The sequence below is a fragment of the Polaromonas sp. P4_F9 genome (genome assembly GCF_056401235.1).
The window spans coordinates 1-43,127 of record NZ_JBFUJT010000043.1 but is presented as its reverse complement, the minus strand read 5'-3'; the positions used below and the strand labels follow the sequence as shown (position 1 = coordinate 43,127).

44 protein-coding genes, 3 tRNA genes and 1 pseudogene are annotated in these 43,127 nt (G+C 61.7%); 28 read left to right on the top strand and 20 right to left on the bottom strand.

The annotated features are described in order from the left end of the window. Nucleotides 1-55 precede the first annotated feature (55 nt). A complete protein-coding gene (locus AC1DUB_RS25535; RefSeq protein ID WP_477731928.1) occupies nucleotides 56-997 on the bottom strand; it encodes an alpha/beta fold hydrolase in 942 nt (313 codons plus the stop codon). A 98-nt stretch (nucleotides 998-1,095) separates the two neighbouring features. Here AC1DUB_RS25535 and AC1DUB_RS25530 point away from each other — a divergent pair, with 98 nt between their 5' ends. Further along, the gene (locus AC1DUB_RS25530) at nucleotides 1,096-2,808 is read left to right on the top strand and encodes an acetate--CoA ligase (protein WP_477731932.1); all 1,713 of its coding nucleotides are present in this window, start codon (nucleotides 1,096-1,098) and stop codon (nucleotides 2,806-2,808) included. Nucleotides 2,809-2,947: 139 nt separating this feature from the next. On the opposite strand, the gene AC1DUB_RS25525 is transcribed toward AC1DUB_RS25530, so the two are convergent. Continuing rightward, nucleotides 2,948-3,613, bottom strand: a complete 666-nt coding sequence (locus AC1DUB_RS25525) for a YiaD family glycine zipper/OmpA-like lipoprotein (RefSeq protein ID WP_477731931.1) — start codon at nucleotides 3,611-3,613, stop codon at nucleotides 2,948-2,950. Between the two features lie 252 nt (nucleotides 3,614-3,865). Between AC1DUB_RS25525 and AC1DUB_RS25520 the strand changes: the two genes are divergently transcribed. From AC1DUB_RS25520 to plsY, 3 genes are all read left to right on the top strand, one after another. After that, the gene (locus AC1DUB_RS25520) at nucleotides 3,866-4,930 is read left to right on the top strand and encodes an aldo/keto reductase (protein WP_477731927.1); all 1,065 of its coding nucleotides are present in this window, start codon (nucleotides 3,866-3,868) and stop codon (nucleotides 4,928-4,930) included. A gap of 123 nt (nucleotides 4,931-5,053) precedes the next feature. Further along, a complete protein-coding gene (locus AC1DUB_RS25515; RefSeq protein WP_477731926.1) occupies nucleotides 5,054-5,545 on the top strand; it encodes an aminoacyl-tRNA deacylase in 492 nt (163 codons plus the stop codon). A 52-nt stretch (nucleotides 5,546-5,597) separates the two neighbouring features. Continuing rightward, the gene (plsY, locus tag AC1DUB_RS25510; RefSeq protein ID WP_477731930.1) at nucleotides 5,598-6,236 is read left to right on the top strand and encodes a glycerol-3-phosphate 1-O-acyltransferase PlsY; all 639 of its coding nucleotides are present in this window, start codon (nucleotides 5,598-5,600) and stop codon (nucleotides 6,234-6,236) included. A gap of 52 nt (nucleotides 6,237-6,288) precedes the next feature. Here the strand turns inward: plsY and AC1DUB_RS25505 are convergent, their stop codons facing one another. Next, complete coding sequence (locus tag AC1DUB_RS25505) at nucleotides 6,289-6,912, bottom strand: retropepsin-like aspartic protease family protein (protein WP_477731925.1); 624 nt, start codon at nucleotides 6,910-6,912, stop codon at nucleotides 6,289-6,291. A gap of 125 nt (nucleotides 6,913-7,037) precedes the next feature. Continuing rightward, nucleotides 7,038-7,523, bottom strand: a complete 486-nt coding sequence (locus AC1DUB_RS25500) for a YajQ family cyclic di-GMP-binding protein (protein WP_477731924.1) — start codon at nucleotides 7,521-7,523, stop codon at nucleotides 7,038-7,040. 85 nt (nucleotides 7,524-7,608) lie between these two features. Between AC1DUB_RS25500 and murB the strand changes: the two genes are divergently transcribed. Further along, entirely contained in the window at nucleotides 7,609-8,673 is a 1,065-nt protein-coding gene (gene murB / locus AC1DUB_RS25495) for a UDP-N-acetylmuramate dehydrogenase (RefSeq protein ID WP_477731929.1), read from the top strand. 88 nt (nucleotides 8,674-8,761) lie between these two features. Here the strand turns inward: murB and argG are convergent, their stop codons facing one another. From argG to AC1DUB_RS25475, 4 genes are all read right to left on the bottom strand, one after another. Then, a complete protein-coding gene (argG, locus tag AC1DUB_RS25490) occupies nucleotides 8,762-10,099 on the bottom strand; it encodes an argininosuccinate synthase (protein ID WP_477731923.1) in 1,338 nt (445 codons plus the stop codon). 27 nt (nucleotides 10,100-10,126) lie between these two features. Then, nucleotides 10,127-10,453 carry a pyrimidine/purine nucleoside phosphorylase gene (gene ppnP / locus AC1DUB_RS25485; protein WP_477717850.1) on the bottom strand — a complete coding sequence of 109 codons (327 nt, stop codon included), beginning with the start codon at nucleotides 10,451-10,453 and terminating at the stop codon, nucleotides 10,127-10,129. A gap of 189 nt (nucleotides 10,454-10,642) precedes the next feature. Next, nucleotides 10,643-11,362 (bottom strand): glycine zipper 2TM domain-containing protein, encoded by a 720-nt coding sequence (locus AC1DUB_RS25480; RefSeq protein WP_477731922.1) that lies wholly within the window; start codon nucleotides 11,360-11,362, stop codon nucleotides 10,643-10,645. A gap of 304 nt (nucleotides 11,363-11,666) precedes the next feature. Beyond that, complete coding sequence (locus AC1DUB_RS25475; RefSeq protein ID WP_477731921.1) at nucleotides 11,667-12,017, bottom strand: ArsC family reductase; 351 nt, start codon at nucleotides 12,015-12,017, stop codon at nucleotides 11,667-11,669. A 234-nt stretch (nucleotides 12,018-12,251) separates the two neighbouring features. Here AC1DUB_RS25475 and pip point away from each other — a divergent pair, with 234 nt between their 5' ends. From pip to AC1DUB_RS25425, 10 genes are all read left to right on the top strand, one after another. After that, on the top strand, nucleotides 12,252-13,241 hold the full coding sequence (gene pip, locus AC1DUB_RS25470; protein WP_477731920.1) for a prolyl aminopeptidase: 990 nt from the start codon (nucleotides 12,252-12,254) through the stop codon (nucleotides 13,239-13,241). Nucleotides 13,242-13,385: 144 nt separating this feature from the next. Further along, nucleotides 13,386-14,696, top strand: coding sequence for a bifunctional tetrahydrofolate synthase/dihydrofolate synthase (gene folC, locus AC1DUB_RS25465; protein ID WP_477731919.1), 1,311 nt, complete (start codon nucleotides 13,386-13,388; stop codon nucleotides 14,694-14,696). Between the two features lie 91 nt (nucleotides 14,697-14,787). Further along, nucleotides 14,788-15,558, top strand: coding sequence for an SPOR domain-containing protein (locus AC1DUB_RS25460; protein WP_477731918.1), 771 nt, complete (start codon nucleotides 14,788-14,790; stop codon nucleotides 15,556-15,558). Nucleotides 15,559-15,577: 19 nt separating this feature from the next. Beyond that, the gene (locus tag AC1DUB_RS25455) at nucleotides 15,578-16,066 is read left to right on the top strand and encodes a CvpA family protein (protein WP_477731917.1); all 489 of its coding nucleotides are present in this window, start codon (nucleotides 15,578-15,580) and stop codon (nucleotides 16,064-16,066) included. Between the two features lie 100 nt (nucleotides 16,067-16,166). Continuing rightward, nucleotides 16,167-17,684, top strand: coding sequence for an amidophosphoribosyltransferase (gene purF, locus AC1DUB_RS25450; RefSeq protein ID WP_477731916.1), 1,518 nt, complete (start codon nucleotides 16,167-16,169; stop codon nucleotides 17,682-17,684). Between the two features lie 2 nt (nucleotides 17,685-17,686). Next, nucleotides 17,687-18,910: an O-succinylhomoserine sulfhydrylase gene (locus AC1DUB_RS25445; RefSeq protein ID WP_477731915.1), complete on the top strand. Its 1,224-nt coding sequence runs from the start codon at nucleotides 17,687-17,689 to the stop codon at nucleotides 18,908-18,910. Between the two features lie 8 nt (nucleotides 18,911-18,918). Beyond that, nucleotides 18,919-20,307: a glutamate--tRNA ligase gene (gltX, locus tag AC1DUB_RS25440; RefSeq protein ID WP_477731914.1), complete on the top strand. Its 1,389-nt coding sequence runs from the start codon at nucleotides 18,919-18,921 to the stop codon at nucleotides 20,305-20,307. Between the two features lie 63 nt (nucleotides 20,308-20,370). Then, nucleotides 20,371-20,446, top strand: a tRNA-Ala gene (locus tag AC1DUB_RS25435). Between the two features lie 86 nt (nucleotides 20,447-20,532). After that, a tRNA-Glu gene (locus tag AC1DUB_RS25430) sits at nucleotides 20,533-20,608 on the top strand. 99 nt (nucleotides 20,609-20,707) lie between these two features. Next, nucleotides 20,708-20,784: transfer RNA gene (locus AC1DUB_RS25425), tRNA-Asp, on the top strand. A 153-nt stretch (nucleotides 20,785-20,937) separates the two neighbouring features. Here the strand turns inward: AC1DUB_RS25425 and AC1DUB_RS25420 are convergent. The 3 genes and pseudogenes from AC1DUB_RS25420 to AC1DUB_RS25410 form a co-directional block, all read right to left on the bottom strand. After that, entirely contained in the window at nucleotides 20,938-21,123 is a 186-nt protein-coding gene (locus tag AC1DUB_RS25420) for a hypothetical protein (RefSeq protein WP_477731913.1), read from the bottom strand. A gap of 124 nt (nucleotides 21,124-21,247) precedes the next feature. Continuing rightward, nucleotides 21,248-21,391: pseudogene (locus tag AC1DUB_RS25415) on the bottom strand (2Fe-2S iron-sulfur cluster-binding protein); the annotation flags it as partial. 117 nt (nucleotides 21,392-21,508) lie between these two features. Continuing rightward, the gene (locus AC1DUB_RS25410; protein WP_477731912.1) at nucleotides 21,509-22,048 is read right to left on the bottom strand and encodes a gamma carbonic anhydrase family protein; all 540 of its coding nucleotides are present in this window, start codon (nucleotides 22,046-22,048) and stop codon (nucleotides 21,509-21,511) included. A 280-nt stretch (nucleotides 22,049-22,328) separates the two neighbouring features. Here AC1DUB_RS25410 and AC1DUB_RS25405 point away from each other — a divergent pair, with 280 nt between their 5' ends. After that, nucleotides 22,329-22,706 (top strand): LacI family DNA-binding transcriptional regulator, encoded by a 378-nt coding sequence (locus AC1DUB_RS25405; RefSeq protein ID WP_477731911.1) that lies wholly within the window; start codon nucleotides 22,329-22,331, stop codon nucleotides 22,704-22,706. Between the two features lie 228 nt (nucleotides 22,707-22,934). Here the strand turns inward: AC1DUB_RS25405 and AC1DUB_RS25400 are convergent, their stop codons facing one another. Then, entirely contained in the window at nucleotides 22,935-23,969 is a 1,035-nt protein-coding gene (locus AC1DUB_RS25400) for a LacI family DNA-binding transcriptional regulator (protein ID WP_477731910.1), read from the bottom strand. A gap of 155 nt (nucleotides 23,970-24,124) precedes the next feature. On the opposite strand from AC1DUB_RS25400, the gene AC1DUB_RS25395 reads away from it, so the two are divergent. From AC1DUB_RS25395 to AC1DUB_RS25365, 7 genes are all read left to right on the top strand, one after another. After that, complete coding sequence (locus tag AC1DUB_RS25395; RefSeq protein ID WP_477731909.1) at nucleotides 24,125-25,021, top strand: dioxygenase family protein; 897 nt, start codon at nucleotides 24,125-24,127, stop codon at nucleotides 25,019-25,021. A gap of 13 nt (nucleotides 25,022-25,034) precedes the next feature. Beyond that, nucleotides 25,035-25,805 carry an SDR family NAD(P)-dependent oxidoreductase gene (locus AC1DUB_RS25390; protein WP_477731908.1) on the top strand — a complete coding sequence of 257 codons (771 nt, stop codon included), beginning with the start codon at nucleotides 25,035-25,037 and terminating at the stop codon, nucleotides 25,803-25,805. Nucleotides 25,806-25,836: 31 nt separating this feature from the next. Next, the gene (locus AC1DUB_RS25385; RefSeq protein ID WP_477731907.1) at nucleotides 25,837-26,727 is read left to right on the top strand and encodes a beta-keto acid cleavage family enzyme; all 891 of its coding nucleotides are present in this window, start codon (nucleotides 25,837-25,839) and stop codon (nucleotides 26,725-26,727) included. A 55-nt stretch (nucleotides 26,728-26,782) separates the two neighbouring features. Then, complete coding sequence (locus tag AC1DUB_RS25380) at nucleotides 26,783-27,778, top strand: quinone oxidoreductase family protein (RefSeq protein ID WP_477731906.1); 996 nt, start codon at nucleotides 26,783-26,785, stop codon at nucleotides 27,776-27,778. 15 nt (nucleotides 27,779-27,793) lie between these two features. Then, on the top strand, nucleotides 27,794-28,144 hold the full coding sequence (locus AC1DUB_RS25375) for a cupin domain-containing protein (RefSeq protein ID WP_477731905.1): 351 nt from the start codon (nucleotides 27,794-27,796) through the stop codon (nucleotides 28,142-28,144). A 45-nt stretch (nucleotides 28,145-28,189) separates the two neighbouring features. Continuing rightward, nucleotides 28,190-29,188 (top strand): tripartite tricarboxylate transporter substrate binding protein, encoded by a 999-nt coding sequence (locus AC1DUB_RS25370; protein ID WP_477731904.1) that lies wholly within the window; start codon nucleotides 28,190-28,192, stop codon nucleotides 29,186-29,188. A 172-nt stretch (nucleotides 29,189-29,360) separates the two neighbouring features. Next, a complete protein-coding gene (locus AC1DUB_RS25365) occupies nucleotides 29,361-30,374 on the top strand; it encodes a porin (RefSeq protein WP_477731903.1) in 1,014 nt (337 codons plus the stop codon). A gap of 70 nt (nucleotides 30,375-30,444) precedes the next feature. On the opposite strand, the gene AC1DUB_RS25360 is transcribed toward AC1DUB_RS25365, so the two are convergent. From AC1DUB_RS25360 to AC1DUB_RS25345, 4 genes are all read right to left on the bottom strand, one after another. After that, complete coding sequence (locus AC1DUB_RS25360; RefSeq protein WP_477717827.1) at nucleotides 30,445-30,735, bottom strand: SDR family NAD(P)-dependent oxidoreductase; 291 nt, start codon at nucleotides 30,733-30,735, stop codon at nucleotides 30,445-30,447. Nucleotides 30,736-30,800: 65 nt separating this feature from the next. Then, nucleotides 30,801-31,241, bottom strand: a complete 441-nt coding sequence (locus tag AC1DUB_RS25355) for a MarR family winged helix-turn-helix transcriptional regulator (protein ID WP_477717826.1) — start codon at nucleotides 31,239-31,241, stop codon at nucleotides 30,801-30,803. Nucleotides 31,242-31,262: 21 nt separating this feature from the next. Continuing rightward, nucleotides 31,263-32,144: an NmrA family NAD(P)-binding protein gene (locus tag AC1DUB_RS25350; protein ID WP_477731902.1), complete on the bottom strand. Its 882-nt coding sequence runs from the start codon at nucleotides 32,142-32,144 to the stop codon at nucleotides 31,263-31,265. 84 nt (nucleotides 32,145-32,228) lie between these two features. Further along, the gene (locus tag AC1DUB_RS25345) at nucleotides 32,229-32,870 is read right to left on the bottom strand and encodes an HD domain-containing protein (protein ID WP_477717824.1); all 642 of its coding nucleotides are present in this window, start codon (nucleotides 32,868-32,870) and stop codon (nucleotides 32,229-32,231) included. Nucleotides 32,871-32,992: 122 nt separating this feature from the next. Between AC1DUB_RS25345 and AC1DUB_RS25340 the strand changes: the two genes are divergently transcribed. After that, a complete protein-coding gene (locus tag AC1DUB_RS25340) occupies nucleotides 32,993-34,009 on the top strand; it encodes a GlxA family transcriptional regulator (RefSeq protein ID WP_477731901.1) in 1,017 nt (338 codons plus the stop codon). Between the two features lie 564 nt (nucleotides 34,010-34,573). Here the strand turns inward: AC1DUB_RS25340 and AC1DUB_RS25335 are convergent. Further along, nucleotides 34,574-35,293, bottom strand: a complete 720-nt coding sequence (locus AC1DUB_RS25335; RefSeq protein ID WP_477717822.1) for an NUDIX hydrolase — start codon at nucleotides 35,291-35,293, stop codon at nucleotides 34,574-34,576. 117 nt (nucleotides 35,294-35,410) lie between these two features. Here AC1DUB_RS25335 and AC1DUB_RS25330 point away from each other — a divergent pair, with 117 nt between their 5' ends. From AC1DUB_RS25330 to AC1DUB_RS25320, 3 genes are all read left to right on the top strand, one after another. Beyond that, the gene (locus AC1DUB_RS25330; RefSeq protein WP_477717821.1) at nucleotides 35,411-36,466 is read left to right on the top strand and encodes an SPFH domain-containing protein; all 1,056 of its coding nucleotides are present in this window, start codon (nucleotides 35,411-35,413) and stop codon (nucleotides 36,464-36,466) included. 28 nt (nucleotides 36,467-36,494) lie between these two features. Beyond that, entirely contained in the window at nucleotides 36,495-37,427 is a 933-nt protein-coding gene (locus AC1DUB_RS25325) for a diacylglycerol kinase catalytic domain-containing protein (protein WP_477717820.1), read from the top strand. Nucleotides 37,428-37,511: 84 nt separating this feature from the next. Beyond that, nucleotides 37,512-38,375 (top strand): cysteine hydrolase family protein, encoded by an 864-nt coding sequence (locus tag AC1DUB_RS25320; RefSeq protein WP_477717819.1) that lies wholly within the window; start codon nucleotides 37,512-37,514, stop codon nucleotides 38,373-38,375. Nucleotides 38,376-38,576: 201 nt separating this feature from the next. On the opposite strand, the gene AC1DUB_RS25315 is transcribed toward AC1DUB_RS25320, so the two are convergent. Further along, the gene (locus AC1DUB_RS25315; protein ID WP_477717818.1) at nucleotides 38,577-38,858 is read right to left on the bottom strand and encodes a hypothetical protein; all 282 of its coding nucleotides are present in this window, start codon (nucleotides 38,856-38,858) and stop codon (nucleotides 38,577-38,579) included. Between AC1DUB_RS25315 and AC1DUB_RS25310 the strand changes: the two genes are divergently transcribed. Beyond that, nucleotides 38,842-41,385, top strand: coding sequence for an ABC transporter substrate-binding protein (locus AC1DUB_RS25310; RefSeq protein WP_477717817.1), 2,544 nt, complete (start codon nucleotides 38,842-38,844; stop codon nucleotides 41,383-41,385). The genes AC1DUB_RS25315 and AC1DUB_RS25310 overlap by 17 nt on opposite strands. A 60-nt stretch (nucleotides 41,386-41,445) precedes the next feature. On the opposite strand, the gene AC1DUB_RS25305 is transcribed toward AC1DUB_RS25310, so the two are convergent. Together AC1DUB_RS25305 and AC1DUB_RS25300 are read right to left on the bottom strand one after the other, a co-directional pair. Then, entirely contained in the window at nucleotides 41,446-42,600 is a 1,155-nt protein-coding gene (locus tag AC1DUB_RS25305; RefSeq protein WP_477717816.1) for an ABC transporter substrate-binding protein, read from the bottom strand. Between the two features lie 89 nt (nucleotides 42,601-42,689). Continuing rightward, the coding region (locus AC1DUB_RS25300) for an ATP-binding cassette domain-containing protein (RefSeq protein WP_477731900.1) at nucleotides 42,690-43,127 on the bottom strand (438 nt) is incomplete at its 5' end.

Below are 43,127 nucleotides of genomic sequence, written 5' to 3'. Positions count from 1 at the left end.
CCCTCCCCCAGCGGGGGAGGGAGCTTCACGGGTCCTTGACTGAACCGTGTTGCCCTTAACCCAGGAAATCCTCGATCAGCCTGGCCAGCTGTTCGGGCTGGTCATGGTGCAGCATGTGGCCCGCATCCTGAACCACGGCCACCTGCGCCAGGGGTATCTGCTTGAGTCTTTCGTGGTACTGCGCCAGGGTGTAGGCGCTTTTCCACCAGGTGGCCAAGGAGTCGTCGGACGCCTCAACGGCCAGCGTCGGCGCGCTGATCTGCCGGTATATCTCCAGCGCTTCATCCAGCCGGTACAGGTGCGCGCTGGTGATCTTGTGCGCGGCGTCGCCCAGAATCCGCCATTTACCGCTGGCATCGGGGCGGGCCCAATGGCTGGCCAGCCAGTGCGCCTTGTCGGGCGAGAGCCGGGGGTTGGTCCTCATGAGCCGGCGCGCCACGCCGTCCACGTCGTTGTAGGCTTTCAGGTCGAGTTCGCCCCGGTGCAGGCTTTTGAGTTCGTCCATCCATTTCGCATAGCGCGCGGGGGCCTGGCTGGGTTTGCTGGCCGGCAGGCCAAACCCTTCGAGGTTGACGAGCTTGCGAATGCGTGCCGGCCGCACGCCGGCGTAGAGCATGGCTACATTGCCACCCATGCTATGCCCCACCAGGTCCACCGCCTGGCCGGCCGCATAGTGGTCCAGCAGGAAGTCCAGATCGGCCAGGTAGTCGGCAAACCAATAGCTGTCCGTTCGGCCTACCGAGGTGCTTGAGCCCGTCTGGCCGAAGCCGCGCCAGTCGGGCGCAATAATCGTGCGGCCCTGCACAAACGCATCTGACAAGGCATCGACCATGAACTGCCAGGAGGCCGCTACGTCCATCCAGCCATGCACCAGCACCAGCGGCGGCCGAGCGGCGAGGGGCGAGGCGCCAGCTGCGGCCGGCCAGACCTGGACGTGGTAGCTGAGCCCGCGTATAGGGACAAACTCGCTGCGGAAAGAACGTTTTTCTTTGTACATTGGTCCTCATCATAAGGAGGACCGAGTTGAAACGCAGTCAAAACAGGGACAAGCCCGCGGGCGGGCCGCCGGGCCCGGTGGCAGACCACTACGCAGCCATGCACAGCGGTTTTCGCTGGCAGGTTCCTGAGCACTTCAACATCGCCGAAGCCTGCTGTGGCCGCTGGGCTCATGCTGAGAGCGGCGGGCAGGGTGCTGCAAAAAGAATAGCTATTCGCGAGCATAAAACCGGGGCTCCCAGCACTGTTCATACCTACGGGGCGCTGCAGCAAGCGGCTGACGCGCTGAGCCACGCGCTGGCCGGCCTGGGCGTGGAGCGCGGCGACCGCGTCGCCATCGTGATGCCGCAGCGCTTTGAAACCGCTGTGGCCTACATGGCGATATTCCAGATGGGGGCAGTGGCCATGCCGCTGTCCATGTTGTTTGGACCTGAGGCGCTGGAGTTTCGTTTGCAGGACAGCGAGGCCGTGGTGGCCATCTGCGATGAAAGCGCCATTGCCAGCATCCAGGCGGTGAGGCCGCAGTGCCCGGCGCTGCGCACCGTGGTCGCGGCGGGCGCCGCACAAGGCCAGGGCGATATTGACTACGAGAGCGCGCTGGCGGCGCAGCAACAAGCCTTCACGGCCGTCCGGACAAAGGCAGAAGACGCCGCCATCCTGATCTACACCAGTGGCACCACCGGCCCGCCCAAGGGCGCGCTGCTGCCGCACCGCGCGCTGATCGGCAACCTGCCGGGTTTTGTCTGCAGCCAGAACTGGTTCGGATTTGATGGCAAAGCCAACGCGGGGACTGACGCCGTCTTCTGGAGCCCGGCGGACTGGGCCTGGACCGGTGGCTTGATGGATGCCTTGCTGCCCACCCTGTATTTCGGCCGCCCCATTGTCGCGTTCAACGGCCGCTTCAGTCCGGAGCTGGCCTTCACGCTGATGGCTGGGCAGGGCGTGACGCATACCTTTTTGTTTCCGACCGCACTCAAGGCCATGATGAAGGCTTACCCGCGGCCACGCGAGCATTTCCAGTTGAAACTGCAGGCCATGATGAGCGCGGGCGAAGCGGTGGGTGATGCCGTGTTTGCTTACTGCCAGGAGCAACTGGGCGTTGTCGTGAATGAGATGTTCGGCCAGACCGAAATCAATTACGTGGTGGGCAATTGCAGTAGCCTGTGGCCAGCGCGCCCCGGCAGCATGGGTAAGGGCTACCCCGGCCACCGCGTGGCGGTGATTGATGATGAGGGGCAGGAGTGCGCGGTCGGCGTGCCCGGCGATGTCGCGGTAAACCGTTATGACATCCATGGCGACCCCGACCCGATTTTCTTTCTGGGCTATTGGAAGAAGGACGCTGCGACACAGGCCAAGTTCACCGGCGACTGGTGCCGCACCGGCGACCTGGCCAGCCGTGACGCTGACGGCTACCTCTGGTACGAGGGCCGGGCCGACGACGTGTTCAAAGCGGCCGGCTACCGCATCGGCCCCGGCGAAATCGAGAACTGCCTGGTCAAGCATCCGGCGGTGGCCAATGCGGCGGTGGTGCCCAAGCCCGACAGGGAGCGTGGTGCGGTGGTGAAGGCCTATGTTGTGCTTGCTCCTGACTTTATAGCTGAACGCTCCCGTTTTTCGGGGGCTTCAGGCCAATTCGATCTGGACATGACGGCGACGCTGCAGGCCCATGTGAAAACCATGCTGGCCCCGTACGAGTATCCCAAGGAAATCGAATTCATCGACGCCCTGCCCATGACGACCACCGGCAAGGTGCAGCGGCGCGTGCTGCGCCTGCAGGAAGAAGAGCGCTTTAAGGCACAGTCATCAACCTGATCCAGCCATAAAAAAAGCACTCCAAGGAGTGCTTTTTTGTTCCGGCAGGCGCCGCGGATCTGGCTTCGCCAGTCCGCAGGAGCCGTCCCCTGCAAGGGGAAAGGGCGCTACACGCAGTGAGCGTCAATAGGGGTGTACCTTATTTCGCTGCGACCTGCTCGGCCACATAGATCTCGACACGGCGGTTCTTGTCGCGGCCTTGCTGCGTGTTGTTGTCGGCAACCGGCTCGCGCGAACCGCGGCCATCGGTTGCGATGCGGGTGCGGGCCACGCCGCGGCTCACCAGGTAATCGCGGGCTGCATTGGCGCGGTCGACGGACAGCGGGTTGTTGATCGCGTCAGAACCGGTGCTGTCGGTGTGGCCGATGATGGTCACCGTGGTGACCGCGTTCTGGTTCAGGCTGGTCGCAAAATGATTGAGGACCGGCGCGAAGTTGGGCTTGATGGCCGCACGGCCCACGTCAAACGACACATCGCTGGGAATGTCCAGCTTCAGGCGGTTGTCGGGGGTCTGGCTCACCGCCACACCGGTACCGGCGGTAGCGCGCTCCATGGCCGCTTTCTGTTCCTGCATTCTCTTGGACCAGATATAACCACCACCCGCACCGACGGCGCCGCCCAGCACTGCACCGGTGGCAGCGCCTTTTGAACCACCGGTTGCCGCGCCCAGCACCGCGCCGGCCACGGCGCCAATGCCCGCGCCCTTGGCCGTATCCTGCTGGGTTTCGGTCATGTTGGCGCAACCGGAGAGGCCGCCGATGGCGAGTGCTGCGGATGTCAGGGCTGTGATGGCCAGTTTGTTCATGCTCATGTTTATGTTCATCGAAAAGCTCCTCATGGAAATTGATTGGCTTGGCAGCGCGGCAAAGCGCTGGCAGGCAGATAGTACGCCCAGCGAAAGGTGACGATTTGTAAGACAAGCGCGCGACTTCGGCACGGGCGGATGGGGCTTGAAGCCTTAAACTAGCCGTTTTTCGAGTGCTGTCATCGCAGACTAGGTGATGGCTTCGCGCTCCCGGTAACCGGGGGCCTTTCTCATTCTGCAATTGAAACTCTCATGAATAAAGTTCAACTCGGCGCCAGCGATCTGCATGTCACTCCCATCTGCATGGGCACTATGACTTTTGGTGAACAGGTGGATGAAGCCACGGCGCATGCCATCCTGGACCGGTCTTTTGAGCGCGGGGTCAATTTCCTGGACACGGCGGAGATGTACTCGGTGCCGGCACGGGCGGAGACCTTTGGCGCCACTGAAACCATCATTGGCAACTGGTTCGCCAAAAATCCCGCAGTCCGCAGCAAGCTGGTGCTGGCCACCAAGGTGGCGGGGCCGGCACGCGGCATGTCCTGGATTCGCGAAGGCAGCCCGGACCTGACCGCGGCGGATATCACCCAGGCCTGCAATCACAGCCTCAAGCGGCTGAAGACCGATGTGATTGACCTCTACCAGATCCACTGGCCCGCCCGCCATGTGCCGGCCTTCGGCATGCTGTATTTCGAGCCGGCCAAGGACAAGGCGGTGTCGTCCATCCATCAGCAGCTGGAAGCGCTCGGCGGTCTCGTCAAGGCGGGCAAGGTGCGCGCCATCGGTCTGTCCAACGAAACCCCTTACGGCGTGCACGAGTTCGTGCGCCTGGCCGAACAGTACGGCCTGCCGCGTGTGGCGACGGTACAGAACCCTTTCTGCCTGGTCAATCGCACCGTGGAAAACGCCCTGGATGAAACCATGCACCGCCTGGGTGTTTCTCTGCTGGCTTATTCACCGCTGGCCTTCGGCCTGCTGACGGGCAAATACGACGAGTCGGGCACGGAAGGCCCGCAGGCGCCCAAGGAAGCGCGCATCGCCAGGTTTGAGTCGGTGCGCAAGCAGCGCTGGGGCCGCCCGGAGGCGCTTGCAGCCGCGCGGCGCTACAACGCGCTGGCGCGTGCGCATGGCCTGACCCCGACGCAGCTGGCGCTGGCCTTTTGCTACACCAAATGGCAGGTCGCCAGCACCATCATCGGCGTGACCTCGGTCGCGCAACTGGACGAGGACCTGGATGCCTACGGCACCACACTTTCCCCTGAAGTGTTGGCCGAGATAGACAACATCCGTTGGGAAACGCGCGACCCGGCGCTGTGAGCTCCACACATGTTTCAGCGCCTGTGATCCGCGAATTGCAAGTTCGAGCCGTGGAACCGGCTTTGCCGGGCCACAGGCGGGCGGCCCCCTCGGGGGGCAGAGAGCTACACGGAGTGAGCGACCGTGGGGGCTAAGAATCACGTCAGCGAAACGCCGGCCACGCACTTCCTGAGGGCCAGCAAGGTCGACTTCACCGAGCACCCTTACGAGTACCTGGAGCACGGCGGCGCCCAGCACAGCGCCGAGGTGCTGGGTTTTGATCCCTTCACCGTCGTCAAGACTTTGGTCATGCAGGACCAGGACGGCAAGCCCTTGCTGGTGCTGATGCATGGCAACCGCAAGGTCTCGACCAAAAATCTTGCGCGCCAGATTGGCGCCAAATCGGTCGAGCCCTGCAAACCCGAAGTGGCGAATCGCCACAGCGGCTACCTGGTGGGCGGTACCTCGCCTTTCGGAACGCGAAAGCCCATGCCTGTCTACATCGAGGAAACCATTCTGGCTTTGCCGCGGATCGCCATCAACGGGGGCCGGCGCGGTTACCTGGTGGGCATCGATCCGCAGGTGTGCGTTACGCTGCTGGGTGCAAAATCGGTGCAGTGCGCACTTATCGAATAATCAGACAAATAGCCAGACAAATAGCCAGACGAATAACAAGAGGGACATGACATTGGTTTACGCATACTCACTCGGCGCAACGCTTGCGGCCTACCTGCTCGGCTCGCTGTCTTTTGCAGTCATTGTCAGCAAGGTGATGGGCTTGCATGATCCCCGCAGCTACGGCAGCAAAAATCCGGGTGCGACCAACGTGCTGCGTTCCGGCAACAAGGTGGCGGCGGTGGCCACCTTGCTGCTTGATGGCTTGAAGGGCTGGCTGCCCCTGATGCTGGTCCGGTGGCTGGGGCGCGACTATGGTCTGGGCGACGGCACCGTAGCGGCCGTGGGCTTTGCGGCCTTTATCGGCCACCTGTACCCGGTGTTTTTCCACTTCAAGGGTGGCAAGGGCGTGGCCACGGCTGCGGGTGTGCTACTCGGGATTAGCTGGCTGCTGGGCCTGGCAACCCTTGCGACCTGGCTGATCGTGGCGTATTTCTCGCGCTATTCCTCGCTGGCGTCCCTGGTTGCCGCAGTCTTTGCGCCCCTGTATTACCTCTTTGGTGACCGGGCTGCGTGGTACGTGGACAAAGGCATCCTGGTCGCCATGTTCGCCATCAGCGCGTTGCTCGTGTATCGCCACCGCGAGAACATCAACAAGCTGCTCAAGGGCACCGAGTCCAAGCTGGGCTCCTCGGGCAAGACGGCGCGATAGCACCGCAACTGCGCCGGTGCGTGAATGCCGGCGGGTTGTGTGTGGACGGGGTCTAGTACCGCTTGTCCAGCGTCATCTGGCTGTTTTCCCGCTTCATCTGAAAACGCGTCAGAAAGCTGTTGCCCAGCAGCAGGTAGGGCATGGGCTCGGGTGTTACCACAGCCGCCACGTCGTACACCTCCACGTCGCCGATGCGCACGGAGTTGAGCTGGATGCGAAAGCCCTGCGTGTTGCCGTTGGCGGTGGAGATGCGCACCGGCTGCCCGTTCTTGTAGTTGATGCCCGCACGGTCGGCGTCCGCGACGCTCATCGCAATACTGGTGGCACCCGTATCGACCATGAATTGCACGGCACGGCCATTGATTTGCCCGGCGGTCATGAAGTGGCCGCCGCCGCTTTCCGTCAGGATGATGCGGGTGCCGCGGCCCGCAGAGGCGCCGCTCCCGCCCGTGCTCACCGGCGCGTCGCCGACCCGCAGGGTATGGCGTTTGCCGGATTGCTCAATGACAGCCTGGTCGCCCGAGGTGGACACGACCTTCACGCCCTGGTGCGTTTCGCCGGCCGCTACCGACTTCGGTGTGCCGCCATCAACCACCAGCAGGGCCTTGCTGCCCAGCATGCCGGCCAGCGCCACCGACTGGGCATAAGCCGCGCCGTGCAGCAACGTGAATGCCATCAGCAACCCTGCTACAACGGAAATACGCGAGGAGGGCAAAGTGCGCCGCGCCGGGCCGCCCCAAGCAAGCACAGCCCCCTCGGGGGGCAGCGCATTACGCGAAGCGAAAAGCGTGGGGGCCATATTTAATCCCTGAAGTTGTCAAAGCTCAGAGGAAGATCTTTCATGTCCGTCCGGATCAAGGCCATGGCGGCTTGCAGGTCGTCGCGCTTGCTGCCCGTGACACGGACTTTCCCTTCCTGGATGGCGGCCTGCACCTTCATCTTGCTGCCCTTGATGAGCTGCTGGATTTTCTTGGCCTGCTCGGTTTCAATGCCGTCGCGTACCTTGGTCACCTGCTTGACCTTGTCACCACCAATTTTTTCGACCTTGCCGACATCCAGAAAGCGTATGTCCACGCCAGCCTTGGTGAGTTTGTTGCGCAACACGTCGTTGATCTGATCGATCTGAAAATCACTGTCGCCAATCAGCGTGATGTCCTTTTCTTTCAGCTCGATCGAGGCGGCGGTGCCTTTGAAGTCAAAGCGGGTTCCGATTTCCTTGCTGGTGTTTTCAACGGCATTCTTGACCTTGACCATATCGGTTTCTAAAACGGTATCAAAGGAGGGCATGATGCGGGTCTTTGCTAGAAGTAAGAGAGAAGGACAGGTGAAAAAGGGGGGCGTAGAGGGCGGGCAGGGATGAGACAATCCCATGATGTTAGTCGAGAAAAACGTTCCGCTCCAGCATTCCAACAGCTTTGGCATTATGGCCAAGGCGCTTTCCCTCGTCCGGGTCAGTGCCGAGTCTGATATTGCTGCCGTGCTGCAGGATGACGCGCTGCGGGCCATGCCCAAGTTTGTGCTGGGCGGCGGCAGCAACATCGTGCTGACCGGTGACGTCAAACCCCTGGTGCTCAAGGTGGAGATCATGGGCAAGCGCCTGGTCGGCGAGACCGCCAAGGCCTGGATCGTGGAGGCCGGCGCCGGCGAGAGCTGGCACGAGCTGGTCACCTGGACCCTGCAAATGGGCTACCCGGGCCTGGAAAACCTCGCCTTGATTCCAGGTACCGTCGGTGCGTCGCCTGTGCAGAACATCGGCGCCTATGGGGTGGAGTTGCAGGACCGCTTCGAGTCGCTTGATGCCGTGGACTTGACCACCGGCCAGCGCTTTACCCTCAATGCCGCGCAGTGCGCGTTCGGCTACCGCGACTCCGTGTTCAAACACACCAGCATCGCCACCAGTGCGGGCACGCCCGGTTTCGGCCTGGCGGGCAAGGCGCTGATCACCCATGTGCGGTTTTCCCTGCCCAAGGCCTGGAAGGCTGTGCTGGGGTATGCCGATATCGAGAAAAAGATGCAGCAGTCCGGAGTCACCGCGCCGGATGCGCAGCAAATCCACGACTGGATTTGCGAGGTCCGCAAGGCCAAGCTGCCTGACCCCCGGGTCATTGGCAACGCCGGCAGCTTCTTCAAGAACCCGACCGTTTCACCCGAGCAGTGCGCTGACATCATCCAGCGCGAGCCCAAAATTGTTCACTACCCGCTGGCCGACGGAACAGTCAAGCTGGCGGCCGGGTGGCTGATCGACGCCTGCGGCTGGAAAGGAAAATCCGTGGGCAATGCCGGCGTTTACGACCGGCAGGCACTGGTGCTGGTGAATCGCGGCGGTGCCAGCAACCCGGTGACGGGCGGTGAAGTGATGACCCTGGCCAAGGCCATCCAGACCAGCGTGTATGAACGTTTTGGCATCCTGCTGGAACCTGAGCCCGTCGTCGTCTGACGCTTGCAAAAAACCAGGCCGCCCGGAGGCGGCCTGATTGGATGCAGCTATCTGCCAGTTTCCTGGCACGTGGCCCTGGAACGCCGGCTTACTTGTCGTCCTTGCCCTTCAGGCGCAACAGGTCGGCGCCAGTGTCCGATGACAGCAGGCCTGTCTTGGCATAAATGCCCAGCTTGTCGCGCGTGTCAATGATGTCCAGGTTGCGCATGGTCAACTGGCCGATGCGGTCCAGCGGCGTGAACGCGCCTTCGACTTTTTCCATGCTCAGGCGCTCGGGCTTGTAGGTCAGGTTGCCGGAGACGGTGTTGAGGATGGAATAGTCGTTGCCGCGGCGCAGTTCCACGGTCACCTCGCCGGTGATGGCGCTGGCCACCCAGCGCTGCGCCGTCTCGCGCAGCATGATGGCCTGCGGGTCGAACCAGCGGCCCTGGTACAGCAGGCGGCCCAGCTTGCGGCCATTGTCGCGGTACTGCTCGATGGTGTCTTCGTTGTGGATGCCGGTCACCAGGCGCTCGTAAGCGATGAACAGCAGTGCCAGGCCGGGTGCCTCATAGATGCCGCGGCTCTTGGCCTCGATGATGCGGTTTTCGATCTGGTCGCTCATGCCCAGGCCGTGGCGCCCGCCAATGCGGTTGGCTTCGAGGATCAGCTCGACAGTGCTGGAAAACGTCTTGCCATTGAGCGCGACGGGCTGGCCTTCCTCGAAGCGCACGGTGACTTCCTCGCGCTTGACCTCGACCTCGTCCTTCCAGAAGGCCACGCCCATGATCGGGTTCACGATCTTCATGCCGCTGTCCAGGTGCTCCAGGTCCTTGGCTTCGTGGGTGGCGCCCAGCATGTTGGAGTCGGTGGAGTAGGCTTTTTCGGCCGACATCTTGTAGCCGAAACCGGCCTGCGTCATGAAGGCCGACATTTCGGCGCGCCCGCCCAGCTCGTCAATGAAGAGCTGGTCCAGCCAGGGCTTGTAAATCTGGAGGTTGGGGTTGGTCAGCAGGCCGTAGCGGTAAAAACGCTCGATGTCGTTGCCCTTGTAGGTACTGCCGTCGCCCCAGATGTTGACGTTGTCTTCCTTCATGGCGGACACCAGCATGGTGCCGGTCACGGCGCGGCCCAGCGGCGTGGTGTTGAAGTAGGTGACGCCTGCGGTCGTGATGTGGAAGGCGCCGCTTTGCAGGGCGGCGATGCCTTCGGCGGCGAGCTGGCTGCGGCAGTCAATCAGGCGTGCCTTTTCGGCGCCGTACTGCAGCGCCTTGCGCGGAATCTCATCGTAGTCCGGCTCGTCGGGCTGGCCCAGGTTGGCGGTGTAGGCGTAGGGAAGGGCGCCCTTGAGTTTCATCCAGTGCAGCGCGGCACTGGTATCGAGGCCGCCGGAAAAGGCGATGCCGACTTTCTGGCCGGCGGGCAGGTTCTGGAGGATGGTGGCCATGAAATAGGTTCCTGAGGGGATGGGCGATTAACCGAAGTGGCAGATGTAGTGGTAAGCCTCGAAGCCTTCCGCCACGCGGATGTCGAACTTTGCATTGCCCGGCACGCTGAATTTTTCGCCCGCTGCGGATTTGATCCAGGTGTCGCTGCCAGCCAGCCTGTACTCGCAGGCGCCGGCCACGCATTCCATGATTTCCGGCGCGCCGGTATTGAAGGTCAGGGTGGCGGGAAGAATCACGCCGACGGACTTTTTGGTGCCGTCAGCAAAAGTGATGCCATGGCTCACGCATTTGCCGTCAAAGTAGACATTGGCCTTGGTGGTAACGCTGATGTTGTCGATTTTTTCGGTAATCATGAATGAATGGGGGTAAACAGAAAAACGTCGCGGACAGAGGTTGCTGCGGTAATCCCTGATTTTAGGTTACCCGGGCCTTGCCCTGGCCCCGTCCCCCACCTCTGCCGAATCCACCTGTCGCTGAAGCCGACAGGGGCATAAAAAAGGGGCATTGAATGCCCCTTTTTTTTGATTCGCCGAAAGCTCAGCTCAACGCCAGTGATGTCCGCCATAGCCCCGGCTGTAGCCGAAGTTCAGCGAGAGGCCAATGGGTGCGTAATAGGGCGCGTAGTAAGGCCGGGCATAGTAGCCGGGGTAAGACTGATAAACCACGGGGGCCGTCACCACGGGTTGCACATAGGTGGTGGGCTGCTGGATGTAAACAGGTTGCTGCGGCGCCGGCTGGATAAAGCCTTGGGGCTGGGCGGGCTGCCCAGGTTGGGCGGGGTTCATGGCCCCGACCGGTGTCACCTGCAGCCGAACGTAGGGACCCGGGTCGTTTGCCATCTGCACGTTGTACTGGGTACCCTGGTATTCGTACACGACGTTGTAATGGCTGGGGCGGTTTTCATAGAAGGTCTGCGTGCTGCACTGCTGCACGTTCTGCACCTGGTTGTTGGGCCCCTCGATGCGGTCGCCAATCATGGCTCCGCCTACCAGCCCGATGACCGTCGCTACCGCGCGGCCGCCGCCATTGCCGATGGCGTTGCCGGCAGCGCCTCCCGCCAAAGCGCCCATCAGGGCGCCCGCGCCCGATTTGGGCGCTTGCATGATGACCGCTTCGTTGCTGCATACCTGGCGCGGCACGGCAACCTGCTGCACCACCGGCGTGCTGGAAATTACCCGCGCCAGAATGTCAGTGGCAAAGGCGGGTACGGCGGCCAGGCTTGCTGCAGCCGCAACGGTGGAGATAACTAGTGTTTTTTTCATGACTCAACCCCTTTTTACAGCCGGTGGCTGAAGTTCACCTGTTTGCCGCCTGGCTCCCGGTGACGAATACCGTCCACCAGACAACCCCGCCCATTCACCCTGTTCGCCAGGAATAAATAGCCATAGCGGCTCAGGTTATTACTCTGATTTTAGTGAGTCAGAGCCGTTTTGGCCGGCGGAGTTCTGCAAATCAACTGTAAAGCTGGCGGTTTTGCCATGGCGGCTGCTTTGCCGCCCGTTTGCTCACGGTGAGGGGCGGTAGGTCGGTGAGGGGCACGCAAAAGCACGCACACCCGCCCATTTCTCAGGGACGCACCCTGGCGGGCCAGGCCGCCGCATCAAACCCTACCGTGATGTCCTGACCCCACTCCACGACCGGGCGCTTGATGATGCTGGGATTGGCCAGCATAAGCGCCTGGGCGGTGGCGGCATCCTGCACGGCCGCCTGCGTCGCCGGGTCCAGTTTGCGCCAGGTCGTACCCTGCCGGTTGAGCAGCTTTTCCCAGCCTGCGGCCTGCGTCCACGAGGCGAGTTTTTCGGGTGGGACGCCCTGCTTTTTAAAATCGTGGAACTGGTGGTCCACACCGTGGCCCGTGAGCCAGGCGCGGGCTTTTTTGACGGTGTCGCAATTGGGAATGCCGTAGAGAATGATCATCCGGTCATTTTGGCAGAGTTTTAGATAAGAACTGGCCATAACCCGCGTTTTATGGGCGCCAATAGCTATCAAATAAGTAGCTGAATCGGTGGGCCGAGGCGAACCCGAACGCCGGTATTGATGCCCGCGCTTCGATGCCCGGTCAACACTGGAATAATGCCAGCACGCGCCTGCCATGGCCCGTACTCTTTGCCGGCCTTTCCCCTGCGCTTCATTTTTGATGGAAGATGCCCCATGACCTCTTCGGCTGCCGATTCCCCGACCCCCAACTCTGGCCGCTCCAGGCCCTTTCTTTACCCGCCTGTCGAGCCTTTTCGCACCGGCATTCTTGAAACCGGTGACGGCCATTCGATTTACTGGGAGCTGTGCGGCAACCCGGCAGGCAAGCCCGCAGTGTTCCTGCATGGCGGGCCTGGCTCCGGCTGCTCCCCCGACCACCGGCGGTTGTTCGACCCCAAGCGTTACTGTGTGCTGCTGTTTGACCAGCGCGGCTGCGGCCGCTCGCGCCCCAGTGCCTCGCTGGACAACAACACCACCTGGCACCTGGTTGCCGACATCGAACGGCTGCGTACCCTGCTGGGCGTGGAACGCTGGCTGGTCTTTGGCGGCTCCTGGGGCAGCTCGCTGGCGCTGGCCTATGCCCAGACGCATCCCGCCCAGGTGTCGGCGCTTATCGTGCGCGGCATTTTCACGCTGCGGCGCGCCGAGCTGCTCTGGTACTACCAGGAGGGGGCTTCCTGGCTGTTTCCGGATCTGTGGGAAGAGTTTTTGGCGCCCATTCCGGTGGCCGAACGCGGCGACCTGATCGCCGCCTACCGCAAGCGCCTGGTGAGCTCCAACCGGGCCGAGCAGATGGCTGCAGCCCGGGCCTGGAGCCTGTGGGAAGGCCAGACCATCACGCTGCTGCCCGATGCGGCTGCCACCGCCAAGCACGCTGTCGATGATTTCGCGCTGGCATTCGCCCGCATCGAAAACCATTACTTTGTGCACGCCGGCTGGCTGGAGGAGGGCCAGCTGATCCGCGACGCGGGCAAGCTCGCCGGCATTCCCGGCGTCATCGTGCAGGGGCGCTACGACATGGCCACGCCCGCCAAAACCGCCTGGGACCTGCACCGCGCCTGGCCGGAGGCGGACTTTCACCTGATCGACGATGCCGGCCACGCCTTCAACGAGCCCGGCATCCTGCAGCAGCTGATGGCCGCGACCGACCGTTTCGCCGCTTGAACGAGGCTGTGTCGGAAGTTTTCAGCAGGGGCCGCGGTCCGGCTTTGCCGGCCGCAGGCGCCGCCCCCTGCAAGGGGGGAGGACCCTACACGCAGTGAGGGTCAACGGGGGTGTGCCAAAGTCTGCGCGACAATGCGGGCCTGTATGGAACAACTCAAGACACTGGAAGACTGGCTGGCCCACTGCGAGCGCCTGCACCCCAAAAGCATCGACATGGGGCTGGAGCGGGTGCAGGCCGTGGCCAGGCGCATGGGGCTGGCGTTTGCCTGTCCCGTCATCACGGTGGCGGGCACCAACGGCAAGGGCTCGACCTGCGCCATGCTCGAAGCCATCCTGCTGGAAGCGGGCTACCGCACCGGCGTCTATACCTCGCCGCACCTGGTGCATTTTGAAGAGCGCTGCAGGGTCCGCGGCGACATCGTCAATGCTGCTGAGCTGGTCGCAAACTTTGCCCGTGTCGAGACGGCCAGGGTCCAGAACGGCGATGAAATCTCGCTGACCTACTTTGAATTCACCACATTGGCCATTTTGCAGTTGCTGGCCGATGCGAAGCTGGACGTCGTCATCCTGGAAGTGGGCCTGGGCGGCCGGCTGGACGCTGTCAACATCCTGGACACCGACTGCGCCGTCATCACCAGCATTGACCTGGACCACATGGAGTTTTTGGGGAACGACCGCGAGAGCATAGGCCGGGAGAAAGCCGGCATCATGCGCGCCGGCAAGCCGGTGGTGGTGAGCGACCCGGTGCCGCCGCAAAGCATTCTTGACCAGGCGGCGGCAATGGGCGCCGACTTGTGGCGCTTCGGCCAGGACTTCAATTTCTCTGGCGACAAGCAGCAATGGAGCTGGGCGGGCCGGGGGCGCAGGTATGCCGGGCTGGCTTACCCGGCGCTGCGCGGTGCCAACCAGCTGGTCAATGCCTCTGGTGTGCTGGCGGCGCTGACGGCCCTGCGCGATCGCCTGCCGGTGACGGCCCAAGCGGTGCGCAATGGCCTGTCCATGGTCGAGCTGCCCGGGCGTTTCCAGATCGTTCCGGGCCAGCCCACGCTGGTGCTGGACGTGGCGCACAACCCGCACTCGGTGGCAGCCCTGGCCGAAAACCTGGACGCGATGGGCTTTTACCCCTGCACCCATGCGGTGTTTGGCGCCATGGCCGACAAGGACCTGGCACCCATGCTGGCGCGGGTCGGCCCGCTGATCGATAAATGGTATTTCACTGATTTGCCGACGGCCCGGGCCGCGAGCGGCGAAGAGCTGGCGGCGAAATGGCAGGCGGTGGAAAGCCGGCCAGACGTGACCGCCACCACGCACAAAGCCCCTGAACTGGCCCTGCAGGCGGCCGTGAGGGCTGCAGGGCCCGCTGATAGAATTGTGGTGTTCGGCTCGTTCTACACGGTGGGCGGTGTTTTGAAGGGCGGGGTGCCGCGCCTCATGGCCCCGCACCTGGCTTCTTGATGCCGGACAAACCTGTCTGACCCGGGGCCCGTGATGCCTGGAAATGCAGACCGACAGCCCACGTTAACCGTCAACGGATTCAAGCCACACCATGCCGTTTTTTAACTTCCGCCGGGGCGGCTCCAACGCTGCTCCCACTGCCGGATCAGCCGCTCAAACGGAAAGCGTGGAGGTGATGCGCAAGCGCGCCAAACACCGCCTGATTGGTTCGGCCGTGCTGGTGCTGATTGGCGTGGTGGGTTTTCCGCTGCTGTTCGATACCCAGCCGCGGCCGATTGCGGTGGACATTCCGATTGAAATTCCCGGCAAGGGCACGGTCAAGCCCCTGGCCGTTCCCGCGCCTTCCGAAAAAGTGGCCGCCACCGCCAGCCTGGCCCCCCAGGAAGAAATCCTGCCGTCCAAACAGGCCGCAGGCCCTGTGACGCCGGCGCCGGCAGCTACAAAAACCGAAGCAAAACCGGAGCCAAAACCTGAACCCAGGCCGGAAGTCAAGACCGAGGTCAAGGCCGATGTGAAGCCGGAGCCCAAACCTGCGCCCAAGCCAGCCGCCGGGAGCGACGAGGCGGCGCGGGCCAGCGCGCTGCTCAGTGGCTCGCCCGCGCCGGCCGGCAAGGCCGCCGCCGACGAGGCCGCAGGCCGTGTCGTGGTGCAGGTCGGAGCCTTTGCCGATGTGGCCAAGGCACGCGAAGCGCGGCTCAAGCTGGAAAAAGCCGGCCTGAAAACCTACACGCAGGTCGCCGAAACCAAAGACGGCAAGCGTATTCGTGTCCGCGTCGGGCCGTTTGCCAGCAGGGCCGAGGCAGAAACAGCGGCCAGCAAGATCAAGGCCCTTGATTTGCCGGCCGCCATCCTGACCTTGTAAACAGCGGGTCGGGACATTCGTGGCGGCTGTTGACTGGATTTTGCTGGCGGTATTGGTCTTCTCGCTGGTGCTGGGCGCCTGGCGCGGGCTGGTTTATGAGGTTTTGTCGGTGCTGGGGTGGGTGGTGGCGTTTTTTGCGGCGCAATGGTTTGCGCCCGAGGTGGCCGCCCGGTTGCCCATCCAGTCCGCCTCGAATCCGGTGCGCTATGCGGCTGCGTTTGTGCTGGTATTCATTGTTGCGGTGTTTGCGGCCGGTTTACTGGCTTTTTTGCTGAAGAAGCTGGTCGAAGCCGTTGGCTTGCGGCCGGTGGACCGCGTGATGGGCGCGGGATTTGGCCTGCTGCGCGGCCTGATCCTGTTGCTGGCCGCCACGGTGGTGATTGACATGACGGGGCTCAAGACCACTGAATGGTGGCGGGAGTCCAGAGGCGCGGCCATGCTGACGGCCACGCTCAAGGGTTTGCAGCCGGTTCTGCCGGAGAAGTTTGCGAAGTATTTGAAAGTATGACCCCCACGCTTTTCACTTCGTGTGAGGTGCGGCCCCCCGAAACGGGCGCATTTTCCCCGGGGCGGTCCAGCGGAAAATTTATGAATGGAAATATAAGCTTATGTGTGGAATAGTCGGCGTCGTCAGCAAAGCCCCGGTCAACCAGCTGATCTATGACGGCCTGCTGCTGCTGCAGCACCGTGGCCAGGATGCGGCAGGCATCGTCACGCAGCTGGGGCGCAAGTTCTACATGCACAAGGCCAAGGGCATGGTGCGCGACGTGTTTCGCACCCGCAACATGCGCGCCTTGCCGGGCAATGTGGGTCTGGGCCAGGTGCGTTATCCGACGGCCGGCAATGCCTACAGCGAAGACGAGGCCCAGCCGTTTTACGTCAATGCGCCGTTCGGGCTGGTGCTCTCGCACAACGGCAATCTAACGAATGCGGCCGAACTCAAGGCCGAGCTGTTCAATACCGACCACCGGCACATCAATACCGAGAGCGACTCCGAGGTGCTGCTCAACGTGCTGGCGCATGAGCTGGAAAAAACCACGCGCGGCCTTCCGCTCAACCCGGTTGATGTGTTCGAGGCGGTGCGCGGCGTGCACAAGCGCGTGAAAGGGTCTTACGCCGTGGTGGCGCTGATTGCCGGTCACGGCCTGCTGGCTTTCCGCGATCCGTTTGGCATTCGCCCGCTGTGCATAGGCCACGGCCAGAACGACGACGGCGCCACCGTGATGGTGGCCAGCGAGTCGGTGGCGCTGGAAGGCACCTCGCACCAGTTCGAGCGCGACATTGCGCCGGGCGAAGCGGTGTTTGTGGATCTGGAAGGCACCGTGCATGCCGAGCAATGCGCGGCCTCACCCAAGCTCAATCCCTGTATTTTCGAGTTTGTCTATCTGGCCCGGCCCGACTCGGTGCTGGACGGCATTTCGGTCTACCAGGCGCGACTGAATCTGGGTGAGACGCTGGCCAAGCGCGTGGTCTCCACCGTGCCGCCCAGCGAGATTGACGTCATCATCCCCATTCCCGAATCCAGCCGCCCCAGCGCCACCCAGCTGGCGCATCTGCTGGGCATTCCATACCGCGAAGGTTTTGTGAAGAACCGCTATGTCGGCCGCACCTTCATCATGCCGGGGCAAGGCGTGCGCAAGAAATCAGTGCGCCAGAAGCTCAATGTCATTGCGAGCGAATTCAAGGACCGCAATGTGCTGCTGGTGGACGACTCCATCGTGCGCGGCACCACCAGCCGTGAGATCGTGCAAATGGCACGTGACGCCGGCGCGCGCAAGGTGTATCTGGCCAGCGCCGCGCCGCCCGTGCGCTATCCCAACGTCTACGGCATTGACATGCCCACGGCGACGGAGCTGGTGGCGCATGACCGCACCGTTGAGGAAATCCGTCAGGTGATTGGCTGCGATGCCCTGATTTACCAGGACGTGGAGAGCATGAAGCGCGCCGTGGGCTCGCTCAACCCCAAGCTGGACGGTTTTGATGCGTCGTGCTTTGACGGCGTTTACATCACCGGCGACGTGACCAGTGAGACGATTGAAAAGATGAACGAACAACGCGTGGATACCAGCGAAGAAGGCGATGTGGATGTGTCGCGCCTGGCGCTTCCCAATCCGCAAGAAGCCTGAACATGACGACAAGAAAACTGCCCGATAACCTGCACCGCGACACGCTGGCCGTGCGCGTGGCGCTGGAGCCCAGCCAGCACGGCGAAAACTCCGAAGCGCTGTACCTGACCAGCGGCTTCGTGCAACCCGATGCCGAAACCTCGGCGCGGCGCTTTGCCAATACGACCGAGGGCTATAGCTACGGCCGCACCTCGAACCCCACGGTCACCAGTTTTGAGCGCCGGCTCGCCGCGCTCGAGGGGACGGAGGCCGCCATCGGCGCCTCCACCGGCATGGGCGCGATCCTCATGATGTGCATGGGCCTGCTGAAGGCCGGCGACCATGTCATCTGCTCGCGTTCCATGTTTGGCTCAACCATTGCCCTGATCGGCCGCGAGTTTGGGAAGTTTGGCGTCGAGACGACCTTTGTGTCGCAGACCGACGTGGGCGAATGGAAGGCCGCGCTGCGTCCCACAACCAAGCTGCTGTTTGCCGAGACGCCTACCAATCCGCTGACCGAGGTGTGCGATATCGCCGCCCTCGCCGATCTGGCGCATGGTGCCGGCGCGTTGCTGGCGGTCGATAACTGCTTTTGCTCGCCCGCCCTGCAGCGGCCCGCTGAATTTGGCGCCGACCTCATCATCCATTCCGGCACCAAATATCTGGACGGCCAGGGCCGTGTCATGGCGGGAGCGATCTGCGGCCCCTCGAAGCTGATCGTCGATGTGTTCGGCCCGATTGTCCGCACCGCCGGCATGACGCTGGCGCCGTTCAATGCCTGGGTCGTGCTCAAGGGGCTTGAAACGCTGGGTATCCGGATGCAGGCCCAGAGCGCCAATGCACTGGCGGTTGCGCAATGGCTGGAAACGCAGCCTGCGGTTGCGCGCGTTTACTACCCCGGCCTGGCCTCACACCCGCAGCACGCGCTGGCCATGCGCCAGCAGTCGGGGCAGGGCGGCGCGGTGCTGTCGTTCGACGTCCGCGGCAGCAGCCCCGAATCCGCGCGTGCCAACGCCTTTCATGTGATCAACAGCACGCAGGTGTTGAGCATTGCCACCAATCTCGGTGACACCAAGACCATCATCAGCCATTCCGCCACGACCTCGCACGGGCGACTGAGTGAAGAGCAGCGGCAGGCCGCCGGCATCGGACAAGGCCTGATTCGCGTCGCGGTCGGGCTCGATCACGTTGAAGACATCAAGGCCGACCTTTCTCGTGGCCTTGGCAGCCTGAGCAGCCTGACGTAACAGAAGTAATGACCCAAAAAACTAGAACCCGTTTCGCCCCGTCGCCGACTGGATTCATCCATCTCGGCAACATTCGCTCGGCCCTTTATCCATGGGCGTTTGCCCGCGCCACCGGTGGCGACTTCATTCTCCGCATTGAAGACACCGATGTGGAACGTTCCAGCCAGGAGGCTGTCGACGTGATCATCGAAGGCATGCGCTGGCTGGGCCTGAACCATGACGAAGGCCCGTTCTACCAAATGCAGCGCATGGACCGCTACAAGGCCGTGCTGGCCGAGATGCAGGCGGCGGGCCAGGTCTACCCCTGCTACATGAGCGTGGCCGAGCTCGACGCGCTGCGCGAAAAGCAGATGGCTGCCAAGGAAAAGCCGCGCTATGACGGTACCTGGCGGCCCGAGCCGGGCAAGACGCTGCCACCCGTCCCCGCTGGCGTGCAGCCCGTGCTGCGCTTTAAAAACCCGCAGGGCGGCTCGGTGGTCTGGGACGACAAGGTCAAGGGCCGCATCGAGATCAGCAACGACGAGCTCGATGACCTCGTCATTGCGCGGCCGGATGGCACACCCACCTACAACTTCTGCGTGGTGGTGGACGACATCGACATGGCCATCACGCATGTGATCCGTGGCGACGACCATGTGAACAACACGCCGCGCCAGATCAATATCTTCCGCGCGCTCGGCAAGGACGTGCCGGTCTATGCGCATTTGCCCACGGTTCTGAATGAACAGGGCGAAAAGATGAGCAAGCGCAACGGCGCCAAGCCGGTGACGCAGTACGCGGCCGAAGGCTATCTGCCCGACGCGATGGTGAACTACCTGGCGCGCCTCGGCTGGAGCCACGGTGACGACGAGATTTTCAGCCGCGAGCAATTCCTGCAATGGTTCAACCTCGATCACCTCGGCAAGAGTGCTGCACAGTTCGATGAAGCGAAACTGCGCTGGGTCAACGCACAGCACCTCAAGGCTACGGCAGACGACAAGCTGGCCGAACTTGTGCAGCCCTTCCTGGCTGCACGCGGCGTGAGCCTGGACACCGCACGCCTGGTTCGCGGCTGCGGCCTTTTCAAGGACCGCTGCAGCACGCTGGTGGAGCTGGCCGGCTGGCTGCAATTGCTGGTGACGGGTGGACAGCCGAGCGCGCAGGATATCAGCACGCATGTGACCGAGGCGGTTCGTCCGGCTCTCGCCAAACTGGCCGATGCGCTGGCCGGCTGCGAATGGAACAAGGCGGCCATTGCGGCGGCAATCAAGCAGGTACTCACCGAGACCGGCATGAAGATGCCGCAACTGGCCATGCCGGTGCGCGTGCTGGTCATGGGCACCCCGCAAACGCCCTCGCTGGATGCGATTTTGGAGCTCATGAAACGTGAAGATGTGATCTCGCGTTTGAAGATTTGAAAAACCTCGAATTTTCGGGCTATAATTCAAGGCTCGACAACTGCTGAGAAATCTGCAGAGTTTGGGGGTATAGCTCAGCTGGGAGAGCGCTTGCATGGCATGCAAGAGGTCAGCGGTTCGATCCCGCTTACCTCCACCAAAAATTGTTGAGAGAGATTTAGCAGAGTTTTTTTGTCAGGCCTTTGTGTAAAAACAATAAGTCTGTCCGGAAAGTTCCAAGGCTTTGACCCCATCGTCTAGAGGCCTAGGACATCACCCTTTCACGGTGAGTACCGGGGTTCGAATCCCCGTGGGGTCGCCAGCATTCATCACCCTGTGTGATGTACAAGGCGCAAGTCAGTAACAGCCAGCCCGCAAGGGAAGGCGACTTGGCTCGAAAGAGCGAACGTTACTGCTACCAGGAGTGGTAGTTCAGTTGGTTAGAATACCGGCCTGTCACGCCGGGGGTCGCGGGTTCGAGTCCCGTCCACTCCGCCAAACTTTCAAAAGGCCCGAGAAATCGGGCCTTTTGTCTTTTCAAGCCTCTCTCGAGGTGAGCCACATTTTGGAGTTCTCACATGCGAATTCCGGCTTATCTGCGCATCTCGCGCCACGGCATCTACTTCTTAGGTGTGCCTGGAACAAGAATTTTCAGCGCCTCGGGCGAAGAACTACTATCTGGTTGCTGGGGCCGTCCGATCGCAGCTCCAACGTCGGGCTGTTCGACATCACATAGCCGAGAGGCTGGTCGAGCAAGAACGGATAAAGCGCTGCCGTGGATTGCAGCGTGGCAAGCGCCGCGGCCTTGCCGTGATAACGTAGCGCCGCCTCGATCAACCATGAGACCTTCCTCGGATCCGCGACCGACTTTGGCGCCAGCCGCTTAATGCGATTGCCTTTAGCGACGCGACGTATGGCGCCCCAGTCCACCTGCGTCTGAATGACGGCACGGGTGGCCGTTGGCGCCGCACTGCGCCTGGCCACAGCCGTATTTGGCGCCGTTCAACTCAAGGTCGTTGCGCAGAACATAGAGTAGCGGCGTATCGGGATCGACCGTGACCGAGCGGGCCGCGCCGTTGACCCGTAGCGCTAATTTTTTTGGCATAGGACTGCTCCTTGACTTGATGTTGTTTGCCATGATTTCCGCCTGCGTTGAGTGATGCTTATTGCCGCTGGGAGAGAAAAGGGATCGTGGTGAACTTGATGCGCAGTCGGCGGCTTCTCAGGGGCGCGCCGCTGCCGGCCTGAGCCGGTACGCCTGCGCCAATGTGACGTAGCGCGGCGCGATGGCGCGATAGCTTGCGACTTCTGGTGGCTCGATCCGCCGCAGCAAACGGGCCGGGTTACCGGCCCACAGCTCGCCGCTGCGGACGATCTTTCCCGGCGTGAGCACCGCGCCTGCCGCGAGCACGCCGTCCGATTCGATCCGGCTGCCGTCGAGCGCGCGCGCGCCGAAGCCGACGAAGGCGTAGTCGTCCAGCGTGCAGGAATGCAGCACCGCGGCGTGACCGACTGTGCAAAAGCTGCCCACCTGCGTTGGCACGCCGCCGGTGCTGGCGTGCACGATCGTGCCGTCCTGGATATTGCTGCCTTCGCCGATGCGAATCGCCTGCACGTCGCCGCGCACCACGACGCCGAACCAGATCGAGGCGAGAGCTGCAATTTGCACATCACAGATCACCGTGGCGGTCGGTGCGATGAACGCGCTCGCATCGATGCGCGGTTCGGCGAAGAAATGCCTGGGGACATCGAGGTTGGTCATCGCTGGGCTCCGGCCGGTCTTGTCATTCGACGCGCATGCCGGCCATCTTGGGCGAGCAGCCCGGCCGTATTCGAGGCCGTTGCTCAAGACATAGAGCAGGGTTTGCGCAGCGATAGAGGGGTCGGCAAGGGAGTGTCGGTGGCAATGGGCATGGTGATCTTCAGCAAAATAGTGACACGAGGCGAGGCGGTAACATCAAATTAGAACAATCGATTGCCTTTGAAGATAAACAGTATTCTTGTTGTATTTCTTCGTTGAGCGGCATTTATTTGGCAGATGAATGCTGGCGTCAAGCAAAATAAAGGCAATCGATTGCCTCAGTATAAATACGCGCGCCACAACTTGCAAGGCAAGCTTTTATGGGTGTTTTCCCTTGTGTTGGCGAGCTTCGATCTCCCTGGCTGGCAATGCCATGAGTAGTCGAGGCAACATCGGAGCGGTGTTACGTGCGCAAGACTCGGCGAGGCCCCGCGTCACTCTTGAAGGCATCGCGCGAGAGGCCGGAGTGCATCCCGCGTCTGTGTCACGGGCTTTGCGGCATGGGGTCAAGGTGTCGCCAGAAGCGCGCCAGACGATTGGATGCATCGCGCAGCAACCGGGCTACCTCCCCAATGCCTTCGCCGCTTCGCTTGGCGTACAGAGAATCAATTTGGGGTAAGCGGCCCCTCCCGACTCCTGGTGGCCGAGGGTGACGCCCCGTGTTGGGTGCGGCTTGGCACGCGCATTTTTCATGCGGCTCGTCGAGCGCGGGTTCGGTGCGGGCCGCTTTCCCGGCGTCGTCAACTATGGCCGAGACAGTCGTGTGCTTCGTACTTGATCATCTTGTCGATCCAGTAACGCGGGTTGGCGCAGCCCACCCAAAGACACGGGACTACTGCACGCGAAGCTAGCTCGTCTTTCGAACGGATGCCGTGGACGATCTGACAATGAGCCTCGGTGTCAGCACGCGCATGCTCGGGTCCTGGTTAGGCGTCTTCAGATGCTCAAGCAGAAGCTGCGCGGCCTGTCGGCTCATTTGGTCCACCGCAATACGGACCGTGGTCAGCGGCGGTGCGATGAGATCGACAAATGGCATATCGTTGTGGCCCACCACCGAGACCTCACCCGGGACGGACAAGCCATGCTGATGGAGTGCGTCGAGCACGCCCATCGCAATCAAGTCATTGGCGCCAAAGATCGCAGTCGACGCCTTGGTCTGATTCAGCAACTCGAGCGTCGCCGCCAGGCCGGCCTGTCGAGTGAACGCCCGAGCTTCAACGACGAGGGCTTGGACTCCGAGGCTCGCGCTCAACTCTTCAAACGCCTGGCGGCGGGCTCGTCCTGTCGATGAGCTGCCCGGTCCCGCGATATGTGCGATGGCTCTGTGACCCAGCTTCATCAGGTGCTCGAGCACAAGGTGAACGCTTTCGCGATCGTCATTGACCACGCTGGAAAATCGTCGTTCGCCGAAGCCGCGGTTGACCAGGACCGTGGGAAGTGAAAGTTGCTGCGCGGCCGTTAGCATCGGATCGTCGCTCTCCGCCGCCAGGACGAGCAGGCCACCCACTTGCCGGTTGGCGAGGGCGACCACGACATCCCGCCTCTCGTCGGGGTCCTCGGGTGTCTGAATAACCAGGCACATCAGCCCCTGCTTTCGCAGTTCAACCTCCAGGCCCTGGACGATGGGGCCAAAGAGGGGATTCCCCAGGTCGGGCACGACGATGCCAATGAGATTCGTCTGCTTGGTCCGCAACGACGCCGCCACGACGTTGGGCCGGTAACCCATCTCCTTGGCTATCCGTTCGATCTTCTCCCGCGTCTGCGCAGACACCTTCTTGTCAATGCCGCGAAGGGCTCGAGACACGGACGCAGGATGGACGCCGGCCGCTTTGGCAATGTCCTCGATGGTCGTTGGATTTCCTGATGGGGTATCTGGGTGCATTATTTTGGACAAACGATTGGCTTTCGTAATATGAAATTTAAGCAGATTTATCGCATTATCTTGATGAAAACACCCGCTTCATGGGTTCAGTGTTTGTACTTTTTGAATTTCTATCGTATATTTAAGGCAATCGATTGCCCTAATCAGGACCTTAAATGCAAACATCGCCCGCCCCCAAAATCGCTCTGCCCGCGTCGGATCCCGCCGCATTGTTGCGAGCCGTCCTCGAGATGAACACTACGACCGCAAATCCGCGACTGCGGCACATCCTGGATTCGCTGATCAGGCATGTGCACGCGTTCGCACTGGACGTGGATCTCTCTCCGGCGGAGCTGGAGTACGGGCTGGATTTTCTGGTGCGCATTGGGCAGGCGAGTGGTCCGAAGAAGCATGAAGGTATTCTGCTCGCAGACATTCTAGGGCTGGCGACGTTGGTGCAGCTGCGCGACGCCCGCCACGCGCTGGAAGCGGGCGGGACCGAGCCTGCGCTGATCGGCCCGTTCTGGCGTGCGAATCAGCCGCTCCGGCAAAACGGCGAATGCATCACTTCTCCTGACACGCCGGGGGCGAAGCTGACCGTGACCGGCTATGTCCGGTCCCTGGATGGGACGCCAATTGCCGGTGCGCGAGTGGAGACCTGGCAGGCCTCGCCCAAGGGCTTGTACGAGAATCAGGATTCGACGCAGCAACCCATGAACCTGCGTGGGCGATTCGAAACCGACGCGCAGGGGCGATTCTCTTTCGTCAGCGTGCGGCCCGCCGGGTATCCCGTGCCCACTGATGGGCCATGCGGTGACCTGCTCGCCGCCCAGGGGCGCCATTCCATGCGCCCGGCCCATCTGCATTTCATCGTTGTAGCGCCAGGCCACAAGGTCCTGGCGACGCAGTACTTCGACGCCGAAGACCCGCACGCCTACGACGATGTTGTTTTCGGCGCCGTCGGTTCGCTCCTGCGGACTTTCGAGTCGGGCGGCCAGGGCGGTTTCAAGCTCGATGTCGATCTCCGACTCGAGCCCGGTGATACGCGCGTCCCGAAATGCCCAATTCCCTGACCTGGAGATCAACATGAATACAAGAACCTTCGCCCCGCGCGAGCGCCTGGACGGCGACATCGTGGTCATCACGGGTGGCACCGGCGCCATCGGACTTGCCACTGCACAAAGGGCGGCTCAGCTGGGCGCTCGGGTCGTTCTTCTCCATCGCGGGGGGGCAGGCGATGCGCAGCCGGCCTTGCGCGGGCTCGCCGGCTCGAGCCATTTCGCGGTCACGGCCTCCGTGACGGACAGTTCCTCATTGAGCGCCGCGGCCGAGTTCGTGCGCAAGGAAGCAGGCAATGCCAGCGTGCTCATCAACTGTGCCGGCTTCACCAAGCCCGTTGCTGCCGCCGACCTGGACGGCCTGAGCGACCAGTTGATCGACGACATCTTTGCGACCAACTGGCGCGGCACGTTCGCGGCCATCCGGGCTTTCGCCCCACAGATGAAGGCCGCGGGCGACTCCGTGGTGGTCAACGTCTCGTCAATCGCCGCCTTCACCGGCATGGGCAGCAACCTGGCTTACTCCGCAGCCAAGGCGGGCACGGATGCACTGACCAAAGCCTTGGCAAAGACGCTGGGGCCGCAGATACGTTGCCTGGCCGTGTCGCCAGGGGTCGTCGATACGGGCTTTGTTCCGGGCCGCGATGCGGCGTTCAACGAGCGGGTGGGGCAAACGATTCCGCTCAAGCGCGTGGGCGTGGCCGACGACGTCGCGGCGGCGATCGTGGCGTGCTGCACCTCATTGCGCTACGCCACCGGCAGCATCATCGTCGCCGACGGTGGACGTCACCTCGGATAAGCGCCCAACCATCGTTAGCTGGAGACCCCCGATGGAACAACCCACCATTCTGACTTGCGCCGTCACAGGCAACTTGACCACGCCGGAGCAGACGCCTCATCTGCCCATCACGCCGACCCAGATTGCCACCGCATGCCTTGAGGCGGCAGAAGCCGGTGCGGCGGCTGTGCACATCCATGTGCGCGATCCGCAGACGGGCCGGCCGTCCATGGACGTCGACCTCTACGCCGAGGTTGTTGCCGAAATCCGGACACGGCGTGCAGACCTCGTCATCAATCTGACCACGGGGCCGGGCGGAAGGTTCGTCCCGAGTGATGACGATCCGCAGGTGGCTGCGCCCGGCAGCAACCTGATGGTGCCCGAGCGGCGCGTCGCGCATATTGCCGCGCTGAAGCCCGATATCTGCTCGCTCGACCTCAATACGATGAACTCGGGCGACCAGGTCGTCATCAACACGCCGAAGAATGTCCGCAGGATGGCCAAGGTCATCCGTGAGGCCGGTGCGGTTCCCGAGCTCGAGTGCTTCGACAGCGGGGATCTCATGCTTGCCCAGGCGCTGATGGCCGATGGCAGCCTCGAGGGCCCCGGCCTTTACACCCTGGTGATGGGCGTGCGCTACGCCATGCCATTCAAGCCCGAAACCCTGTGGCACGCCCGCTCGCTGATTGCACCGACGGCCCAGTGGTCCGCGTTTGCCATCGGCCGTCACGCATTCCCCGCCGTGGCACAGACCTACCTGCTCGGCGGCAATGTGCGCGTTGGCCTGGAGGACACCATCTATCTGGACCGTGGCGTCCTGGCCAAGAGCAACGCCGAACTCGTGAGCAGGGCCCGAAGAATCGTCGAGGACCTTGGCGGCCGGCTTGCCACGCCACGGCAGGCGCGCGAGCGTTGGGGGCTGCGCCCCTCGAATCAACCGTGAGCGGCAACGCCCGGCTCCCTGCAATTTGCTTACTGCTTACTGAGAGGAATACACCATGAGAAACCAAGTTATCGGACGCGCCTTGCGCCTCACCCAAAAGGCCGTCACCCCGGATGCGCTGCTGCCGCAAATCGTCGAGATGAGCCTGCCCGAGCCGGCATCTGGCGAGGCGGTGATTGAAGTCCTTGCGGCCGCAGTCAACCCCAGTGACGTGAAGGCGGCGCTCGGACTGATGCCGCGCGCCATCTGGCCACGAATCCCGGGCCGCGACTTCGCCGGTCGCGTTGTCGCCGGGCCGCGCGAGTGGATCGGAGTTGAGGTCTGGGGCACCGGCGGCGACCTGGGCATCACGCGCGACGGTACGCACGCGCGCTACCTGGTGTTGCCGGAGCAGGCGCTGACGCGCACCGCGAGCACGATGTCGCTCGCCGCGGCCGCGACGATCGGCGTGCCTTTCGTCACCGCGCATGAGGGACTGCGCCGCGCTGGCCTCAAAGGCGCCGGCCAGACGGTGGTCGTGTTCGGAGCCAATGGCAAGGTCGGCCAGGCGGCAGTTCAACTGGCAACGCGAGCAGGCGCCACCGTGGTGGGCGTGGAGGTGGGCGCCGAAGCCTATGTGGGCCACAGCACGGGTCCCGTGAACATGGTCAACGGGTCGCAGCAAGACCTGGCCGCCGCAGTTCTTGGTGCGACGGGGGGGCGAGGGGCCGACATCGCCTACAACACCGTTGGATCGCCGTACTTCGCGACGGCGATGGACAGCCTCGCAGTGGGAGGCATGCAGATTCTCATCTCGACGATTGAGCGCCACGTGCCCTTCGACATCCTGGGTTTTTATCGACGCAATCTGCAGATGCTGGGCGTGGACAGCCTGAAACTGGACGTGAGCCAGTGTGCCCAGATCCTGACGCTGCTGCTGCCCGGCTTCGAGGACGGCTCGCTGAAGGCCTTCGACGTCGACGAGACGACCCTGCTTCCGCTGGAAGAAGCGCCAAACGCCTATCGCCGTGTGCTTGAAGGCACGCGCGACCGCATTGTTCTAGCGCCCTAAGGTCGGAGCCGCACCATGAATGTCGTCGAGCACAACAGCGCACCCCTTTACGACGCGCCCGGTCACCAAGGCATGGTGATGCGGCGTCTGCAGGGCAAAGAGGCCGGACCGAGCCAGAGTGTCTGGATCGGTCTATCCGTCATCGAACCCGGAGGGGGCACGACATCTGCTGCCTCCGATGTGGAGAAGTTCTATGTCGTGCTATCGGGCGAACTGACTGTCGTCGCCCGCCAGGGCGCCATCGTGCGGGAAGCCAAGTTGAGGCCCCTGGACAGCTGCCGCATCGAGCCGGCAGAGGCACGGCAGCTACTCAACCAAACCGATTCACCCACCACCGTGTTGCTGGTCATGCCCAACAAGGCCTAGCAGTAGCAGTCAATCAATTTGCATTCGAGGAACGAGGAGACAACCATGAAATCAAATCCAAAAAACCGTCGTCACGCGCTCAATGTACTGATGGCCGGCGTTGTCGCCGGGCTCGTCGGTCACTCATCGCTCGTGCGGGCGCAAGACGGCTATCCGAGGCAACCCATCAAGTTCCTGGTCCCATTCACTGCGGGTTCCGGTACAGATGTCATCGCGCGAACGATCAGCGAGCAGTTGGGGAAGGCGTTCAAGCAGCCCATCGTCATTGAGAACAAACCGGGAGCAGGGGGCACCTTGGGCGCCTCACAGGTCGCGAGCGCCAACGCCGATGGGTACACGGTGCTCATTCACTCCGCAAGTCACGTCGCCAACGCTGCGCTGTACCCGGCGCTGAAGTACGACACATTGAAGGACTTCACGCCGATCACGATGCTTGCGACCTTGCCAAATGTGCTGGTGACAGGGCCGGGCAAGGACTTCAAGACGGTGCAGGAACTGGTTCAGAAGGCGAAAGCCGCTCCAGGGACGTACATGTACGCCTCGGCGGGCAACGGCAGCGCTACGCACATGAACGCGGAGAAGTTCCGAGCCTCGGCGGGGATTAATGCGAACCACGTCCCGTTCAAAGGTACGCCCGAGGCGTTGAACGAGGTCATGGCGGGTCGGATCGACTGGTTCTTCGCCCCCCTGGTCTCTGCACTGCCGCTGATCAAGGGCGGCAAGCTGGTCGCACTCGCGGTCGGGACCCCCAAGCGCTCCGTTGCGCTGCCGAATGTGCCGACGACGCTCGAAGCGGGCTTCACCGGGTCGGACTACACCTTTTGGGTTGGCATGTTTGTGCCAGCCAGGACGCCGGCGGACGTGGTGGAGCGTATCCACGCAGAAACGGCCAAGGTTTTGAAGTCAGACGTCGTGCGCGAGCGCCTGGAGACGCTCGGCGCTGAGGTCGCTCTCATGCCGCAGTTGCAGTTCGCCGCGCTGGTCAAAGCCGAAGCGGGCGACGCTGCAGCGCTGATCAGGAAAGTCGGCATGAAGGTGGACTGACCCGTAACGTCGAGACATGCCTTTTTTCTTTGCATGTCGACAGGACCGTCATCTCGCCACGCTTGGTCGCGTTCCGATCGCGCCGGACCGCCCCTGACCGCCCCTGACCGCTCCTTTCCCCTCGTCTTGCCAGCGCTGAGGCAATCCACTTCCACTATCCAAGAGAACTATCATGAAGAAACCACTCGTCGCTATTCTTGCTTTTGGCGCCCTGGGCACCGCATTTGCCCAATCCACCGTCACCATCTTCGGCAGCATCGACCTCAACCTCACGTACTCGAAGGCTGGCGGTAATTCGGCCACGGGAATGGATCAAGGCGGCTACCTTTTGCCGAGCCGCATTGGATTTCGCGGCGTCGAAGATTTGGGTGGAGGTCTTTCGGCAGGATTCTGGCTCGAAACCGCAATACTGCCGGACACCGGCGCCATACAGGGCGCGTTGTTTGGCCGCCGTTCCACCGTCAGCTTGATGAGCAGGGACTACGGCGAGTTGCGTCTCGGACGCGATTACACGCCCGTGTTCTGGAACATTTCCTCGTTTGCTCCCTTCGGAACGGTGGGCGTAGGCGGCAGCAGCAACATCATTGAAGGTTGGCCGATCGGTCTCGGCAGTGCAAAAACACTGACTCGGGCGAGCAATTCTGTGGGCTACTTTCTGCCCGGCAACCTTGGCGGCTTCTACGGACAGTTCATGTTCGCGGCGGCTGAGGGCGTGAAYGGCGCGCGTCACACCGGTGGCCGACTTGGCTACCAGTCCGGGCCGCTCAACGTCGCCACGGCATACGGCAGAACGGCTGCAGGCGCGAATAACTACACCACKGCTACGGTCGGWGGAAGCTACGACTTCGGTATCGTCAAGGCTTACGCAAACTACCTGCAGCATAAGCTTGGCAGCGACAAGCAAACCAATGTGCTGGTTGGTGCGGCGGTTCCCGCGGGCGGTGGCCAGGTCAAGGTGTCCTTTGCCCGTTCCGATCGCTCTGGCCCAGGGGTAGACGCGGACGATGCCCGGCAGGCGGCTGTTGGGTACACCTACGCCCTGAGCAAACGGACGACGCTCTATAGCGCTTACTCGCGCATCACCAATTACGGCAATGCCGCGTATGTCACGGCTGACTCGTCACCGGAGGGCATACCGGGGGCGAAGGCGTCCGGTATCCAGATGGGTATCAATCACGCCTTTTGACGCTTGGCGAGTCGGATCTGGCCGGACTTGGGCTGCTTGCAGTCCAGGTCCGCCTAATGGTCAATGCCCGTCAGCTGACTTCCTCGGCTGCGCCGAGCAGGGCGTAGCCGGCATTGCTGACCACCACATCAATGCGCGTCAAGTCTACGAACGCTTCATCGACGACGCGACGGACAGCGGCACCATCAACTACGTCGAGGACGCCCACCCAGAGGCGGCCACCGTACAGCGACGACAGGTCGGCCAGCGCGTCAGGCTTGCGCACGGTGGCGGCGACGCGGTCGCCGCGCTGAAGAAGAATCTCGGTGAGCTGGCGACCAAACCCGCTGCTCGCGCCTGTAATGAACCAAGTTTTCGACATATCGAATCTCTCTTTCTGGTAATTCGTTGAATTCAGTAGACCGGCAGTCGCGTCACGCGCGGCCGCTACACGCCGTCCGTCATCAACTCCGCCAATTCGGCGCGCAGGGCGCCGACCTTTTCCTTGCCGTTGAGCCGCTCCACGCGACATTGCGCCTCGCTCCAAAGTGGTTCAGCCTGTTCAAACAGCCTGGTGCCTTCGTCGGTCAGTTCGACGATTCGAGTACGCCCGTCTGTCGGGGACGGCCCAATCCGGACCAGACCGTCACGCTCCAACGTCGTAGCCATCTTTCCCATCGCCGTCCGCTCGGTATCGAGCTTGTCGGCGAGAGCGTTGACCGATGCACGCTTCCTTTCCTTCAGCGCTGCCAGAATCAGAAACTGTGTGATGCGCAGGCCGGTGGGCTGCAGGTGCGCGTCATACAGTCTGGAGATTTGACGGGCAGCTCGCTTGAGCGCAAAGCAACTGCATTGGTCCAACGTCGGTAGCTGATGGATTGATGGCATGCTGGGAACCACGACCAAATATCAGACGAAGGCTGCGCGGTTCTGGGCAATGAACTCCGGAATCGACAGCGGTGACGTGCCTGTGACTTTCTCGACAATGTCGTTGGTCCCGGAGAACACGCCGTTTTGGTAGTCCTGAGCGACCTCGCAAAGATGTTGCACGAGGAATGGGTTGAACTTGTATGACTGCTCCATCCTTTGCCGGAACGCTTCAATCGACAGAGGCGAGTACGAAATCTTTGCGCCGAGCACCTCGCTCATGTCCGCAGCAATCTCGTCATGGTCCATCTCGCGTGGTCCGTGCAACGGGTAGATTTTCCCACCGTGGCCCTCTGGTGCGCTCAGGATGTGCGCAATGACGCGCCCCTGGTCGTCCGTGCTGATGGGCGCATGCCGCCCTTTGCCGAAGGGAAACACAATGTTCTTGCTCGCCCAAATCTCCTTCGCGAAATGCGGATAGACCAGCCAGTCCGCGAAGAAGGTGGGACGCAGGTGGGTTGTCGGGACACCAGACCAATCGAAGACGCGCTCCGACATCCAGTGGTCCCGGGCCGCGTTGCTCTTCGAGTCACGGCGTGCCGAGATTTGCGACATGTTGACGATGGCCGAGACGCCAGCCTCCTTCGCCGCCTGCGCGAAGAAGGCGCTGGCCTGGACGATGCCCGGACTTATGGGGTGCAAAAAGTAGGCCGAGCGGATGCCCTGCATGGCGGCCTTGATGGTGTCGATATCAGTGAAATCGCCGATGGCAATTTCCACACCTCTCTTTCGAAGTGCGGCAGCGTCCTCGCCATCCTTGCGGACGTACGCCCTCACGCGCTTGTCCATCTTTAACAGCGTGTCGATGGCAACGCCGCCGGTGCGGCCGGTTGCACCGCTCACAAGAATGTCTGCTTTGTTCATGATGATTTCTCCATTAAGTTAAGCGGCATCGGCACCAAGTGCACTGCGCCGACAAGGGACACAAAATCCCGCGCCTCGCGGGGTTCAACTCTCAAAGGGGGCATGGTCGAGCAAGTCGCATACGTCGGGAATCTCGAATCCATGGACATGGCGACGTCCGATATCGGCCAATCCTGTGCCGATGGTTGTATGAGGCTTGTTCCGGGCCACTTCCGCCAGAGCCTGCTGAAAGGCCGCTTTGAATCCGACACGGGGGTACAGGGCCAGCGTGTCGTCGATGAGGGATGGCGTGATTTCGTCCATGCGGAGGCCCATCACATCCACATGCGCGCCCATGTGGACCAACGCGACTTCCGGTTCTCTGCGTTCGGCGATGCCCGCGCTCGAGTGAAGCGCAATCGCATCCCAAACCAGTTGAGCCGATGATTCCGCGTAGCCGTCCGCCATGAGAATGCGGCTTGCCGCGTCTGCGCCATCGACCTCAAAGCGTTGGTCGGCCATGTACTCGCTGGTCAGGCCCAGGTCGTGAAGCAGGGATGCGAGGTACACGGCCTCGCGGTCGTATTTCATGCCGCGCTTGCGACCCAGGAATTCAGAGAACCACCACGTGCGGTGGACATGGTTCTTCATTGCTGTTGAATGAACGCGGTCCACGAGGGATGCAGCTTTGCGGGCCAGCACGGAACTTGGAGCGCCGATTCCTCCGATGAGAATTGGTTCTTCCATGATGCTTACTCCTAAAAGGTATCGGTGACTGGCTTCTACTTTAGGAGCATATGCAGCGGCATAAATGACATTTTTTGGATGTTTAATGCCAAAATGGGATGTGCTTGGCGAAGGAAAAACCGATGACAAAACAAAAAAATCCTGGCAAGCCGCTCGAAGGCGCGGCGCAGAGGCGGGTTGTGATTTTGGGCTTGCCCCCGGTAGACGCGCTCGACGTCATAGGCCCAGCCGAGGTCTTTACCTTTGCAAATTACCTGCGCAGTGGAGAACGGGCTCCTTACGTGTTGGAACTCGTATGTGCTGGGCCGGAGTTGTACATGGAGAGCGAGACAGGCATCGGTTTCAGAGGGCACAAGACACTTGAGCAAGAGAGTCGTTCGAACCGACCTATCGATACCTTGATTGTTACGACGGGTGCCACACCCATTGACCGGTTGGACGACTTCGTCGCGGACTGGATTCGTGCTTGTTCGCGGAAAGTGCGGCGAGTGTGCTCGATATGCGTCGGAGCGTTCGCGCTCGCTGAGGCGGGGCTTTTAGACGGCCGCCGGGCCACGACGCATTGGTCGATGGCACGTCGTTTGGCTGAGCGCTACCCCAGGGTGCTGGTTGATCCGAATCCCATCTGGGTGAAGGATGGCAACGTCTACACCTCGGCCGGCATATCAGCCGGCATTGACCTTGCACTTGCCCTTGTTGGCGAGGACCTGGGCAACGACATCGCCCTGGACGTCGCCAAGAACCTGGTTCTCTTTTTACGGCGCCCCGGCGGTCAGGCGCAGTTCAGCGTCTCCCTGCAGGCACAGCATGGGCTCAGCCCCAATCTGGAGCAACTGCGGGTCTGGATAAGCGAGCATCTGCAACTGGACCTCTCGGTCGAGGTTCTAGCGGACCGTCTATCCACGAGCGTGCGTACGTTGATTCGAACCTTCGAGCGCGAGTTGAATACAACGCCAGCAAAGTACGTCGAAGAGGTTCGACTCGAGTCCGTCTGCAGAGCGCTGGAGCTTGGGGGCCGCTCCTTGGCGGAGATTGCCCGCCGGTGCGGCTACAACAGCGTGGATGTGCTGAGAAAAGCATTTGCTCGGCGACTTGGGGTGAGTCCCAAAGAGTATGCGCAACGTTTCGCGAAGGATTAGTAGTGGCTTGAAAAATTTCCTGATGGCAAGCCCAGAATTACAACGCGCTTGCATGCTGCGGCCGTGAGCCGGTCGCTTGGAGCTACTTCGTTTTCATCAATGCCCCTCGGCAAACCAAATTTGCGATTTTGGCAAAAGTCATCCGACAATATTCATTCCTGCCGCCTCGATGCTGCCTAGGATAGAAGGCTAATAAACGCACACCGAAGTAGCACTCAACATGGACGCATTGGCCTCCATCGGAGGCGTCAGGGCTGCCCTGCGGAAATCGGCCTTAGGCCTTTCGGCGCCAAGGAAGATGCTATTCCGACCGCTGGCCCACAGACCCTCGGCCAACTGCTCCTCACGACCGTGACGGTGTTGCGCGATGCGGTTGGCAACCGTGCGTTCTGGGTGCTTTTTGGAACCTTTTCATCTGCGGTGCGTCGACCAATGGCCTAATCCAGACCCACTTCATCAGCATGCGCGGCGATTACGGCATTGCCCCGGTATCCATGTGGCTTTGCTTTCTCTGGCTTGCTGCGTCATCTGCGTTCGTTCTCTGCACACGTTTTGTTAGCCGCTCTAAGTACTCCTGGGGCTAAACGTTCTGGGGAAGTAAACCGCGGATTCACGGGTTTTGAGGCGGTAGCCCATCGCCGGCCGGGGCGATCCTACGTCGAGGAATCCGTCCTCCTTCAGGAAATCAGCCGCCAGGGCGCGCGTGCGAAAACCACTCTTGTCGATGGCTCGTCCCAGAACGACTTCATAGACCTTCTGCAGTTGTGGAAGCGTGAACGGTTCGGGCAGAAGGAACGCGGGCAGCGAGGTGTACTCCACCTTGCTCCGCAGGCGCTCCAGTGCCGCCTGCAGGATGTCGCCATGGTCAAACGCCAGCCGCTTGCGGGGTGATGGTTCGTCCACCGGGTGCCACTTGGCCGGTGCGGCCTCGTCCTGCGCCAGTTGTACGGAGTCAGCCGGCAACAAGGCAAAGTAGGCATGCGTTGCCGACCAGCCGCGCGGATCGCGGCTCTTGCCTCCCCAACTGCCCAGTTGCTCCAGATAAGGACTCTTCACGCCTGTCTTGTCGAGCAGCTTGCGCCTGGCGCAGGCCTCCAGCGTGTCGTCCTTCCTCACGTCCACAAAGCCGCCAGGCAGGGCCCAGGCATTCGGGAAGGGCTCCGCAGGCCCATCGGGCCGCTTGACCAGCAGGACCTGCAAGTGGTCATCCAACACGGTGAAGATCACCACATCGACCGTGGTCAACGGTCGTTCAAAGCTCAGCTTGCTTTCTTTGGTCGCCATGTTTGCGCTCCTCGTTGACAAACCTGAATTAAGTTGTATTATGCAACTTATATTGGGTTGTTCAGTACAACCTATTGAATTCAACAGCCGGTTCAGCAACCAAAAGGAGAGCGCACCATGTTAGGCATCAGATTCATCAAGTCCCAACCGACGGTTCACCTGATCCAGTTCAAAAAGGGGAAAGTGGTGCGTGAGGGCGCCGGCCAGTCGTTCTACTACTACGCGCCCACTTCCACCGTGGTGGCGGTACCCGTGGCCAGCGCCCATCACCCCTTCATGCTGACCCTGGTGACGTCCGACTTCCAGAATGTCACGGTGCAGGGTCAGGTCACCTACCAGGTCAAAACGCCCCAGCTGACCGCCCGCCTGATGGATTTCTCCCTCAAGGCCAATGGTCAGGGCTATGCATCGGACGATCCGCTCAAGCTCGGTGACCGGGTGGGCATGCAGGTCCAGGTGATCATCCAGCAAAAAGTCCAGGCCCTGGCCCTCAAGGAGGCCTTGCTGTCCTCAGCCGAAATCGCCCGGCATGCCGAAGCCAGCCTTGGCACCCAGCCCGAGATAGCTGCCCTGGGCCTGCAAGTCCTTGGCGTCTCCATCCTGGCCATCAAGCCCACACCAGATATTGCCCGGGCCCTGGAAGCCGAATCCCGCGAGGCCAACCTGAAAGCCGCGGATGACGCCATCTACCTGCGCCGCATGGCCGCGGTCCAGAACGAGCGCTCCATCCGGGAGAATGAACTGGACACGGAAGTCGCCGTGGAAGACAAGCGCAGCCAGATCGAAGATGCCAGGATGGCGGCCAAGGCATCGGTCATGCGCAAGGAAAACGCGCTGCGCACTGAACAGATGGACGCGGACGTTTCGCTGGAAGAAAAGCGCAAGCTGTACGTGAATGGCCAGGCCGCCAACTCGCGCACCCTGGCCGAGGCCGAGGCTGCCCGGCTGGACGCCATCATGAAAACCTTCCAGGCGGTGGATCCCCGCACCATCCAGGCCTTGGCCTCCGCCGGCATGGACCCGGCCCAGTTGATCGCCCAGGCCTTCGGCGGCATTGCCGACAAGGCCGAGAAGATCGGCCAGCTGAACATGTCACCCGAGCTGCTCAATTCACTGCTTGCCGGTGCAAGCGCCAGCACCCGGCTCGGGCAGGCAGCCGCGGCCCGCAAGTAAATAATTAAGTAAGTGAAAGGAAGCAAGCATGTCTGCAGCCGAGAACCGCAAGGTCGTCCTGGTGACCCGCCAGACCCGACTGGAAGAGCTGGTGGCGCGCTACCAGACCCTGGGCCAGGCCAGGTTCTACCTGGAGCACCTGGGTGCGGACTTCACCGACTACCTGCGGGAAAACGAGGCCTATGCCTCCAGCCTGCGAGTGGTGGTGGAGGCGCTGCAGGCCTGGGGCCGCTACCAGATCATCGACCGCGCGCACCTGACCAACTACATCTTTGCGCCGGACGACATCGTGGTGACGCTGGGCCAGGATGGCATGGTGGCCAATACCCTGAAATACCTGAACGGCCAGCCGCTGGTCGGTGTCAACCCGGAACCCAAACGCTGGGACGGCGTATTGCTTCCCTTTGAACCGTCGCAGGTGGGCGCGGTACTGCCCGGGGTGGCCAGGGACAGCCGCTCCACCTCGCTGGTCACCATGGCGGAGGCCACGCTGTCTGACGGCCAGGTGCTGCGAGGCGTCAACGATTTGTTCATAGGCCCGAAAAGCCATACGTCGGCGCTCTACGACATCGAGTTTCGGGGAATGAAAGAGGCGCAGTCCTCTTCCGGCCTGATCGTCTCGACCGGACTGGGCTCCACGGCCTGGCTTAAAAGCATCGTCACGGGTTCGGTCGGTATTGCCAGGGCCGTGGGGCATGGGCAGGGCGATGGCTACGAACCCATGCCCCGCGACACGGATCATCTGATCTTCGCCGTGCGGGAGCCTTTCGCCAGCCGGGCTTCCCAGACTTCCCTGCTCTATGGCGAGATCGGGGAGTCGGAAGTGCTGACGCTGCGTTCGCGCATGCCGGACAACGGAGTAATCTTCTCGGATGGCATGGAATCGGACTTTCTGCGGTTCACTGCAGGTATGGAAGCCAGAATCGGTGTTTGCGCCACCAAGGGAATCCTGGTGGCGTAACCACTACCCGCTACCGGCTGCTGCGAGAGTCGACGGCGTTGCACCAATTCACGTTGTACCCATTCAAGATCAATGGAGGACCACATGAAAAAAACCATACAGCTTCTGATCATCGACCCGCAAAACGACTTTTGCGACCTGCCGGCCGACTGGCGGCCCATCGACCCTGTCACGGGGGCCGCCACTTCCCCCGCCTTGCCTGTGGCAGGCGCCCACGCAGACATGCTGCGCCTGGCGAAGCTGATACGGGAAGGCGCTTCCGGCATCTCCGCCATCGGTGTGACACTGGACTCCCACCACAGGTTTGACATTGCCCACCCGACCTTCTGGAAAACCGGCGCGGGTGAAGCCGTGGGGCCGTTCACGCCCATCACGGCCGCGCAGGTGCGCAAGGGTGACTATGCGCCCAAAGACCCTTCAATGCTGCCGAAAGCCTTGGCCTATATCGACGAGTTGGAAAAGCGTGGCCGCTACACCCTGATGGTCTGGCCGGTGCACTGTGAAATCGGCAGCTGGGGCCATAACGTCCACCCCGCGGTAAAGGCCGCCTACAACCATTGGGAAGACAGCCGGCTGGCCATGGTGCAGAAAATCAGCAAAGGCAGCAACCCCTGGACGGAGCACTACAGCGCCCTGCAGGCCGAGGTGCCGGATGAAGAAGACCCCGCGACGCAACTCAACACGGCCTTGATTGCTTCCCTGGACCAGTCGGACCTGCTTGTCATCGCCGGCGAGGCCAGCAGCCACTGCGTGAAGGCGACCACCGAGCACATCGCCCTGAACCTTCCCTCCGGCAAGACAGGCAAAGTGGTGTTGCTCACCGATTGCATGAGCCCTGTCGGCGGCTTTGAAGTGCAGCACCAGGCGTTCCTGGATGACATGGTTCGCCGCGGCGTGGTGCTGTCAACCAGTGCGCAAATGCTGAACACTTTGCAAGCCAACGTCTGACCAGCGTCCCATTCAATCATTCATTCAATAAATAACAGACATTATTTTGCAGCGATCCCGTCGTCCCGCCTCGAGGCTGTCGGGGTCTCGACGCAGATCGAGCCAATTACCTCGCGGCGGCCCCACCCGCAGCGCTTCGCCAGCACGGCAGACACAGTCTCCAATAGATTCAGCTCCCGGCAAGCATCTGAATAAAATGAATCAAAACTGAGCCATCCATTCAACAGCTGTCAATTCAACAGCCATCAATTCAACAAAACCAGCGCTCCGTTGAATAGGCCACTGAATAAAGAGTAACGTGCGTGCCAGACAAAAACAGATGTCCCGCTTGATCCCTTCCGCAAGGTCCTTGCTGACCTTGGTGAGACGGCATTCGGCAGGGCGCGCCACTTTGACGGCCTTGGTACTGTGGACGATTTGTGTCGGCCCAGCTTTCGGTGCGTCCGGTGCCGTGCCTTCAGAGCGCGTGACGCTCCAACTCAAGTGGCTGCATCAATTCCAGTTCGCTGGCTATTACGCCGCGCAAGCGAAAGGTTTTTATCGAGACGAAGGGCTTGAAGTCACGATCAATGAGGGTGGCTTGGACAGACAGGTCCTGGCCAAAGTCCTCAGCGGTGACGCCCAGTTCGGTATTGGCGATTCCGATCTTTTAATAAGCCGGATCAGTGGGCGTCCCCTTGTGGCGATGGCGGCCATTTTCCAGCATTCGCCTTATGTGATCATGAGCCGGAAGGATCGCAATATTCGCAAACTGAGCGACCTGGTTGGCGCGAAGGTCATGATGTCGGAAGACCAGGGCGCCATCCAGTTGCGCGCCATGTTGAAAAACAATGGCATTGATCCGAAGCTCGTCAATATTCTTCCCCAGACCTGGAGGCTCGAGGACCTGATCGACGGCAAGGTGGACGCCATGTCGGCCTACGCCACGGCGGAGCCAGCGCAGTTGAGCGCCCGTGGCGTTACGCCGGCGACCATCAAAAGCGCTGACTACGGCGTGGACTTCTACGGGGACATTCTCTTCACGACGGAGTCCGAAGTCGAAAAAGCCCCCGGGCACGCCGCCGCGTTCCTGCGCGCCAGCCGCAAAGGCTGGGACTACGCCATGAGGCATGAGGATGAAATCGTCGGTTTGATCCTGGGTATGGACGGTGTCACGAAACGGGGGCTGACGCGCGAGACCCTGCTGCGGGAGGCCCGGGAGATGCGTCCATTCATGCTGCCGGATGTCGTGGAGATTGGGCATATGAACCCGGCCCGATTCGAGGCCATCGCGCAGGCTCTGGCGAACCTGGGTCTGGTGCGGACGGACTATTCGCTGGACGGGTGGATGTATGAGCCCTCACCGGGCATCGATCCCGGCCTATTTCGTTGGATGAGTGGCATTGGCTTGGCCATCATCGCGATTACGACGCTGGTGCTTGCCTGGAATATGCAGATTCGCCGCCGTGTGCTTGTGCGAACGCAAGAATTGCAGGCAGAAGTCACCCACCGGGCTGAGGTGCAGCAAAAGCTGAAAGTCAGCCAGGAGCTTTTTCAGCTGATGTTTGGTACCGCTGCATCCGGCCTCGTGATGAACACACCCGATGGACGGCTGCTGATGGCCAATCCCACCTACTGCGCGACCCTTGGCTACACGGAGGCCGAGTTGCGAACGATGGATACGCGTGAGCTGACGCATCCCCAGGACCGCGCCCGCTATGACGCTCTGAGGGACCGTATGCTGGCGGGCGAATTCGATAGCTTTACCGATGAAAAGTGTTATCTGAAAAAGGGTGGTGCTGCCGTGTGGGTTCGCTCAACGGTATCCCTTGTACGCTCGGCGGACCGGCGTCCGACGCACATCATTGCCGTGACAGAAGACATCACGGCACGCCGGGCGACCGAGGAAAAGTTGCGGCTTCTGGAGACTGCCGTGTCCCGCCAGAACGATATTGTGCTGATCACGGAAGCCGAGCCCATCGACGAGCCTGGACCGCGTATTGTGTTCGTCAATGACGCTTTCGAGCGACGCACCGGCTATCGCCGCGAAGAGGTGATCGGCCAGTCACCGAGGATTCTTCAGGGGCCGAACACCCAACGCGCTGAGTTGGACCGCATCCGTTCCGCAATGGAGAAGTGGCGGCCGATTCGAGCCGAACTGATCAACTACACCAAGGCAGGAGAGGCGTTCTGGCTGGAGATTGACATCGTGCCCATCGCCGACGAAAAGGGCTGGTTCACCCATTGGGTGGCAGTCGAGCGCGACATCAGCGAGCGGAAGCGGGCGCAGAACGAAATTCTTCGGCTCAATGCCGACCTTGAAGAGCGTGTGCAGCAGCGCACAGCCGAGCTGGAAACTGTGAACAAGGAGCTGGAAGCTTTTTCGTATTCCGTGTCACACGACCTGCGCACGCCCCTGAATACGATCGATGGATTCAGCCATCTGCTGGAGCGAATGGTCGGGGATAAGGTTGGCGAGAAGGAAAAACACTACCTGAACCGGATTCGCGCAGGAGCCCGGCAGATGGGCGAGTTGATTGATGGCCTGCTCTCGCTTGCGAAGTTGTCACGCGATCCGCTGCGGCTCCAGGAGGTCGACCTTGCGGCCATCGCGCGGCGGGTAGAGCAGGAGTGCAGAGAGTGGGAGCCGGAGCGCGTGGTGCAGGTGCACATTCAGGACGGTTTGCGGGCGTATGGCGATCCTCTCTTGTTGTCGGTCGTTATTCATAACCTGCTGGGCAACGCGTGGAAGTTCACCTCAAAGCAGGCGGCGGCACGGATTGAGATCGGCTGCGAGCCTGCAGTTGATGGCGCGACAGTCTATTTCGTCAAGGACAACGGCGCCGGATTTGACATGGCTTACGCCGACAAGCTTTTTGACACATTCCAGCGGCTTCATTCGTTTGCGGATTTCTCGGGGACCGGTATAGGACTGGCCACCGTCCATCGGATCATCACCAAGCACGGCGGGCGGGTCTGGGCGCACGCCGTCGAAGGACAAGGGGCAGAGTTTTACTTCACCTTGGGTTGATGACTGAGCTGCAGAAATCGTTTTGTCGCTTTGTCGCTTTGTCGCCTTGTCGTCTGCGCGTTATTTTTTTAACGCTCCCTGGCCATTGATGATTGAAAGCTCCACGCCGCCCCAGCCCTGGCGTTTGGCTGGCGTGTATTTGACATAGAGTCCACCCAGGTCGAATTCACCGAGGTTCGTCAGCGCCGCCAGGACTTTCGCTCGTGTGGGTTGACTGCCGGCCCGTTGCACGGCTTCTGCGGCTATCTTGGCGCCCAGGTAGCCCTCAAGGCTTGAGAAGGAGAGTGGCTGTCCTGCCGCATATTTATTCATGTCCGTCAGGTATTCGTTGATGACGGCCTTGCTTGGAATGAAGGGGTAGGGAACTGCCTGACTCAACACGATACCCCGCGCCTTGTCTGCGCCAACGGCGTTGACCAGCGCGTCGTGCAACAGCACGGACAAGCCATAGATTTGCGTGGCGCCACCAGGTGCCTCGCGGAAGGCCTTGATGAATTCAGAGGCGGGTTTGCCGGCTGCCAGCACCAGGACTGCTTTCGGCTGCGTCCTGGACACTGCTGCAACCGCCGCTTTAACGCTGGCGTCAAATGCAGCGGGGCTGACATCAATCACTTGATGGGTTGCGATTTTCAGGCCTTGCGCATTGGCCTGCTGGATTGCCAGTTGAGCCAGGGGCGGTCCAAAAGCAATGCTCATGTTGACGATCGCTACTTCGTTCTTCTCCCAGTTCTTGGCTTCCTTGAGCAAGGCAGTGACTTCGTCGGCGTAACCACTGCGCAGGGGAAACACGTTCCCGGCGCTGATCACGTTCTTGTCACCCTGAAGCGGTGTGATCAGTGCGATGCCCGCCTTCACAGGCAAATCCTGTTTGGCTATTTCAGCCAGCCCGGCGCTGTTGAGGAAGCCCAGCAGGCCAACAATGGAGGGGTCGGCAACCAGCTGTTGGGTCAGTTCCAGCATTTTCGGGCCCTGCAGGTCATCGTCAAGCGTCACCAGCTTGAGCTTGTTGCCCGCGATGCCGCCTTTGGCGTTGACTTTGGCAAAGTAAGTCTGGATGCCCACGACAAGGCCTTTGGCGTTGGCTGCCGACGCCGGGTTGGTTTGCGATGCGACCTGTCCAAAAACAACTTCCTGCGCCGCGTTGCCGGCGCCGGGAAAGGTGCAGAGTGTGGCCAGGAGAAACGTCGTGAGGACCGAGGAGAAGATTTTTTTCATATCAAAGTTTTTTTGAAACCAGCCAGATTATCCAGATTGCCAAACCAGGCACGCAGGAGCCCGCTTTGTCGATTGCGCCTGCGCGCTTCTCAAACCCCCAGGTACAGCTCCAGCAGTTCAGGCCTGGCATGCAGCTCGGCCGAGCTGCCCTCAAAGACCACCTCCCCCTTGAGCAGGATCACATTGCGGTCGGTGATCTGCGTGACATGCTTCCAGTTCTTGTCCACGATCACGCTGGAGATGCCGGTTTCCCGCACCAGCTGGCAGATGCGCCAGATGTCCCGGGCAATCAGCGGCGCCAGGCCCTCGGTCGCCTCGTCCAGGATCAGCACATCCGGATTCGTCATCAGCGCCCGGCCGATGGTCAGCATCTGCTGCTCCCCACCCGACAGCTGCTGCCCGCCATGGCTAAGGCGCTCCTTCAGGCGCGGAAAGGTCTCCAGCACCCGCTCATAGGTCCAGTCGCGCTGGCCCCGCGTGCCCGCGCGCGCCGCCATCTTCAGGTTCTCCACCACGCTCAGGTTGCC

Bases quoted from the DNA above. Each gene is read 5' to 3' on its own strand.
- AC1DUB_RS25535 (WP_477731928.1), bottom strand. From the start codon at position 997: ATGTACAAAGAAAAACGTTCTTTCCGCAGCGAGTTTGTCCCTATACGC.
- AC1DUB_RS25530 (WP_477731932.1), top strand. From the start codon at position 1,096: ATGCACAGCGGTTTTCGCTGGCAGGTTCCTGAGCACTTCAACATCGCC.
- AC1DUB_RS25525 (WP_477731931.1), bottom strand. From the start codon at position 3,613: ATGAACAAACTGGCCATCACAGCCCTGACATCCGCAGCACTCGCCATC.
- AC1DUB_RS25520 (WP_477731927.1), top strand. From the start codon at position 3,866: ATGAATAAAGTTCAACTCGGCGCCAGCGATCTGCATGTCACTCCCATC.
- AC1DUB_RS25505 (WP_477731925.1), bottom strand. From the start codon at position 6,912: ATGGCATTCACGTTGCTGCACGGCGCGGCTTATGCCCAGTCGGTGGCG.
- AC1DUB_RS25500 (WP_477731924.1), bottom strand. From the start codon at position 7,523: ATGCCCTCCTTTGATACCGTTTTAGAAACCGATATGGTCAAGGTCAAG.
- murB (WP_477731929.1), top strand. From the start codon at position 7,609: ATGTTAGTCGAGAAAAACGTTCCGCTCCAGCATTCCAACAGCTTTGGC.
- argG (WP_477731923.1), bottom strand. From the start codon at position 10,099: ATGGCCACCATCCTCCAGAACCTGCCCGCCGGCCAGAAAGTCGGCATC.
- ppnP (WP_477717850.1), bottom strand. From the start codon at position 10,453: ATGATTACCGAAAAAATCGACAACATCAGCGTTACCACCAAGGCCAAT.
- AC1DUB_RS25480 (WP_477731922.1), bottom strand. From the start codon at position 11,362: ATGAAAAAAACACTAGTTATCTCCACCGTTGCGGCTGCAGCAAGCCTG.
- AC1DUB_RS25475 (WP_477731921.1), bottom strand. From the start codon at position 12,017: ATGATCATTCTCTACGGCATTCCCAATTGCGACACCGTCAAAAAAGCC.
- pip (WP_477731920.1), top strand. From the start codon at position 12,252: ATGACCTCTTCGGCTGCCGATTCCCCGACCCCCAACTCTGGCCGCTCC.
- folC (WP_477731919.1), top strand. From the start codon at position 13,386: ATGGAACAACTCAAGACACTGGAAGACTGGCTGGCCCACTGCGAGCGC.
- AC1DUB_RS25460 (WP_477731918.1), top strand. From the start codon at position 14,788: ATGCCGTTTTTTAACTTCCGCCGGGGCGGCTCCAACGCTGCTCCCACT.
- purF (WP_477731916.1), top strand. From the start codon at position 16,167: ATGTGTGGAATAGTCGGCGTCGTCAGCAAAGCCCCGGTCAACCAGCTG.
- AC1DUB_RS25445 (WP_477731915.1), top strand. From the start codon at position 17,687: ATGACGACAAGAAAACTGCCCGATAACCTGCACCGCGACACGCTGGCC.
- gltX (WP_477731914.1), top strand. From the start codon at position 18,919: ATGACCCAAAAAACTAGAACCCGTTTCGCCCCGTCGCCGACTGGATTC.
- AC1DUB_RS25410 (WP_477731912.1), bottom strand. From the start codon at position 22,048: ATGACCAACCTCGATGTCCCCAGGCATTTCTTCGCCGAACCGCGCATC.
- AC1DUB_RS25405 (WP_477731911.1), top strand. From the start codon at position 22,329: ATGCTGGCGTCAAGCAAAATAAAGGCAATCGATTGCCTCAGTATAAAT.
- AC1DUB_RS25400 (WP_477731910.1), bottom strand. From the start codon at position 23,969: ATGCACCCAGATACCCCATCAGGAAATCCAACGACCATCGAGGACATT.
- AC1DUB_RS25395 (WP_477731909.1), top strand. From the start codon at position 24,125: ATGCAAACATCGCCCGCCCCCAAAATCGCTCTGCCCGCGTCGGATCCC.
- AC1DUB_RS25390 (WP_477731908.1), top strand. From the start codon at position 25,035: ATGAATACAAGAACCTTCGCCCCGCGCGAGCGCCTGGACGGCGACATC.
- AC1DUB_RS25385 (WP_477731907.1), top strand. From the start codon at position 25,837: ATGGAACAACCCACCATTCTGACTTGCGCCGTCACAGGCAACTTGACC.
- AC1DUB_RS25380 (WP_477731906.1), top strand. From the start codon at position 26,783: ATGAGAAACCAAGTTATCGGACGCGCCTTGCGCCTCACCCAAAAGGCC.
- AC1DUB_RS25375 (WP_477731905.1), top strand. From the start codon at position 27,794: ATGAATGTCGTCGAGCACAACAGCGCACCCCTTTACGACGCGCCCGGT.
- AC1DUB_RS25370 (WP_477731904.1), top strand. From the start codon at position 28,190: ATGAAATCAAATCCAAAAAACCGTCGTCACGCGCTCAATGTACTGATG.
- AC1DUB_RS25360 (WP_477717827.1), bottom strand. From the start codon at position 30,735: ATGTCGAAAACTTGGTTCATTACAGGCGCGAGCAGCGGGTTTGGTCGC.
- AC1DUB_RS25355 (WP_477717826.1), bottom strand. From the start codon at position 31,241: ATGCCATCAATCCATCAGCTACCGACGTTGGACCAATGCAGTTGCTTT.
- AC1DUB_RS25350 (WP_477731902.1), bottom strand. From the start codon at position 32,144: ATGAACAAAGCAGACATTCTTGTGAGCGGTGCAACCGGCCGCACCGGC.
- AC1DUB_RS25345 (WP_477717824.1), bottom strand. From the start codon at position 32,870: ATGGAAGAACCAATTCTCATCGGAGGAATCGGCGCTCCAAGTTCCGTG.
- AC1DUB_RS25340 (WP_477731901.1), top strand. From the start codon at position 32,993: ATGACAAAACAAAAAAATCCTGGCAAGCCGCTCGAAGGCGCGGCGCAG.
- AC1DUB_RS25335 (WP_477717822.1), bottom strand. From the start codon at position 35,293: ATGGCGACCAAAGAAAGCAAGCTGAGCTTTGAACGACCGTTGACCACG.
- AC1DUB_RS25330 (WP_477717821.1), top strand. From the start codon at position 35,411: ATGTTAGGCATCAGATTCATCAAGTCCCAACCGACGGTTCACCTGATC.
- AC1DUB_RS25325 (WP_477717820.1), top strand. From the start codon at position 36,495: ATGTCTGCAGCCGAGAACCGCAAGGTCGTCCTGGTGACCCGCCAGACC.
- AC1DUB_RS25320 (WP_477717819.1), top strand. From the start codon at position 37,512: ATGAAAAAAACCATACAGCTTCTGATCATCGACCCGCAAAACGACTTT.
- AC1DUB_RS25305 (WP_477717816.1), bottom strand. From the start codon at position 42,600: ATGAAAAAAATCTTCTCCTCGGTCCTCACGACGTTTCTCCTGGCCACA.